This window comes from Paenibacillus sp. OSY-SE (assembly GCF_000283315.1).
GTDB classification, from domain to species: Bacteria; Bacillota; Bacilli; order Paenibacillales; family Paenibacillaceae; genus Paenibacillus_B; species Paenibacillus_B profundus.
The window spans coordinates 1-57,671 of record NZ_ALKF01000193.1; the positions used below are offsets into that span (position 1 = coordinate 1).

Annotated in this window: 57 protein-coding genes and 3 pseudogenes (1 of these 60 running past the window's edge); 23 read left to right on the top strand and 37 right to left on the bottom strand. The window is 47.0% G+C overall.

Going from position 1 to position 57,671, the window contains the following annotated elements; genetic code table 11:
- Nucleotides 1–226 precede the first annotated feature (226 nt).
- From A372_RS0120810 to A372_RS34440, 14 genes are all read left to right on the top strand, one after another.
- Nucleotides 227–946: a stalk domain-containing protein gene (locus tag A372_RS0120810; RefSeq protein WP_019422833.1), complete on the top strand. Its 720-nt coding sequence runs from the start codon at nucleotides 227–229 to the stop codon at nucleotides 944–946.
- Between the two features lie 116 nt (nucleotides 947–1,062).
- The gene (locus A372_RS37530) at nucleotides 1,063–1,515 is read left to right on the top strand and encodes a hypothetical protein (RefSeq protein ID WP_157259635.1); all 453 of its coding nucleotides are present in this window, start codon (nucleotides 1,063–1,065) and stop codon (nucleotides 1,513–1,515) included.
- A gap of 84 nt (nucleotides 1,516–1,599) precedes the next feature.
- Nucleotides 1,600–2,754 (top strand): hypothetical protein, encoded by a 1,155-nt coding sequence (locus A372_RS0120825; protein ID WP_019422836.1) that lies wholly within the window; start codon nucleotides 1,600–1,602, stop codon nucleotides 2,752–2,754.
- A gap of 35 nt (nucleotides 2,755–2,789) precedes the next feature.
- Nucleotides 2,790–3,170, top strand: coding sequence for a hypothetical protein (locus A372_RS0120830; protein ID WP_019422837.1), 381 nt, complete (start codon nucleotides 2,790–2,792; stop codon nucleotides 3,168–3,170).
- Nucleotides 3,171–3,240: 70 nt separating this feature from the next.
- Nucleotides 3,241–3,765, top strand: coding sequence for a hypothetical protein (locus A372_RS0120835; protein WP_019422838.1), 525 nt, complete (start codon nucleotides 3,241–3,243; stop codon nucleotides 3,763–3,765).
- Nucleotides 3,766–3,841: 76 nt separating this feature from the next.
- Nucleotides 3,842–4,456, top strand: a complete 615-nt coding sequence (locus tag A372_RS0120840; RefSeq protein ID WP_019422839.1) for a hypothetical protein — start codon at nucleotides 3,842–3,844, stop codon at nucleotides 4,454–4,456.
- A gap of 15 nt (nucleotides 4,457–4,471) precedes the next feature.
- The gene (locus A372_RS0120845; RefSeq protein ID WP_019422840.1) at nucleotides 4,472–5,047 is read left to right on the top strand and encodes a hypothetical protein; all 576 of its coding nucleotides are present in this window, start codon (nucleotides 4,472–4,474) and stop codon (nucleotides 5,045–5,047) included.
- Between the two features lie 2 nt (nucleotides 5,048–5,049).
- The gene (locus tag A372_RS0120850; protein WP_019422841.1) at nucleotides 5,050–5,766 is read left to right on the top strand and encodes a hypothetical protein; all 717 of its coding nucleotides are present in this window, start codon (nucleotides 5,050–5,052) and stop codon (nucleotides 5,764–5,766) included.
- A gap of 17 nt (nucleotides 5,767–5,783) precedes the next feature.
- Nucleotides 5,784–7,076, top strand: a complete 1,293-nt coding sequence (locus A372_RS0120855; protein WP_019422842.1) for a discoidin domain-containing protein — start codon at nucleotides 5,784–5,786, stop codon at nucleotides 7,074–7,076.
- Nucleotides 7,077–7,142: 66 nt separating this feature from the next.
- Entirely contained in the window at nucleotides 7,143–8,321 is a 1,179-nt protein-coding gene (locus A372_RS35570; protein ID WP_019422843.1) for a hypothetical protein, read from the top strand.
- Nucleotides 8,322–8,359: 38 nt separating this feature from the next.
- The gene (locus A372_RS0120870; RefSeq protein WP_019422844.1) at nucleotides 8,360–9,634 is read left to right on the top strand and encodes a discoidin domain-containing protein; all 1,275 of its coding nucleotides are present in this window, start codon (nucleotides 8,360–8,362) and stop codon (nucleotides 9,632–9,634) included.
- A gap of 43 nt (nucleotides 9,635–9,677) precedes the next feature.
- Nucleotides 9,678–11,942, top strand: a complete 2,265-nt coding sequence (locus A372_RS0120875; protein ID WP_019422845.1) for a hypothetical protein — start codon at nucleotides 9,678–9,680, stop codon at nucleotides 11,940–11,942.
- A 32-nt stretch (nucleotides 11,943–11,974) separates the two neighbouring features.
- Nucleotides 11,975–13,789, top strand: coding sequence for a DNRLRE domain-containing protein (locus tag A372_RS0120880; protein WP_019422846.1), 1,815 nt, complete (start codon nucleotides 11,975–11,977; stop codon nucleotides 13,787–13,789).
- A 70-nt stretch (nucleotides 13,790–13,859) separates the two neighbouring features.
- Nucleotides 13,860–14,597, top strand: a complete 738-nt coding sequence (locus A372_RS34440; protein ID WP_019422847.1) for a peptidoglycan DD-metalloendopeptidase family protein — start codon at nucleotides 13,860–13,862, stop codon at nucleotides 14,595–14,597.
- Nucleotides 14,598–14,647: 50 nt separating this feature from the next.
- On the opposite strand, the gene A372_RS0120890 is transcribed toward A372_RS34440, so the two are convergent.
- The 16 genes and pseudogenes from A372_RS0120890 to A372_RS36530 form a co-directional block, all read right to left on the bottom strand.
- Nucleotides 14,648–15,088: a peptidylprolyl isomerase gene (locus A372_RS0120890; RefSeq protein ID WP_019422848.1), complete on the bottom strand. Its 441-nt coding sequence runs from the start codon at nucleotides 15,086–15,088 to the stop codon at nucleotides 14,648–14,650.
- Between the two features lie 162 nt (nucleotides 15,089–15,250).
- The gene (lysA, locus tag A372_RS0120895; RefSeq protein WP_019422849.1) at nucleotides 15,251–16,582 is read right to left on the bottom strand and encodes a diaminopimelate decarboxylase; all 1,332 of its coding nucleotides are present in this window, start codon (nucleotides 16,580–16,582) and stop codon (nucleotides 15,251–15,253) included.
- Nucleotides 16,583–17,412: 830 nt separating this feature from the next.
- Nucleotides 17,413–18,720, bottom strand: a complete 1,308-nt coding sequence (locus A372_RS34445) for an XRE family transcriptional regulator (protein ID WP_019422850.1) — start codon at nucleotides 18,718–18,720, stop codon at nucleotides 17,413–17,415.
- A 234-nt stretch (nucleotides 18,721–18,954) separates the two neighbouring features.
- Nucleotides 18,955–20,565, bottom strand: coding sequence for a spore germination protein (locus A372_RS0120905; protein WP_019422851.1), 1,611 nt, complete (start codon nucleotides 20,563–20,565; stop codon nucleotides 18,955–18,957).
- A gap of 47 nt (nucleotides 20,566–20,612) precedes the next feature.
- On the bottom strand, nucleotides 20,613–21,059 hold the full coding sequence (locus A372_RS0120910; protein WP_036704898.1) for a stage V sporulation protein AB: 447 nt from the start codon (nucleotides 21,057–21,059) through the stop codon (nucleotides 20,613–20,615).
- Nucleotides 21,043–21,684: a stage V sporulation protein AA gene (locus A372_RS0120915; RefSeq protein ID WP_019422853.1), complete on the bottom strand. Its 642-nt coding sequence runs from the start codon at nucleotides 21,682–21,684 to the stop codon at nucleotides 21,043–21,045. Before A372_RS0120915 ends, A372_RS0120910 begins: the two co-directional genes overlap by 17 nt.
- Before the next feature lie 142 nt (nucleotides 21,685–21,826).
- The gene (gene sigF / locus A372_RS0120920; RefSeq protein ID WP_019422854.1) at nucleotides 21,827–22,582 is read right to left on the bottom strand and encodes an RNA polymerase sporulation sigma factor SigF; all 756 of its coding nucleotides are present in this window, start codon (nucleotides 22,580–22,582) and stop codon (nucleotides 21,827–21,829) included.
- A gap of 11 nt (nucleotides 22,583–22,593) precedes the next feature.
- Nucleotides 22,594–23,049 carry an anti-sigma F factor gene (gene spoIIAB, locus A372_RS0120925; RefSeq protein WP_019422855.1) on the bottom strand — a complete coding sequence of 152 codons (456 nt, stop codon included), beginning with the start codon at nucleotides 23,047–23,049 and terminating at the stop codon, nucleotides 22,594–22,596.
- Nucleotides 23,046–23,399, bottom strand: a complete 354-nt coding sequence (spoIIAA, locus tag A372_RS0120930) for an anti-sigma F factor antagonist (RefSeq protein ID WP_019422856.1) — start codon at nucleotides 23,397–23,399, stop codon at nucleotides 23,046–23,048. Before spoIIAA ends, spoIIAB begins: the two co-directional genes overlap by 4 nt.
- A gap of 88 nt (nucleotides 23,400–23,487) precedes the next feature.
- Nucleotides 23,488–24,717: a serine hydrolase gene (locus A372_RS0120935; RefSeq protein WP_019422857.1), complete on the bottom strand. Its 1,230-nt coding sequence runs from the start codon at nucleotides 24,715–24,717 to the stop codon at nucleotides 23,488–23,490.
- Nucleotides 24,718–24,936: 219 nt separating this feature from the next.
- Complete coding sequence (locus A372_RS0120940; protein WP_019422858.1) at nucleotides 24,937–26,265, bottom strand: pyrimidine-nucleoside phosphorylase; 1,329 nt, start codon at nucleotides 26,263–26,265, stop codon at nucleotides 24,937–24,939.
- 18 nt (nucleotides 26,266–26,283) lie between these two features.
- On the bottom strand, nucleotides 26,284–27,111 hold the full coding sequence (locus A372_RS0120945) for a purine-nucleoside phosphorylase (RefSeq protein WP_019422859.1): 828 nt from the start codon (nucleotides 27,109–27,111) through the stop codon (nucleotides 26,284–26,286).
- Nucleotides 27,112–27,153: 42 nt separating this feature from the next.
- Entirely contained in the window at nucleotides 27,154–28,344 is a 1,191-nt protein-coding gene (locus A372_RS0120950) for a phosphopentomutase (RefSeq protein WP_019422860.1), read from the bottom strand.
- Between the two features lie 129 nt (nucleotides 28,345–28,473).
- On the bottom strand, nucleotides 28,474–29,397 hold the full coding sequence (locus A372_RS0120955; protein WP_019422861.1) for a tyrosine recombinase: 924 nt from the start codon (nucleotides 29,395–29,397) through the stop codon (nucleotides 28,474–28,476).
- 103 nt (nucleotides 29,398–29,500) lie between these two features.
- Nucleotides 29,501–29,737 (bottom strand): DUF4227 family protein, encoded by a 237-nt coding sequence (locus A372_RS0120960; protein ID WP_019422862.1) that lies wholly within the window; start codon nucleotides 29,735–29,737, stop codon nucleotides 29,501–29,503.
- A gap of 77 nt (nucleotides 29,738–29,814) precedes the next feature.
- Nucleotides 29,815–29,988: pseudogene (locus A372_RS36530) on the bottom strand (alanine dehydrogenase); the annotation flags it as partial.
- 189 nt (nucleotides 29,989–30,177) lie between these two features.
- Between A372_RS36530 and A372_RS34450 the strand changes: the two are divergent.
- Nucleotides 30,178–31,584: a S8 family peptidase gene (locus A372_RS34450; RefSeq protein WP_019422864.1), complete on the top strand. Its 1,407-nt coding sequence runs from the start codon at nucleotides 30,178–30,180 to the stop codon at nucleotides 31,582–31,584.
- A 50-nt stretch (nucleotides 31,585–31,634) separates the two neighbouring features.
- On the opposite strand, the gene fur is transcribed toward A372_RS34450, so the two are convergent.
- The 4 genes from fur to A372_RS0120990 form a co-directional block, all read right to left on the bottom strand.
- On the bottom strand, nucleotides 31,635–32,123 hold the full coding sequence (gene fur, locus A372_RS0120975; protein ID WP_019422865.1) for a ferric iron uptake transcriptional regulator: 489 nt from the start codon (nucleotides 32,121–32,123) through the stop codon (nucleotides 31,635–31,637).
- A gap of 121 nt (nucleotides 32,124–32,244) precedes the next feature.
- Nucleotides 32,245–32,874: a stage II sporulation protein M gene (spoIIM, locus tag A372_RS0120980; protein WP_019422866.1), complete on the bottom strand. Its 630-nt coding sequence runs from the start codon at nucleotides 32,872–32,874 to the stop codon at nucleotides 32,245–32,247.
- Between the two features lie 90 nt (nucleotides 32,875–32,964).
- Nucleotides 32,965–34,212: an endonuclease Q family protein gene (locus tag A372_RS0120985; protein WP_019422867.1), complete on the bottom strand. Its 1,248-nt coding sequence runs from the start codon at nucleotides 34,210–34,212 to the stop codon at nucleotides 32,965–32,967.
- Nucleotides 34,200–34,787: an NUDIX hydrolase gene (locus tag A372_RS0120990; RefSeq protein ID WP_019422868.1), complete on the bottom strand. Its 588-nt coding sequence runs from the start codon at nucleotides 34,785–34,787 to the stop codon at nucleotides 34,200–34,202. Before A372_RS0120990 ends, A372_RS0120985 begins: the two co-directional genes overlap by 13 nt.
- Nucleotides 34,788–34,882: 95 nt before the next feature.
- Between A372_RS0120990 and A372_RS37535 the strand changes: the two genes are divergently transcribed.
- From A372_RS37535 to A372_RS0121005, 3 genes are all read left to right on the top strand, one after another.
- Nucleotides 34,883–35,038, top strand: a complete 156-nt coding sequence (locus A372_RS37535) for a hypothetical protein (RefSeq protein ID WP_019422869.1) — start codon at nucleotides 34,883–34,885, stop codon at nucleotides 35,036–35,038.
- A gap of 124 nt (nucleotides 35,039–35,162) precedes the next feature.
- Complete coding sequence (locus A372_RS0121000; protein WP_019422870.1) at nucleotides 35,163–35,759, top strand: TetR/AcrR family transcriptional regulator; 597 nt, start codon at nucleotides 35,163–35,165, stop codon at nucleotides 35,757–35,759.
- A gap of 164 nt (nucleotides 35,760–35,923) precedes the next feature.
- Nucleotides 35,924–37,168, top strand: coding sequence for an MFS transporter (locus A372_RS0121005; protein ID WP_019422871.1), 1,245 nt, complete (start codon nucleotides 35,924–35,926; stop codon nucleotides 37,166–37,168).
- Nucleotides 37,169–37,235: 67 nt separating this feature from the next.
- Here the strand turns inward: A372_RS0121005 and A372_RS0121010 are convergent, their stop codons facing one another.
- From A372_RS0121010 to A372_RS0121040, 7 genes are all read right to left on the bottom strand, one after another.
- Entirely contained in the window at nucleotides 37,236–38,306 is a 1,071-nt protein-coding gene (locus A372_RS0121010; RefSeq protein ID WP_019422872.1) for a mannonate dehydratase, read from the bottom strand.
- Nucleotides 38,307–38,336: 30 nt separating this feature from the next.
- On the bottom strand, nucleotides 38,337–39,410 hold the full coding sequence (locus A372_RS0121015; protein WP_019422873.1) for a Gfo/Idh/MocA family protein: 1,074 nt from the start codon (nucleotides 39,408–39,410) through the stop codon (nucleotides 38,337–38,339).
- Nucleotides 39,411–39,433: 23 nt separating this feature from the next.
- Entirely contained in the window at nucleotides 39,434–40,294 is an 861-nt protein-coding gene (locus A372_RS0121020; protein ID WP_019422874.1) for a sugar phosphate isomerase/epimerase family protein, read from the bottom strand.
- A gap of 41 nt (nucleotides 40,295–40,335) precedes the next feature.
- On the bottom strand, nucleotides 40,336–41,106 hold the full coding sequence (locus A372_RS0121025) for an SDR family oxidoreductase (RefSeq protein WP_019422875.1): 771 nt from the start codon (nucleotides 41,104–41,106) through the stop codon (nucleotides 40,336–40,338).
- A gap of 16 nt (nucleotides 41,107–41,122) precedes the next feature.
- The gene (locus tag A372_RS0121030; protein ID WP_019422876.1) at nucleotides 41,123–42,388 is read right to left on the bottom strand and encodes a hypothetical protein; all 1,266 of its coding nucleotides are present in this window, start codon (nucleotides 42,386–42,388) and stop codon (nucleotides 41,123–41,125) included.
- A gap of 53 nt (nucleotides 42,389–42,441) precedes the next feature.
- A complete protein-coding gene (locus A372_RS0121035) occupies nucleotides 42,442–43,620 on the bottom strand; it encodes a Gfo/Idh/MocA family protein (protein ID WP_019422877.1) in 1,179 nt (392 codons plus the stop codon).
- Between the two features lie 469 nt (nucleotides 43,621–44,089).
- Nucleotides 44,090–44,995: a transposase gene (locus A372_RS0121040; protein ID WP_019422878.1), complete on the bottom strand. Its 906-nt coding sequence runs from the start codon at nucleotides 44,993–44,995 to the stop codon at nucleotides 44,090–44,092.
- Between the two features lie 199 nt (nucleotides 44,996–45,194).
- On the opposite strand from A372_RS0121040, the gene A372_RS36535 reads away from it, so the two are divergent.
- Both A372_RS36535 and A372_RS37540 read left to right on the top strand, forming a co-directional pair.
- A complete protein-coding gene (locus A372_RS36535; protein WP_083858906.1) occupies nucleotides 45,195–45,404 on the top strand; it encodes an integrase core domain-containing protein in 210 nt (69 codons plus the stop codon).
- 104 nt (nucleotides 45,405–45,508) lie between these two features.
- Nucleotides 45,509–46,330 (top strand): helix-turn-helix transcriptional regulator, encoded by an 822-nt coding sequence (locus A372_RS37540; protein ID WP_157259638.1) that lies wholly within the window; start codon nucleotides 45,509–45,511, stop codon nucleotides 46,328–46,330.
- Here A372_RS37540 and A372_RS0121050 read toward each other — a convergent pair.
- Nucleotides 46,271–47,512: an MFS transporter gene (locus A372_RS0121050; RefSeq protein WP_019422879.1), complete on the bottom strand. Its 1,242-nt coding sequence runs from the start codon at nucleotides 47,510–47,512 to the stop codon at nucleotides 46,271–46,273. The genes A372_RS37540 and A372_RS0121050 overlap by 60 nt on opposite strands.
- Nucleotides 47,513–47,853: 341 nt before the next feature.
- Between A372_RS0121050 and A372_RS38735 the strand changes: the two are divergent.
- A pseudogene (locus tag A372_RS38735) lies at nucleotides 47,854–48,111 on the top strand (IS110 family transposase); the annotation flags it as partial.
- A 33-nt stretch (nucleotides 48,112–48,144) separates the two neighbouring features.
- Nucleotides 48,145–48,294: pseudogene (locus tag A372_RS39635) on the top strand (IS110 family transposase); the annotation flags it as partial.
- Nucleotides 48,295–48,661: 367 nt separating this feature from the next.
- Here A372_RS39635 and A372_RS0121055 read toward each other — a convergent pair.
- The 5 genes from A372_RS0121055 to A372_RS0121075 all read right to left on the bottom strand — a co-directional run bounded on the left by A372_RS0121055 (nucleotide 48,662) and on the right by A372_RS0121075 (nucleotide 53,881).
- On the bottom strand, nucleotides 48,662–49,654 hold the full coding sequence (locus tag A372_RS0121055; RefSeq protein ID WP_019422880.1) for a hypothetical protein: 993 nt from the start codon (nucleotides 49,652–49,654) through the stop codon (nucleotides 48,662–48,664).
- Between the two features lie 104 nt (nucleotides 49,655–49,758).
- Complete coding sequence (locus A372_RS35575; RefSeq protein WP_019422881.1) at nucleotides 49,759–51,171, bottom strand: DUF4179 domain-containing protein; 1,413 nt, start codon at nucleotides 51,169–51,171, stop codon at nucleotides 49,759–49,761.
- Nucleotides 51,158–51,706, bottom strand: a complete 549-nt coding sequence (locus A372_RS0121065) for a sigma-70 family RNA polymerase sigma factor (RefSeq protein ID WP_019422882.1) — start codon at nucleotides 51,704–51,706, stop codon at nucleotides 51,158–51,160. Before A372_RS0121065 ends, A372_RS35575 begins: the two co-directional genes overlap by 14 nt.
- Nucleotides 51,707–51,803: 97 nt before the next feature.
- Nucleotides 51,804–52,667: a helix-turn-helix transcriptional regulator gene (locus A372_RS0121070; protein ID WP_019422883.1), complete on the bottom strand. Its 864-nt coding sequence runs from the start codon at nucleotides 52,665–52,667 to the stop codon at nucleotides 51,804–51,806.
- Between the two features lie 83 nt (nucleotides 52,668–52,750).
- Nucleotides 52,751–53,881: a M20/M25/M40 family metallo-hydrolase gene (locus A372_RS0121075; protein ID WP_019422884.1), complete on the bottom strand. Its 1,131-nt coding sequence runs from the start codon at nucleotides 53,879–53,881 to the stop codon at nucleotides 52,751–52,753.
- An 80-nt stretch (nucleotides 53,882–53,961) separates the two neighbouring features.
- Here A372_RS0121075 and prli42 point away from each other — a divergent pair, with 80 nt between their 5' ends.
- Nucleotides 53,962–54,063 (top strand): stressosome-associated protein Prli42, encoded by a 102-nt coding sequence (gene prli42, locus A372_RS36545; RefSeq protein WP_019422885.1) that lies wholly within the window; start codon nucleotides 53,962–53,964, stop codon nucleotides 54,061–54,063.
- Between the two features lie 97 nt (nucleotides 54,064–54,160).
- On the opposite strand, the gene lipB is transcribed toward prli42, so the two are convergent.
- From lipB to A372_RS0121100, 4 genes are all read right to left on the bottom strand, one after another.
- Nucleotides 54,161–54,880: a lipoyl(octanoyl) transferase LipB gene (lipB, locus tag A372_RS0121085; RefSeq protein ID WP_019422886.1), complete on the bottom strand. Its 720-nt coding sequence runs from the start codon at nucleotides 54,878–54,880 to the stop codon at nucleotides 54,161–54,163.
- 36 nt (nucleotides 54,881–54,916) lie between these two features.
- Nucleotides 54,917–56,338: a dihydrolipoamide acetyltransferase family protein gene (locus A372_RS0121090; RefSeq protein ID WP_019422887.1), complete on the bottom strand. Its 1,422-nt coding sequence runs from the start codon at nucleotides 56,336–56,338 to the stop codon at nucleotides 54,917–54,919.
- Between the two features lie 83 nt (nucleotides 56,339–56,421).
- Nucleotides 56,422–57,405 carry an alpha-ketoacid dehydrogenase subunit beta gene (locus A372_RS0121095; protein ID WP_019422888.1) on the bottom strand — a complete coding sequence of 328 codons (984 nt, stop codon included), beginning with the start codon at nucleotides 57,403–57,405 and terminating at the stop codon, nucleotides 56,422–56,424.
- Nucleotides 57,396–57,671, bottom strand: partial view of a thiamine pyrophosphate-dependent dehydrogenase E1 component subunit alpha gene (locus A372_RS0121100; protein WP_019422889.1) — the 3' portion only. The gene runs 756 nt beyond the window's last position; only the last 276 of its 1,032 coding nucleotides appear in the window; the start codon falls outside the window, past its right edge — the gene reads right to left on this strand; the stop codon is at nucleotides 57,396–57,398. Before A372_RS0121100 ends, A372_RS0121095 begins: the two co-directional genes overlap by 10 nt.

Consider the following 57,671-nt stretch of genomic DNA (forward strand, 5'->3'; position numbering starts at 1 on the left):
TATGCCGATAAAAACTCTACTTACTACCGTTCTTTAAGAGCTGAGATGTTGTCTTTAGAAGCTAAGATGTTGCAACAAAAGAAACGGCCTTCTCAATAAAAGGGAGGTCGTATTTATTTATCAAGCGTAGTTATCCTAGGTTCACCTCTAACTTCAAAACCATGCTCATTTTCCGATATATAGTACAATAGAACTATTCACTATATAATTGGAGGTTAACGTTTCAATGAAAAAAATAATGATATTAATTACGGGCATTTTTATAGGTGTCGCCTTATCTGCTGGAACTGTTGTGGGAGCAACTACATACCTAAAAGCAACTCAATCGGATGTGAAGCTTGTTGTGAATGACACGGAAGCGAAATTATCCAATCCTCCAGTTCATGTGAATGGGAAACTGTATCTTCCCGTTAGAGATACCGCAAATGCTTTGGGTTATTCTGTACAGTCTGTAACCCGTTCAACGGTTACGCTTAAGGAAGGCATTAGCCAAAACACCTCTGCTCAGACTAATGAGTCGAAAACAAAAACGAATAGCGAGAAAAAGGAAAATCAAATGGTGAAGAACTTGAAAGAAACTTATTCTTCTGACGGCAAACTGGACGGAGCCAAGATTAAAGCAGCTTTAGAAAACGGCTCGCTTGATGTGAATGCTCAAGATACTGACACAGGAAATACTCTCTTAATGCTAGCTATTTTGGAGAGTAATTATGGCGCATATAAAGAGTTTAAGCGCAATGATCTTGATCCCAATATTCAAAACAGAGACAAACAAACGGCATTACATTTAACCACAATAAAAGAAAACTCTTTTTTCAGAGGAGAACTGTTGGAGGAATTAAAGGCCGATGCTTCAATAAAGGACGCATCGGGTAAACAAGCTATCGACTACACTGAAAAGGAGACAAGTGATTATTATCGTTTGTATTTGTATATGAATAAATAATATCTATCATTCCTTAATATCATTTATATTAAGATATGAAGTCATTTAAGTCACTCTTCACTGGAGTGGCTTTTTCATTTTGAAAAAATACCGACTGCAGGAGGTGAAAATATAATATGGCTGCAATTGCTCTTCATGGGCATCGTACCGATCAATCGACTAAATCTGGACATGTTACTTATGATATCTATCGATATGAAGACGACCCGCGAGACGGATGGTATTATAGCAGTTCTGGAAGTACGGGAGCATTGATTACGGGAACCATAAGTTCGTCTTCCGGTTCCGTGTTTGTGAATGGAACACCGATTTGTACCGTTGGGGATGCCGTCAATGAAACTTGGGTGGCCTCCCCTTCTGTCCCTTCTAATTCAAGCTATACGGAATATAGACATGTCACTCCCGGAACTTCTGGCAGCGGGCAAGGCGAAATTACGGAAGGCAATGCTGCCAATGTCTATATGAATGGAAAATTGATAGCTGTGCAAGGCTCCACAGTAACAACGCACCTTGGAACTACCACTAAAATAAATGGAGGGAACAGCACTGTCATGATAGGCAGTTCATAAGGAGGTTTTCTTTATTTCAATGCGTGAACGCTCGCAACTTTTATTTGCAGGAAACAAAGATCATCAGATGAAGGAGGTGATAATATGCCAGAGATAAAAACGTGCTTGGAACTGAATGATCCCGTCACGACGATATGGCGCAGCGGCACCCCGGACGATCCTTACAAAGACCGGATGGACTCCCTGCCCATCATTAACAACCAAATGACTTTGCTGGAGATCCCGTCACACGGGCACAAAGTCATGATTGAGGGCTTTACCGAAATCGACCAAGAGCGGTTCACGAATCGAAGCGCGCTCGCGCCTGACGAATTTCTCGTCAACTACGCCAACGGCATCGTGCAATTCCATCCTGCCCACGAAGGGACAACGTTGCTGTGCAAGTATAAAGGGAAAGGGCTCATCCTCTACCCCGCTTCACGCATCTATGCCATGGTCAGCCACAGCCCCGACGTCGTGCAGACCCTTCAGGATATCATCGACGAGATGCTCCGCCGCTTGCAGGAGACCAATACGGCGATTGTCGACTTGAAGCAAGTAATCAAGAACGCTGAGGAAGCCACTCATGCTGCCAACATGGCGTCCGATAATGCGAATCAGGCTGCTGATGACGCAAAGCTGGCCACCGAGAAGGCCTTGCATGCCTATAACACGACGACGCTTGTATTTAAGCCTCCGATAGCGGATATGAAGGAACTAACGAATACATACCCATATCCACAAGTTGGCTGGACGGTTCAAACCTATAAAGACGGCATGAGATACCGCTTTGACGGCAAGAGCTGGATTCCGATTGATATTTTCGGCCAAAACATTCAAGTCGTAGGCGAACATGCGGATGGGCTAATGTCGGTCGCCGAACATGTGAAGCTGAAAACCATCCCTCTGGATGTGAAAGACCGCGTTATCGTATTTTGCTTGCCTTCCTACCTCTTTCAAGGCGTGCAAAGTGTCATCGCCAAATTCCCTTTTCAGGGCGAGATTGTGTCTGTCGAGGCGATTTGCGGCGTTCCCGGCGATTCCGACACGGAAATACAAATTGAGAAAACAGCCGATTTAGTGAAATGGAGCAGCATTTTGTCGCACAACATCCACTTTAAACCGCATGAGTTTTTTGATGACCGGACGTCGACAGTAAGCAGCAGCAACGTCAATGCGGGCGATATGTTCCGGCTGAACGTAGTCAAGCAAGGCGGGAACATGCAAAATGTGACGGTCGAAATGGTCGTGCGCATCTAATCTGGGGACGCCAATCGGCAATAAGGAGGGAAAAAATGAACAAGCAAGGTACGCAAGTATGGGGATCGGCATCGCTTCAAGCACAGCCCATCGTCATTGATAAAAATAATAACCGTTTATCCTTTAAAGTGGATGCAACCGAATATGAAGTCGCCATTCCTGAAGGCACCTATGTGACCAAGAAGGAGTACTTCACTTCCAATCTGATCGTTCCATTGAATGGAGCATTGGAGAATGCAGGCGCACCTGTCGTCGCCAAGCTGGGCGGAGTCCATATGGACAAGCACATGAACGTGCTTGTGCTCGAACATCACGACTCCTCTGCCCCGCATACTATCGATTCGTTCGGCGGAAGCGCCAAGGAACTCGTGTGGGGGAACACAGAGCATACAACCGATCAATACGGCAGCGAATGAACAATGTAAGCAATGTACAAATTTATGCGCTATTTATTTATAAAAACAAAAAATGAAAAGAGGAATTTATATGACACAACCTATTATTTCTTGGCTTAACAGCACGCATTCGGCAGAGGTAACTGCCCCCTATGACTTCGGTGTTATCGATGCCGGAGATTCGAGCCCGCTTGTTACATTTAATATTTGGAACAATAAAAATGGTAAAACGGACGTTTCTAAAATGGAGGATTGCACCATCACAACGCGTGAAATGGAAGGCGGTCTAGAGACACAAGTTGTAAGTGGCAACTGGTTTCACGCGCAAGTAGATTCTTTGGGTGAAACAGATATTGCAGATCCCTCTTCTCTTATCGGCAAAACCCTCTCCAAGCCTATTGGCACGACCGGGAGCACAACCAAGGACCATTCCGGAAAAGAACTGACGACGCCGCTGACTCCGGCTGCACAGGAAATACTCGGCGTTAATAATAATGGCAATCCGCTGGATGCGGCAGGCAACTATGTCACCTTCTCGCTGCAGGCAGAAATACCAATGGATGCTTCGAGCGGAAGACAAGACTTCAAAATTCGCGTTTCGTACCGCTACGTGTAACGAACGCTTCCTTTCAAGGCGAGGCTGACCGCAGTCTCGCCTTTTTTCATGCTCACAATACAATGGGAGGTTTACTATGATTTTTCATAACCGATACAATCGTTCGCCGGTTCCCCATCAGAGCTTCATCTGGATTGCGGAATATTATGACGGCACCTATTTGTCCGAATATGACTTCGATACTAAAAAAGCGAACAGCTTTTATCACATAGATAAACACAAATTAACGAGATTCGGCTTAATCGGCCACGGCTCACAAGTATACTTCGATGTTGGCAACGGAGTTTTTACAATGAATGACCATCGGCTCATGGTATCTTACCAGACCAAACAGCATGAGTATCCCCTGACCGGAAGAGCCTTTCTATATAACGACATCATCACCTACAAAGACGCTGTATCCGATGTGAATTTACTGTTGGCTGGCGCTAAGCAAGGACGCTTTAGCGATAAAATTGTGCAATATAATGTGGGCTACAAAAAAAACATGGCCCTGCTGGATGTCAACATTAACTTCCAGTGCCTGTTGTCTATCCCCTACAACGAAGCTTCTTTTCTGGCCATTAAAATTACTTCCGATACAGATCTTGATGGAAAACTGATTATACGCCGCAACGGATTAATTGTGGATGAGATTCATGCTCCGCTCAAAGCGCAGCATGCAGGAATGATGAATTGGGAAATTAGATAGCGAGGTGACATGGCAATGGCTACACAAGAGATAGGCTTACCTATTAAGTTCGAAACCGGAACGTTCAACAATACAATCATCAAAGATGGAAAGCTGCAATTGGCTGAAATCAAAAAAGACGACAAAAGCAACATCGCCTATGCCCCTTTTGGCTCTTGGGAATCGCAGCTTATTCTCATCCAAGACAAAATCACTTCCTTCAAACGGATCGCTAAAAATATTGAAGTGAAAGGCGATGCAACCTATAAAATCTATACCAAATCCTCAGAGGATGGCACGACATGGACGGAATACATAGAAATCGATAATGCCGATGGCAGTATCCACTCCCCTGCCGCCAAATACGCAAAAGTAAAAGTCGAGATCATTCCCCCACTTGTGGGCGCAACCTTTACAGTGGATGAGTTTACGGTTACAGCGAAATATAGCAATGAATTCGTAAATTCGGACAACGGCGTGCTGGAGTTGAAAAAGAATTATCGATATAAGTATGTGAAGGATGAATCGTGGAAAGATGAAGGTGTGGTTCTGAGGAAGAAGATTCCGAATAGTAAAATGAAAAAGATTGATTCGTTACAAGTGGAGGTGTAGTTATGCCAGTTCCAGCGACAAGAGGAGTTTTAAGAACAACAATTAAGGATATGAAAATTGGTGATTATATTAGTTGCTATTGGTTTTGGGGTGATAATAATTTAACTGGTGGCATGAAAAATATGTCTTTAAACCAGTCTGGGCCGGAATTATCGATTGAAAATCCAACTGCAAGCGGAAATTTCTATTTTATCAAAGCAGACAAAGGGTTATTGATTGCTGATAGAGTAACTCAGGTTTCCATAGCATGGACTACAATAAATCAAAATAAATGTATAGAGGGTTTACAAAAAATATTTCGCAATGGTTGGGATGGCGTAAGTGATATCTCAGGAGTTATTCGTTCTCTTACTGGCGGAGTCGCTTATGCAGATGAATATGGGAATAAAATAATTCCAAATATAAATGAACCAAAACCTCCTTATGGCGCATTCCCAACGAATAATGAATATGACACATATATAAGATTATCTAATTTGAACGGAAAAATAACACCTAATGATATTCATGTGTGGAACCATGGTGGACTTTTCTTTTGGTGTCAAGATACACCTAATAATGGAATCAACTCACAGCATACTGGAGTCCTTTCTAACTATCGAATTACACGAGGAAGGATCAGTGTCAGTAGTAGTTTTTATTCAGAACTAAATTATAATGAGGCTGCTCGTTCATTTGAAGCTGTTGGTTTTCGTCCAGTATTTGAATATAAAGAATAGAAAGAAGGTGATTAAGAGTGATAGAAGAGGTTAAAAGTATTGGACGATTGAAAGTTGGGAAAAAGATACGTTGTCACTATAAAGCACTTAATAATACCTATGGCACGCTTTCAGGACTAGGAAAAGAAACATCAGATTTCATTTCACCTATAACATCATCTGCAACGCCAGATGGTGATTTTTATTTTATTTGTGTTGACAAGGATCAGCTTGGAAGATGGAAATTAATCGCTGACAGAAACATACAACATTCTATTTCATGGGATACATTAAATAGTGCTGGAGTAGCTAGTGGCAGTGGGTTGCCGATTGAATTGAATTATGAGAATATCGCCTTAAAAAAACATGTCGAAGCTGACACTAACCACTTTCAAAACTTTGTAGTATCTAAAGTGGTTGATGGCAATGATAGCCACACTGACGGTTTTTTGCAATCTGATGGGGATAAAGGAAAAATAACAAGAATAATTATTGATTTGGGGAAAGAAGAAAAGATAGATGGATTAGCGCTAACCAATTTATTGTACTCATCTGGTTATCGTTGTAAAAGATTTGAATTTAGCTGGTCAAACGATAACACGAACTGGAATATTATTATAAGTGATTCATTGCCAGATAATGGCCTAAAACATTTTTTCAAAACAAAGGCAGGTGCTAGATATTTCTCAATTTTAATCAAAGATAATTATCTTGGTTCTGGTTGGTCATCAGGGATTGGAGAAATTGAGCTTATTAGGACAAATCATCAGTTGACATCGACTCTTCGGCTCCTAACAGGTGGTATTAATGCCAATGATAAAGATAATGAATGGGATAAATACGTTGTGGATGATAACTTGAATGGTGTAATCACGTCCGGAGATGATAACGTCTGGCATTGGAAATCTTCCACAGCATCATGGACAAGTTCCACTCAAACTGTTGTTAGCAGAAGAGTAAGAAGAGGAGAAGAATCTGGCCAACCAGTAGGATATTATAGTGATAATGCAATTTTGTCAGAAACATTTGAGGCGCGTGTTGGCAACGGTTTTCGACCAGTATTACTTGTTGCTCCTTCATCAACAACATCTTTTATACACCACTATAACAAATATAAAACTTACGACAATGCATGGAAAACAATTTCAACAACTTTACCTTCAAAAGACACTTTTATGAATGATGGTATTAGTGATTTATCTACTCTGGATAGAAAAGAACAAATTGTTACTCTTCCTATGACATCCACTGTATTAGGTGAAGGTAAATTGTTTAAGGCAAAGGTTGATTACAAAAAATACTTTGATATTAACCGTATTAATGTGAAGTAGGACTGAATTGGTTCTACTTCTTTTTATATTGAATAACGATTTTATTTAGATGGGATGGTGAGGAAAGTGGCTAAGTTCGGAGATGTTTTACTTCAACCAGAATCAGGTTGGAAAAGGTATGATGATTCTGAACCAATAATCCTTTATGAAGGAGATGGGTGGGAACGATATTCGAATGGTGCGTACTACAATGGAGCCCGCCAAGCATGTTCTCGAACATCTATCAAACCAAAAATTAAGTTTAACTTTATTGGGAGTAAATTAATATTAATTAGTTCTCTGTATCTTTCTTATTCAAACAAAATTGAGATTAAAATTGACGAAAAAATATATGAGGCTAGTCAAGTCAGTAATAGCACTTATAATCAAGCAGTCTTTTTTATCATAGAAGGACTAAAATTCAAAGAACACTCAGTCGAAATAACAAAAATCAATCAAGGTGGATGGGAGAGTGACTTTAATCTTGATGCCATTGATATTGATGAAAGTGGGCAACTGAAACCGTATGCCCCTAGAGAACACAAGTATCTAATTCATTTAAATAGTGGGCAATACCTCTCACTTGAAAATCAAATGGCTACTGCAACTGCCATTCCTCAAATGACTTCAAATACAACACCATCTGGACGAGCATTTGCAAAAGACATCTACTCAGCTCCGTATGATGCTTGGAAAGCATTTAATCAAACCGATGATAATGATGGATATTGCTCCCAAAATGGTAGTGCTGGAGTTGGTTTTCTAGGATATGAATTTACTCATGACATTCCTATTTTTAAATATACATTACGAAGCATGAATTCATCTGCTGCCCTTCATACTATGCCAAAAGATTGGACTTTTGAAGGAAGTTTTAATGGAGATAAGTGGTTTGTTTTAGATACACAGAAAAATCAAACTTGGACTGCTACAAACACAGACAAAGATTACTACATCACCAATCCGAAATCTTATAAAATGTATCGTTTGAATTGGACTGCCAACAATGGATATACAGGATATACAGGCATCAATGAATTAAAGATGTATATTGGTAGTAATTCAGTAACACATGTTCCAACATTAAATGAAAAATACTTTATAGCATATGGGATGGACAAAATAACACAAGAATCGCTTAAAAGTAATTATGATCAGGTACAGTTAATCTCTAATAGAGAAAGAAAATTAATGAAAGGAAAAACATTCGAGCATGAGATTGATTTGAAGAAATATGAAGTGAATAGAGTCTTATTTCGAAATTAAGAAAGAATAAATCTCAAAAAAATGAGGTGAACTATTATATGGCAAATAAATTCTTACTAAAAAAAACAAACAACCAGAAATGCCACTCAATAATTAATGAGAAGTATATAGAGGTTGGCGACCAAACAGTTGAAGGCGATTTTAACAATTACGGCATGAATAGTAATATTTACATTGATTTGAATAAAGAACTCATTAACAGAAGTTTTGTAGTCAAAAATCCTGTTATTTATGAGAAAGGAAGAGTATTTAGACTTCGTGTTGATGGTTCTATGATAAAAAATATGGAAGACAGCAACTCAGAGGGGAAGGTTGATGTCACTCCTATATTAAATTCATTTTCTAATGGAGAGGTTACTGTAAGTGCTAGTAGTACTGCCTCAGGATATCCGGTTTATAATGCATTCAATGACTCATCAAAGTATTGGAAGGCAAACAGTGTTAACACATCAATAACGATGATTTTTAAAAAACCTATAGTGCTTACAAGATATAGTATTAGTAAATATTACAATGGGCCTGGCCCCAATTATTCATCCTTTGCTGGATCGAATGACGGGAGAACATGGACAACGTTTGTAAATAAAACATCATTATCTTCAAATTTTAATAACAACACAGCCTATACACATTATAGGTTTAGCTTAAGCGGTCACACAAATGCCAGTGAAAATTATCATACAGTTAATAGAATATATATTTATAGAAGATTTTATCAAAAACTATTGATTTTTCAAGATAGCCAATATAAGTTTTACGACAACATTAATAATGAATGGGGAATAATTGGTAACACATGTGAGGAGGCGGACTTTTTAAATCATGGCACTCTTCCATCTTCTATTCCAGAAGAAGCATGGTCTAAAATATCAGGTGAAGTTGAACTACTTTATTACAGAGAAGAAGATGTTTCTGAAATGGTTTTTTCAATTGAAACGGAACCTTTTACCCTTGCTGAAGAGCTTGGAGGTCAAACCATTAAAGTAATCGAATATACTGATAATCCTGCACAACATGAATCCACCATTACATTAGAAACTGAACCATTTACGTTTTATGATAAAATTGGCGATAGCTTCGATGTTCTATATTACACCGATAATCCAGATAAGACGGAAGCTGAGCTAGAGATAAATCATAACTATTCCCCATGGGATGAACTTGATGGTGATTTTGAATTAGTGACATGGACAATGGAAGAAGAAACGGAAGTGCAAGAAGAGTTGGATTCATCGTTTAAAGAAGCGATTGATGGTGGTAACTTGTATACTGCTTCAATCAAAGAAGATGCAATAAAGGCGACTGGTGGATGACGTGCCAGTTGCCTTTTATTTGTTAAATAAGGAGTGATATTAAATGAGCTATAGAGATAAGGCTAGCTACGATAATTTGGGAGGGAAAGGCAATAGAAGAAACATTATTGAAGTTACGACTGATTTAGAAATTGAATCAGGAAATATTAGTGATTTGATAGATGGACAAAATATAAATACTTTAAAGTTTAAGAATCAAATCATTGCAGACAAAGTAATTCTTTTTGATTTTAAACGTCCAGTGCTTATAACTCATATTAAAGGATTTTCCGTTGGAACAGTTGGTGTTGATAACGGAACGTTTCGGGTAGAAGTAAGTAATGATGGGGTGATGTGGAATGATGTAGGATTTTTTTATAACTCATCAAATATTGGACTTGAAGCAAGGTTATATGGTGGACATGACTTTTTTAGGTATTACAGATTAAAGGGAGCGAATAGTCAAAGTAAGCTAATAACTCCGCAATTTCAAGAACTTGAATTCAATATTGTTTCTAAGCCAAACAGAAGCCTATTCTTGTTCTCTGACGGAAATTATTATAGTGCTTATTTAGGAAATAAGAGTCTTGTGCCACGTATGACTTCAAATACAACACCTCGGGGAGTAGCCTTTAGTGAGGATGTCTTACAAGATTTCTATGTGTATGATTCATATAAGGCATTTGATGGCGGATCGAGAAATTTTTCTGATGCTAACACTATCCAATACAGCATTTATCAGTCAGGTAAAACGTATGGTTATGTAGGTTATGAATTTTCTGAACCTAAAAAAGTCATTAAGTACTCTGTAACAGGTAACCCAAGCTCTTTAGATAAAAGAAACCCATCTACTTGGTATCTTGAAGGGTCGAATGATGGTGCAAACTGGATTTCTCTTGATTATCAAAACTGGACAACATTCACAGGGAGTTTTAGAGTTATTGAATGCAAAATAGCTGAACAGAAAATATCTGAATATAAGTTTTATCGTTTAAGATGGACAAAAAATAATGGTGATGCTTGGACTGGTATATCGGAAATTCAATTGTTTGGAGATTCATATATTTTCCCAATAGGAGACACTTTAGCAGAGAACATGTTTGATGAATTCGGGTTGGATACATTAGATGATATCCCCGACGAACTTTGGGCTTCGCTAAAAGATATTTCACCTGAGTTTGAAATCGTAACGCTAGTTCCACCATTGGGTGAAAAGCCAAAACTGAAAAAACATATAAAAGACATACCTTTAAGCATTGACATGGATGCCTTGCCTATTGAACAGCTTACCGTGCAGCCATCCGATTTTGACTTGCACGGCAGTCTGCTCTCCATCGTTGCAAATAAACTACCTACCAATACCTATGATGGTATCTGTAAGTTTATCGTATCGTTTGACAATGGCGTTACGTGGGAAGTGTTCAGGAATGGTAAATGGAGAACGGTGAATGCGGCCGATATGGTGAAAGTCCGAGAACAAGGAATGAGCTTCAAAGCTCTTGCCCAAATAAAAGAAAAGCATCTCCTGAATAAAGGCAAACAGATTCGAATTGGCTATTACTTGGACGACAGCATACACCGCGAGGAAGAAGTTAAGCTTGATCATTCGCAGTTAATTGTGAAATCTGCTCTTGATGATGTGAAATTCGAAGACATGACCTTTCATTTACTCAATACGACAGCTACGATTCAGCTTCAACTAACCGGAAACAAGCTGACTGGCGAGCTGGATGACGCAGATAAAGGTAAAGTCCAGTATCGGGTGCTGCTGAACGACAAGCCGTATTATCCAGACAATGGCGAGTTCACGCGCTTGGCTTCATCTCCGTTGGATATCAATCTTTACATTTCCGAAAGAGAGATTCTGTTCAATCAGGAAAACAAGCTGACGGTCGAGTTCCAAGATTACTGGGGGCAGACCGATCAATGGGAAACGACGTTTATCGGCACCTATTCCGGCTTGATGTTCATGGACAAGACCGGAAACTATTACTCGGACACGTTCGGCGGGATATTGAAATACCTGGACTTCGGAATCATCATCGCGGGTCAAACGACCGTGGATCAGAAAGTGATTGTCAAAAATCAGTTGGGATATGAAATCACGAATCTTACACTGGAGGTGGTCAAAGACTCTTTGCCCCAAGGCGTTACTATTGAGTTGTCACGCTCCAATAAGCCATTTATCGCCCAAGATAAGCTGCTCTTCAGCCAGATCTTCCAGCAGGATGATACGGTTGAATTTTACGTCCGTATTGCTACTGTAATAGAAGCCGAGCCAACGGTGAATGGTCAATTTGAAATCCGCGCAAAAGCGGATCGGGTATAATCTCAATACAATGAGATCGGATGTGAATAACATTGAATGAATGTAATGATATAAGCTCCTCCTTCTACGTTAAAAAAGCGGAAAACAAACTAAAAGGCAAGTTTTTTCTCTACGGTTCAGGCAGCGATGATGTAAAATCAACCTTTGTGGTCGCGACCCGAGTTCGGGAAGACCTTGATGCGAGCCTATCTGTAAAAGTCGAGAGAGCGTATGAATTGTCCTCCCGCTTGGAAGTCATGTATCGCGGCAACGGAGATTTGCCTTCCAGCATCCAAGCGATAGCAGCCGAATACTTGCCGGCTTCGCTTGAGGTTAGACCGCATAATCAAATGTTCGGCAAATTCGAATTGTTAGAAGCTCCAAGGATTGAAACAGGGTTCCCTTCGATTGAAGACGCAACGACCCGCAGCCGCACTGACCTGCAGACGATTAACTTCGGCGATACGCAGCAAATGATGATAGGCGCGAATAATGGAGAGTATTTTGATTCTTACGTGAAGTTTGGACGTCTGAAAGAGTTAATGCCTGATTTGCATCTATTAGAAAAGGCAAAATTGAAAATATATTATACCGGATCATTACCGGACGGCACTAACATTGAGCTGCACCAGCCGCATCGATTCTGGGAGGAGCTTGGAGTTACACACGCCAATAAACCCCGCTCCGCTGAGCTCCTGTCAAGTGAATATACAATCAATCGGCAAAAACGTTACATTGAATTCGATGTGCTGGACATCATGAAGCGATGGCAGGCTGGCAGCTTGGTGGATTATGGGGTTCTGATCAAATCTTTTAACGATTACCCCGTTTATTTCTATACTCGGGAATCAAGCAAGCCGCCGCTTTTAGAAGTAAAATATATATCAAATCTGATTTACAGCGTCGGCAGAAGCGCGACTGAAGCAACCATGTTTATTTATGGCGTTGGCAATTCCGAGCGTTCGGCTTCGCTTACCGTGCATAGTGACCGAGGCGAGGATTCCAAAGAGGCTACTATATATATTCATCGGCCAGAAGTGCCTGTGCCTATCGATAAAACGGGAACCATTGCCGTCAGTCGTGCGAACATGATATCCAACATGACAGTTGGCATAAGAAAAGAAGACGTGTTATACGGCAGCATCAGCGTTCCTGATTACGGTGTAGAAGATCTTGATTCAATCGTTCAGATCAACACTCCGGAAAAGCATGCAGTCCTAACAGTCGATCCGAACATCAGTCTGCCAAGTATCATGACGGTAGCCAAGATAGAATGCACGAGTCGCCCCGGCCATATCTATGTATCGGTTCCTCATCTGCATTCGCGTCTCGAAGTTTCCAAATACAGAAGAGCGTCCAATGACTTAGACGCTTCGCTGACCGTACAAAAAGAGAAATACGAAGATCGTAAAGCGTTTTTGACTGTCAATCAACCCGACTTGGGCGGAATTTTTACAGTAAGAGCATATAAAGAAGACGATGTTGCAGGGCGAATTGAGATTCCGCATTACGATGACAAAGAGTCGTTCATCTATGTTTCTAAGCCTAATCTTGCATCTTCCTTGGATGTGAAATATGGGCACTCCTTGAATTCGACGATTTATGTGAAGCATCACGAGTATATGGAGTCGTTCATCGAGATAAAGCCGATTTCTCAGATTCATGCAACAATTGACATTCGACAAGTTGCCGATGCACCTGCACATCTGTCGATAAGCATTCCAGATTTACAGGCTTATTTGTACCCAAGGGTAATCGATAAGGATGATTTACGTGCAATTGCAAGAATCCGGAAGAAAAATGCAACCGACCTTCACGGACGAATAAATGTGAATGGAGTCGCTGGAGCGTATTACTACATCCTGTAATTGATGTATTGAAGTTTAAGTCGTCCCATTATGGGGCGGCTTCTTTTATTTTGAACGAGGAGGATCTTAAATGAATACATTTGATTGGAGTAAATATGGCTTTGTTCGCGTCACCAGTCCATATGGCTGGAGGAACGATCCATTCAACGGGAAGAAAGTATGTCATACCGGCGTGGATGTAGTCAAATTACATCAGGCTCCCATACATGCTTTTGCAGCTGGCGAAGTCGTTCATGCCAGCATGGGTGCTGCAGGAAGCGGCTTTGGCGGCTTCGGCAATGTCGTCGCTATCAAGGATAGCAATGGACATCTACAATGCTATGCTCATCTGGATAGCATTGGTGTCACGGTCGGGCAGATTGTTAAAGAAGGTCAAGAGCTTGGCAAGCAAGGAACGACGGGGCGCTCTACGGGCTCGCATCTGCACTTTGAAGTGCGCAGTAAGGCCTCTCCGAGCTTAGGATTCGGTCATCACATCGATCCGGGGCACTATTTATCAAATTTTTTTTCCGCACACACACAAAGTAAAAATAAAAAAGAATGCAAAACAGTACCCATCCGTCTTAACAATCAAGCGTTCTGTGAAGGATTTCTGGAGGGAAGCATTACGTATGCCCCATTGCGTGCCATCAGCGAGCAATTAGGAGCCCGGGTAACTTGGAACGGCAAGGAAGCAGCAGTCAATGGAACCCGAATATTAGGCGGAAAATTAATCAATGGACGTACGTACATACCTGTTCGAGCCTTTGAAGAAGCCATTCAGGTCAAGGTGGTATGGAACGGTCAAGAGGTTAACATTATGCAGTAAACTGGAAACAGCAAAAACCCCTGCCATCGCGAGAATGGCAGGGGTCAATATTACGCTTCTTCCGTCACTTTTACTTCTTTCATTTTGTCGCCTTGCTTGATTTCATCGACGACATCCATGCCTTCTACAATTTTACCGAACACCGTGTGTACTCCATCCAAGTGAGGGAATGCCGCATACGTAATGTAGAACTGCGAGCCGCCTGTATCTTTGCCGGCATGCGCCATCGCCAGAACGCCGCGTTCATGCTTGTGCGGGTTGCCTTGTGTTTCGCATTTGATCGTGTAGCCAGGACCGCCTGTGCCTGTTCCGCTCGGGCAGCCGCCTTGTGCTACGAAGCCCGAGATGACGCGATGGAATGTTAACCCGTTGTAGAAACCTTCGCTTGCCAGCTTCTCAAAGTTGGCAACTGTGCCCGGCGCCTCTTGATCGTGAAGTAAAACTTTGACGACTCCGCCTTTTTCCATTTCAATCTGTGCGTATTTGCTCATATGTATGAACTCCCTTCAATATGCGTTGTGTTAGAACTACCCTCACGATTATACGATAAATCAGCGTAAAAAGAAAACAGATACGCAAGCACAAACAGACCCCGAGCCCCGCTGCCCAACCATACGCAGCGAAACTCAGGGTACCGTCAATCTTTCCTCGCTTTATTTCAGAACCGCTTGCTTGTTCAGGCGTGCCGGAATGCAATCATTCATGACGATGTCACGATGAGACTCACGGCGTACGACAATGTCGGCTTCGCCGTCTTGAACGAAGACGACAGCGGGACGCGGGATGCGGTTATAGTTGCTCGCCATCGAGTAATTGTACGCTCCAGTGCAGGACACAGCCAACAGATCGCCTTGGTTTACTTTAGGCAAAGCGACGTCCCAAATGAGCATGTCACCGCTCTCGCAGCATTTTCCTGCAATCGAGACCACTTCTGAAGCTTCCTCATTTCCCCGGTTCGCCACCATCGCTTCATAGCGGGATTCATACAATGCCGGACGCGGATTGTCCGTCATACCGCCATCTACCGCCACGTACTTGCGAACGCCTGGAATGTCCTTGACGGACCCGATCGTGTATAATGTCGTTCCCGCTTCACCAATGATGCTTCGGCCCGGCTCTACCCAGATTTCCGGCAGACGATCGCCGATTCCCGCAAAGCAACTCTTCACAGCTTCCGTAATCGAACGCACATATTCGCTTACTGCAAGCGGTGTATCGCCTTCCACATACCGTATGCCGAAGCCTCCGCCCAGATTAACGACTTGGAACGCCACGCCCGCTTCGTCCTTCACTTGACGGGCGAATTGCGCTACGCGCTCCACCGCCAGCTGGAAGCCTTCCGTTTCAAAAATTTGCGAACCGATATGCGAATGAATGCCGAGCAGCTCCAAACCTTCGGCATCCGCAGCCGCTTGCACGGCTTCGAGCGCCGTTCCGTTCCCGATATCGAAGCCGAACTTGGAATCAATCTGACCTGTGGAAATATACTCATGCGTATGTGCCTCTACCCCTGGCGTGACGCGGAGCAGCACGGAGACGGTCTGTTTGCGTTCTTTTGCCATGGCATTGAGCATATGCAGCTCGGTGAAGTTGTCAACGACGTAGCAGCCGATACGGGCATCCAGCGCCATTGCGATCTCGTCTGGCGTCTTGTTGTTGCCGTGGAAATGAATGCGCTCAGCCGGAAATCCGGCTTGCAGCGCCGTGTATAGCTCCCCTTCAGATACGACGTCAAGCGACAAGCCTTCTTCATCCACGATCCGGCACATCGCCATCACACAGAACGCCTTGCTCGCAAAGGCAACCTGAAATTTCAATCCAGAGGCGCGAAACGCCTCCATATACTCCCGGCACCGTTCACGCACGAGATGTTCATCTACTATATATAACGGAGTGCCGAATTGAGCCTTCAATTCAGCAGCATCACAACCGCCGATTTCCAAATGTCCGTTGGCATTGATTTCACTGGTTCCATGTAAGTACATCGTCTTTTCTCCCCATTCCCTAATCTATCCACGCTGTCTGAATCCATTATATTGCATCATGAAAAATATTACATCGAGTATATCAGCTAAGCTTGTCATTGAAGAATGGATTTTTTGGCTCAAGGTTTGCATTATGTCCCTGACATTGTTCACTCCGTTCAGGCTGCGATTTGCATACATTTTATGAAGCATTCTTTCTGTCAGTGCAATTTATAGGCAATATTCATTTTACATAGTATGCATACAACCAAAACAGGACATACACGAGCAAAAACACTCGAATATAAGGAAAATACAACTGTAATGAAATAGCTTTGGAAAATACGAACAGAAAATCACGCTCAGACTGCCCAGACACCATTTGCAAGTGAATTTCTCTACTTTCTCTACTTTCGGTATGCTCCAACAATGTATGAAAACCGTTCTCTCCTCTACGAAAAGGGTTCCAAAAAGTCCTTTTGCCCACTAACCCCTTGATCAGAAGAACAAGAACTCCTTTGAATCATTAGTAGGTAAAGCTCAATCAATCTTCAGTACTTAAGTTGTTACTTTGCATAGTCTGAATATTGGGGATAGTGAACAAAAGAGCACTTCGACAACTCTTGCCTTACGCCATCTGACTCTATGGGAGAGTGGACATAAGGGTACAGCAGAACTGTTTAGTTACACATCCATTGGCCGACATATTTTTCTCGCCCACCCCCTACTTCAAACGATTTTTCCGCAGACCCCAATTTATGCTTTCTCATCAATATAAAAAAGCCTTGGATTTTCTCCAGGGCTTTAATGCTTCGGCTGTTTTTCTACATTTGTCGCTTTTTAATTATGTATTACTTTCGGCTTTCCGCTACAATTAATCGTTGAGCCTCAACAATATACGTATCCAAGAGCTGACTGAGCCTAACAACATACTCATCGGTAAGCTTCTTTCTATCATTCGCTGCTTCTAACAACTCTTGTTTTACTTTTCCTACACATTCATGTTCATTAATAATATCATTCACTTTAACATAATCTATAGCACTTTTTATGTAATATTTCACACTACTTTCGGAATCATTTTTCATAAAAAAATAGTCCCCCATAAGCTTGTAAAAGCGCGCCAACTCGGACTGTCTGTATGGTGTACTGTAGGGGATGGTTGTTATTTTTTCTTCATGCTGCAAAAGCTCTTCTGCTCCCGGTATATTCTCGGTCTTTAAATACAAGTCCATTAACTCATTGACGATATGCAGAATCGATTGATCCTGACACTCGTACAAAAGCATTCGAAGGATGGATATCGCATCATCCGTGTTCTCTTTTGCCGTATATATCGTCGCCGTGAGCAATTGAACATTTTCCTTTACATGTTGGTATGAGAATTTACTATATTGCTGCAAATAAAAATTGGCCAAATCGTAATTGCCCAGTTCACAATTCGCATCACAAATGATACCAATCGAATTTGCTAAGAGCCTATCATTCGCAGGTTTGAGTTCCACCGTTTTCGCGCACAATTCCATGCTTTCTTGAAATAGACGCAAATAGAAAGCATGAACACCCAGTTTATAATAAAGAAGAGCTTGCTCCTCTTTTGGTAAAAACCCGGCGAAATAAAGAATGCTTCTTCCTGATTGATAGGTACTTCTGAGCTTAGAGAAATCGTCACGCTCAATCAAATATTGCTGCATCAAACCTTTCGCGACATAATGCATCATTCCATGGTCTCTCGCGTAGTTGCCGATTAAGGTAAATAAGGATAACTTAATGGAAGCGTTCTGAATTCCTTCTGTCGTCCTGTACAACTCCTCAACTACCTCACTATCCTTATTTACGGAATGCAGGAATCTTATCGCCACCTTCACACTTAATGAAGGAGCGGATTCAACCGTCGTATGGAGAATGCTTAATAATACATCCGAGCGATTCTCCATCATAGCGTACTTTTCGATGATATCATCAAAAGGGATTTGCAAAACTTTAGCCAAAGCATGTACGGTTTTAAAGTCAGGCCGTTTCACTTCTCCGTTCTCAAGTTTAGAAATCGTGCCTTTACTTAACCCCGCCAGCTCACCAAGCTGAGTAAGCGATAAATTGGCTTCATATCTGTAATTTCTAATGAGGTCGCCAAACGATAGGGACTGCAGCGACTCCATATCCTCATCCTTCCAAACTTTCTAATTCATCGCAATCAATATACCATTTTATCCCTGTGGAGTAAATAACCCCTGGTTAATTACACCACAATCATACCGTGAAAATATTTTCATAACAAATCAGGCTCCTGCGGGAGCCCGAACGTTGCTGATGCCTAAAGATGCTCACGATTCTTGTCTGAAACTTGCACCAAATTGTGCATTTACGTCACATCCACCACTGGAAATCAGTTACTACGGCGTTGTATCCGGCGGCATTTTTGTATTATCCCGCGTTTTGTTAAAGCTCGGACGCTGCTTCATGTAGAGAACGGGCTGGCGCACGAGGATGTTGAATAGCGCATTGGCGTTAAACGGAATAAACGGCCATAGATAGGACGAGTTGTACGAGCGATTAACGGCCAAGTACACTACCCATATCGTTGTGCCAATGACCAACCCTGGTACTTTGAATAGCGCCACCGCCACCAATAGGAACAGGCGTACGATGCGGTTCGCAAGTGACAATTCATAGCTCGGCGTGGCGAACATGCCGACAGCCGCAATGGCCATATAGAGAATGACCTCATTGACGAATACCCCTGCTTTGACCGCGATATCCCCGACGAGAATGGCCGCCAGCAAGCCAAGCGCAATGGCAAGCGGTGAAGGCGTATGCACGGCGGCCATCCGCATGAGGTCCACCCCGAGCTCGGCTAGCAGGAACTGAACGATTAACGGGATTTTCCCCGTTTCCATCGGACCGATAATCTGCAGAGCCGCCGGCTTCAAGCCCGGCTCGATAACAAGCAGCAGCCATAAGGGCAGCAAGAACAGTGAAGCAAAAATGCCGATAAACCTCACGCTTCGCAAATAGGTGCCCATGAAGGCCGTCTGCCGATTCTCCTCCGCGTGCTGGCACAAGTCAAAAAACGTCGTCGGCAAAATAATGACAGAAGGTGATGTATCCACGAAAATAACGATGTTGCCGTCCAGCAGATGTGCGGCGACGACGTCCGGACGCTCCGAATAACGGACCAACGGATACGGATTCCAGCCTTTATTGATAATGACTTCCTCCAGCTGCTTATCAGCAAGCGGCAAGCCATCGATATTAACCGCTTTTATCTTTTTGCGCACCGCTTCCACTTGACGTTTATCAGCGATATCATCGATATACGCAATACACACATCCGTCCTTGTTCGGCGCCCTACCTGCACCATCTCATACTTCAGTCCAGGATCGCGCAGCCGTCTTCGGACCAAGGTGACGTTCGTGAGCAAGGTTTCGGTAAAGCCGTCCCGCGAACCGCGGACTACTTTTTCCAGTGATGGCTCTTCCAAGCCTCGAGTCGGGAACGACTTCACATCGACCATCAGCGCTGTCGTTTCATGTTCGATGAAGAAAACGCTGCTGCCCGCCAAAACTTTGTTGATTGCTTCACTCATTTTATCTATTTTTTCAACTTGAATGTGCGGGATGTAGCACTCAAAAAATGCTTTTAACGCATTCGAGGTGATGGATAATTTGTTCAGGAACGACAATCGCGCCAGAATCATCGTCATTACTTCATCCTTGGCAAATCCGTTGAGATAGAACAGCCCTACTCGTCGGCCGCCGAATGTCATCTCCCGGAGCAGAACATCAAAGGATTCCTCCAAACCGACTACATTTTGCAACGTATGTCTGATCATCTCCAGCTTCTTGGGGATTGCATCATCATCCTGCCAATATTTAATCGATTCTTCTACCGTATTGGATACTTCATGCTGCTTCTTCTCCACATCCTGCTGCTCGTCTTGAGGCTGGCCAGGGGGCGGCATGCTGCCTTCTGGATGGGACGGCTCCGTCACTTGCTCTGTCATCGTTCTTCCTCCTTCTGCCTTCGCGCGCATTGTAGACTCTAACCAAGCTAATGAGGGTAAATAAAGCAATCAAACCATGAGCCTATAATTTTGCCGAGGACCATAGCGGTTAATAAAAACGTTAGAATACCGGACATCCCAAGGCGCTTCGCCAATATCGGGAGCACATTGAGCACTTCGGTCAAAGCAGCGGCCAGCAAGCCTACGAATACACCGTCCAACAAACCTATCACTGGTGACAACCAACCGGCATAACGAAGCTTGATGCTCCACAGATCGATAACGGTGAAGAACAGCGCCCCGGTAATGATCGCAGCTTCGAACCAATGCACGCGATGAAAGGAATTTGTTATCTGCGCAAGCCTCGGCAGCATGTCCAGTACGACAAATAAAGCCACCATGCCGCCACCTACCGCGATGCCGCCCGCCAAGCCGAGAAATGCGGCGAATATTTGGATGAATACGTTCACTAGCGCATTACTCACGCTTCTCATCCGCCTCTCGCAGCCGCTGGTACTCTTCCGTCACAATATATTGATTCAAGTTTTCCTGATACAGATACATTTCCACTTCCAGTGGCGTCGGTTCCTCATTGAATTTTTTGCGGAAGATGTGGTTGAAAAAGATGACCATCCCCAGCCCGATTCCGATGGAATAGCAGGCCTGAAACCAGAAGGAACTCGCTTCTTTGCGTCCGGTAAGCAGTTCTATAATCCGATGGTGGACTTGCAGCATGCTGACATCGGCATGAAAATTCATAATGGCCAGCCCGGAACCGAAGAATAAGAGCAGCCACACGATTGCAATAAAAAACGGATTCGGCCGCTTCGCCTGCTTAACAATCTCCACAAGTGTATGCGGCTGTCCGAAGCATTCGATGCCAAGAGCGGGAGCTACCGCTTTGATGGCCCTGACGATGGCCATCATGTCGACGAGGAGAATATTGCCGTCCTTAGGTTTCGGATTCAACAGCACTAGCTGCTTCAGCTTCGCCTCCCAAGACGAATCTACGATCACTTCCGCTACGTCCCCCAACCGGACGGGTTGTCCTGGCGGAACCTTGGACTGCTTTCTTAGTCGGATGTAGCATGTCGATGGCTTATCATCCGATATCACCATGTCCATCACTCCTTCCTCATTGTTCTTAGTATGGTTGAGTTGCGCTGCATTATGAGGAGATGGGACAGCAGGAAACATTTGCATTCCTGCTGGAAGAGTAGACACAAAAACACCGCAAGGATGATTCCTTACGGTGTCTGCATCACTGCGCGATTTGCGCCTTTATGGACTGTAATATTTTCTTTTCCAACCGGGACACCTGCACCTGCGAGATGCCCAAGCGGCTGGCAACTTCCGACTGTGTCTGGTCGCGGAAATATCGTAAATAGACGATGAGCTGTTCGCGTTCACTCAATCCTTCGATAGCCTCGTTCAGAGCGAGCTTATCGAACCACCGCTCCTGTGATTCGTCCGCAATTTGATCCATGAGCGTAATCGGATCGCCATCATTTTCAAATACCGTCTCGTGAATAGAGGTCGGAGGCTTGTTCGCTTCTTGGGCGAAGACAACCTCCTCCGGTGTAACACCGAGTTCTGCAGCCACTTCTTTAATCGTTGGAAGACGACCGAATCGCTTCGACAGCTCATCCTTCGTCTTGCGCACTTTGTTCGCCATTTCCTTCAAAGAGCGGCTTACCTTTAACGTGCCATCATCCCGCAAGAAGCGCTGGATTTCACCGATTATCATCGGGACCGCGTACGTAGAGAACTTCACGTCGTATGACAAATCGAATTTATCGACAGATTTAAGCAAGCCGATGCATCCGATTTGAAACAGATCATCCGGTTCGTACCCTCGGTTCATAAACCGCTGTACGACCGACCATACGAGACGAATGTTGCAGTTGACAAGCGTATCTCTTGCCACCGTATCCCCAGCTTGGCTGAGCGCAATCAGACGCTTCACTTCCGCGTCGTCCAAATAACTTTGTGACGATTGCTTCAAATCGACTTTCATGGCTTCAACCCCTAATTATAGAGCGCTTTTTTCGATTCTATCCGCTTCTTCATGCGGATGGTGGTACCAACGCCAAGTTCGGTTGTCACTTCAAACTCATCCATAAAGTTCTCCATAATGGTAAAGCCCATGCCAGAACGTTCCATATCCGGCTTTGACGTGAACAGAGGCTGTCTCGCCAGCTCGATGTCTTCAATTCCTTGTCCTTGGTCGGATACCGTCAACGTAATGTCTTCGCCTTCAATCGCAGCAGTAATGCTGACCATTCCAGTCGGTTCATTATCATATCCGTGAATAATACAGTTCGTTACCGCTTCAGAAATGACCGTCTTCAGATCCGTCAGTTCATCCAGTGTTGGGTCCAACTGCGACACGAATGCCGCAACGGCTACGCGGGCGAATGCTTCATTCTCGGAACGACTGGAAAATTGCAACGTCATAACGTTAGCTTCGCTTTGTCCGTTCATGATACGACCTCCAGACCGTTGAGCGCTAAATGCTCGTTATCGTAGACATGCATAATTTTGAACAAGCCCGACAATTCAAATAATCGGCGCACGGCCGGATTCATCTCACAGACCGCCATTTTCCCGCCTCTGCCTTTGATTTGCTTGTACCTTCCCAAGATAACACCGAGGCCAGAGCTATCCATAAACGTCAATTCACTAAGGCTTAGCACCACATGGTTCACTTGTCCGCGTTGAATCACCTCATCGAGCTGAAAGCGTACAATCTCTGCTGTATGATGATCCAGTTCCCCCCTCAAACGGGTAATTAGCACGTTACGCCGATGTTCCAATTCCACCTGCAAATTCATGCGTATCACTCTCCTCCCACGATGCCGAAACATTCGTCACAGAGAAACCCAATTCCTGCTAGGCGACAAAACTAGAAGCAGCGCGTCTTTATTTGACAAAAAACAACTTGCCGCAGGTCCGTTTAAATAAAGTCCACCAGCCGGCTTTCGCTACGTTTTGCGTTGCTTCGACAGGAAATTCCCGAATCATTTTATCCCCTTGATACACCACGATGCGTCCAATCGGCTGTCCGGCTTCAATCGGTGCCTTCACCGATTTCGGAGCGTCCAGCTCGAAGCGAATATTTTGCTTGGCGTCGCCCTTCTTCAGCAATACGGTGTATGGCCGTTGCGCTTTGATTTCCAGGTTCTCAACCATCCCTTTTTCCACGCGCACGCCACCGATTCGTTCCCCTGCCTTCAATAAAGGAACATTTGTATATTGGGCGAAGGCATAGTCGAACATTTGAGTCACTTCCGCATTTCGAGTCTTCGTACTCGGTTCACCCAGCACGACCGCAATGACACGCATATTTTCACGCTTTGCCGTTGCCGACAGGCAGTATTTCGCTTCCGACGTGTAGCCTGTCTTCAATCCATCCGCCCCTTGATAGAATCGAACGAGCTTGTTCGTATTGACGAGCCAGAACTTCTTGCTTGTATTCTGACGTAAATAATCTTCATACGCGCCGGTATATTTCGTCACGTTCGGATATTGCATCAATGCCTGAGACATTAATGCGATATCATGGGCTGACGTATAATGATTTTCAGCAGGAAGACCGTTGCAGTTCTCAAAATGAGTATTCTTCATGCCAAGCTCTTTTGCTCTATCGTTCATCATTTGAACAAAAGCCTTCTCCGAGCCGGCAATCTTCTCCGCCATAGCGACTGATGCGTCATTGCCCGATGCCATGGCAATGCCCTTCATCATTTCTTCGACCGTCATTTCTTCACCGGGCTCCAGAAAAATCTGCGAACCGCCCATCGATGCCGCATATTCGCTGGTCGACACTTTATCTGACAGCTTCAGCTTTCCTTCATCGATTGCTTCCATGACGAGCAGCATCGTCATAATTTTAGTGATGCTGGCCGGAGGAAGCTTGTCATGACTATTTTTTTCAAAAATAATCGTTCCCGTGTCCGCATCCATCAGCACAGCAGAACGAGCATTCTCCGCCAATTGCACTTCTGTCGCATTCGAGGAGGATGTCGCTTGGCTGGACGGTTCAGCATCTGTCCACGGCGGCAAATCTGCTTGGAGCGCAGCGGTGCTGGACGGTAATATAACAGCGCTTGCCAACACGACGCACACACTAGCATGTAGCCATTTGTTCAAAGAATGTCCCCTCCTAAAGAGATGTGCACAACCTTAATGGCAAACTCAATATAGCTGGATGTGCCTTATATCCATTCTTGTCCGAACGCAAGCAAAATATTCCACATTTTCAATGGATAGGCATAAAAAAGTTTCTACCGAAAAGAGTCTTCGATAGAAACGGATGATTGGCTTTTTATTTTGTGGTGCGTGATCAAGAGAGGGATTATGAACAATCTCTTATACGAATCGTTGAACGCCGTCTTTGGTTACAACCGCATATACGAGCGGCTTCGCGGCAACTTCCTGTGGCGTAATCTCGTAGGCTTTCAGAACCCGCTCCTTGGCTTCTTCCATCCGCCCTTTATCATTTACATGCAAAATGGCGAGTACATCGCCAACCCGTACCGATTCGCCGACTTTCTTGCGCAAATCAATGCCTACGGCCAAGTCGATGACTGAATCTTTGGTCTCCCGGCCTGCGCCAAGCAGCATCGCGGCAATCCCGATATGCTCAGCCTGAATGGCAGCCACGGTGCCGTCCGTCTGCGCTGCGACCTCAATCCGGTCTCCCGCATGCGGCAGACGGCTCGGGTCGTCGATCATCGAGACGTCTCCCCCTTGGGCTGCGACTAGCTGCTTCAGCTTCTGCAGCGCGGTGCCGTCCTGCAAATGCTGCTCCAACTGCCGACGGGCATCCGCTTCGTCCTGTGCCTTGCCGCCCAGTACCAGCATATGCGCTCCCAGGATGAGACACAGCTCATGCAAGTCAGCCGGCCCCTGTCCGCGCAGCGTCATAATCGCTTCTTCCACTTCAAGGGAGTTGCCGATCAGATGGCCGAGCGGCTGATCCATATCCGAGATGACCGCAATCGCGTGACGGCCGACTTCCGTCCCGATATCGACCATCGCTTGCGCCAAGGCGATAGAATCATCCAGCGTCTTCATGAACGCGCCGCTGCCCGTCTTAACGTCGAGCACAATCGCATCCGCGCCGGCTGCAATCTTCTTGCTCATGACGGAGCTGGCGATAAGCGGAATCGATTCGACCGTCGCGGTGACGTCTCTCAGCCCATACAGCTTCTTATCCGCAGGCGTAATATTTCCGCTCTGACCGATGAGCGAGACTCCGATATCATTCACTTGCGTGAAGAACTGGCTTCGCTCCAGCTCCACTTGATAGCCGGCGATCGCTTCCAGCTTATCGATCGTTCCGCCCGTATGTCCCAGCCCGCGGCCTGACATTTTGGCTACTGGCACACCCGCCGCTGCGACGAGCGGAGCCAGCACGAGCGTCGTCTTGTCGCCGACACCCCCGGTGGAATGCTTATCCACTTTAATGCCTTGGATCGGGCTCAGATCGATTTGATCGCCGGATTTCGCCATTTCAAGCGTCAAGCTAGCCGTTTCACGTGCATTCATACCTTGAAAGTATACAGCCATCGCCCACGCGGCAATTTGATAATCCGGAACTTTACCGTTGCTGTAGCCTTGGATAAGGAATCGGATTTCCTCAGGGGACAGCTCCTGTCCGTCACGTTTCTTCTGAATGATGTCTACCGCTCGCAAAATATAACCTCCTAGACCTTACATTTTCGGGATGATGGCCAAAACAAGCTTCAAAAACGTCTCTTTCACCCGCTCCGCAGTCTCCATCACTTCAGCATGAGAGAGCGGCTGATCCAATATGCCAGCAGCCATATTGCTGATGCAGGAAATGCCGAGCACTTCCATTCCAGCATGCTTAGCCACGATCACTTCGGATACAGTGGACATGCCGACGGCGTCGCCGCCCAAGGTGCGGAACATGCGGATTTCTGCCGGCGTTTCATAATTTGGACCTAACAGCCCAACATATACGCCTTCCTGCAATGAACATTGCTGCTCGCCTGCAATCTCCTTCGCCAATTGGCGCAGACGAGGGCTATATGCTGTGGACATATCCGGGAAGCGTACGCCCAAGCGATTATCATTCGGTCCGATTAACGGATTGCATCCGGTCATGTTCAAATGGTCTTGAATCAACATCAAATCTCCCGGTTGAAACGCAGTGTTAATTCCGCCCGCCGCGTTGGTCACCAGCAGCTTCTCCACACCGATCGCCTTCATGACACGTACAGGAAATGCTGTCAGCTCCGGCCCGTAGCCCTCATACATATGGAATCGGCCCTTCATCATGACGACCGTCCGGCCTTCAATCTGGCCAATGAGCAGTTCACCCGCATGACCCTCAACCGTCGATTGTGGAAAGTGCGGAATGTCCTGATAAGGAATCGTAACCGGGTTTTCAACCAAATCGGCCAAAATGCCTAGCCCTGATCCGAGGATAAGGCCAATGTCAGGTGTTGCGTCAATGCGCGTCTTAATATACGCTGCCGCGTCTTGAATGTGGTCATACGTTACTGCGTGGCTCATGAAAGATTCCCCCAATATTGAAATGATGCCGAACGACGCTTTTTACAGCAGTTCGGATAAGAAGCTGGTACCGACCTGAGGCTGGCCGGCTTGGAAATTATCCGCTATCGTTGCGCCCAAATCCGCATATGTCGAACGGATGCCAAGCGCTCGTCCCGCCTGAATCGCTGGACTGTACATCAGAAGCGGGACATATTCGCGCGTATGATCGGTGCCGGTATGGGTCGGGTCATTACCGTGATCCGCCGTGATGACCAGCAGATCATTGGGACCGATTCGTTCCATCATGGCCGGCAATGCCTCATCGAATTGCTCTAACGCCTGCGCGTACCCTTCCGCATCGCGGCGATGGCCGTACATGGAATCAAAATCAACCAAATTCGTAAACAACAAGCCGTTGAACGATTGACCCAGAATATCTGTCGTTGTGGTAATACCGTGCGCGTTGCTCTTCGTCGGGTAAGAAGCCGAGATGCCTTCCCCTGAGAAAATATCATTGATTTTGCCGACCGAAATGACGTCTTTACCCGCTTGTTGAAGCAAGTTCAATACAGTATCTTCAGGAGGCACGACGGCATAGTCATGACGATTCGGCGTGCGTGCGAACTGGCCTGGCTGACCAGCATAAGGACGTGCAATGACGCGCCCTACCGTATGAGGCTCTTGCAGCGTCAACCGTCTCGCAATCTCACAGGCGCGATACAATTCCTCCAGTGGAATGATATCCTCATGCGCCGCTATCTGAAATACGCTATCGGCAGATGTATAAACGATCCATGCGCCGGTTTTCATTTGCTCTTCGCCGTATTCCTCGATAATCTCCGTTCCGGAAGCAGGCTTATTCGCCAGCACCTTGCGTCCCGTTTCCTGTTCAAACGCGGAAATCAGTTCTGCTGGAAACCCATCCGGGTACGTGTTGAAGGGAGTCGTAATTCGAAGGCCCATTAGCTCCCAATGGCCGGTCATCGTATCCTTGCCTACCGAAATCTCCGCCATTTTCCCGTAGATTCCTTGCGGCGCGTCAACTGGCTTCAGCGCACCCAGATCGGCGATGTTCCCCAGGCCGAGCTGCTGCAGATGAGGCAGCTTGATATGAGGCACCCGTTCAATAATATGACCGAGCGTGTGCGTGCCTGTATCGCCGAATTGCTCTGCGTCAGGCAGTTCGCCGATGCCTACGCTGTCCAATACGATCACCGCAATGCGATCGAACGGCTTATTGCTTGTGTTCATGCCAATCACTCCTTTTTATCCTTCTTCTTAGCTTGTGTTAAGGAGAAATGGACCATACTCCGATTCAGAGGTTGTTCTAAAAGCCCTCTTTTGATTCCGAAGCATCCCACGCACTTTCATTTCATGCTATCATTTCTTCGCCCGTGGATGGGCTAGCGTGTAAACATCCTTCATGCTGCTCTTCTTCATATGCTCGACATAACGCTGTGTCGTGGCAAGCTCCGAGTGCCCCAGCATTTCCTGCACGGAGCGCACATCCGCCCCATTCGACAACAGATGAACCGCGAACGAATGGCGCATTGTATGGGGCGTGATCGGAAACGGCAGATCCAGCTTGTCCGCATACTTCTTAATCATCTTCCAGAAGCCCTGTCTGGACATCCGCTGACCGCGAACATTCAGGAACAGAGCCGACTCGATGGCCGTCTCTGAAGTGGAGTTGGCTCCAATCATTTCCGGACGAGCCTTCTCTAAGTACAATTGAATCGCCTCACCCGCGACTTGTCCTAGCGGGATGACCCGCTCCTTCCCAGAGGAGACGCACCGCAAGAAGCCAAGCTTCGGCTGAACGTCTTCGAGGTCGAGCGCCATGAGCTCAGAGACGCGCACGCCGGTCGCATACAGCGTCTCCAGCATGGCCCTGTCGCGCAGCCCTTGCACGGATTCGCCATCCGGCATCGACAACAGCCGTTCCGTCTCTTGCAACGACAATATATGAGGGGTCTTCGCTTCCGCCTTCGGGCGCTCTATTTGAAGCGTCGGATCTTGGCTCATCGTTCCTTCGATAATGAAAAAATGAAAAAAAGAACGCAACGAGGCAGCGATGCGCGAAATGCTTGAAGCGGCACGGCCGTCACGCTTGAGTTGATACAAATATTGATTGACATGATAAGAACGCACGTCTGCTGCGGATTGAATCTCTTCCTGCGCAATGGCGTTCAAAAAGGTCGAGATATCTCTTATGTACGCTTCCAGCGTGTGCGGAGAGAGGCGTCGCTCCTGCTTCAAATACTGCTCGTAGCTTTCCAATTGCTGTATGATTGCACTTCTCATCGTTAAACTCCTTACTTCCAAAACACTCTCTCCTATATTCCACACGATATCATCAAATTCCTGCTGTTTTGCTATCATTCCATGGATTTCGCACGTTATTTTCCTATTCGCCGAGCCAGTAAAATAACCGCAACCGATCCGTAAACGATGCAGGCTCCAAATCCGCATTTTCATCGGCACGAAATACTTTGACCGCTTTCCCATGCGGCTCACGATACTTATCCACTGGCGATATCCATTCGGTTACTGTGCCGAATAAATGAGCCATCGCATAGGTCATAAGCAGAAACAACGCGATGAACCTCAAGCGTTCCAACAGCTTGCGCAAAGGCACAATCATCGGAAGCACCTCCTCACCTCATGTTTGTCCCGCTAAAATTAACGTATGAGGTGAATTGGCTGGATATGCCGTATGCATTATTTAAAAAGACAAGCCTCCATGCCTAACGCTTCCGCAACCGCTTGATGAACGATGCCGCCCTGATACGTATTCAGCCCGACTTTCAGCTCCGGCGATCTGCGGACGGCTTCTTCCAGACTATGAGCAGCGAGCTTGCGTACATATGGCAACGTTGCGTGCGTCAATGCAAGGGTCGATGTGCGCTTTTAACATGTTACTTCCATTATAACCTCTGCCTTTTCTGAAACAATGGCGAACGATTCAGGTTTGCATTCACCGTTCCACGAACGTCCACATACGATAAATTAGATTTACAGGCGGTGTCAGACGCGCTGTCACAGCAAGTTATCTATTCTTTTTGAAGTGGAGGGCATGAATGCATGCGCACATTAACCCGCATGTTACAGGCGGCCGTACACGGTCAGCCTACTCGTAAGACCGATCGCAAAATGATTATTTTGAAAGACCGCAAAAGCTATGCTGCCTGTATTCAGCAGCTAAAAAAGCAAGGAATCGTCCCCTTAAAGCAGGTAAAATCCGCCCGGATGCTCTGCTGTCATTTAGATCGGCACAAAGATCTGCAGCAGATTATGAATCATCCAAGCATTCGGCGAATCGAAACTGATGCCCGAGTCCGCGCTCATGCCATTAAACCCGCGAAGGGCACAAAGCGAAGCTCGTCAACTTCCTCTAGATTGCGTCTAAAGAAACGCAACCATTCAACTCTTTATGCCACAACTTCCCAAATTCCTTGGGGCATCAAGCGAATTCACGCTCCCCGCGTGTGGCCGAAGACGAAAGGAAAAGGCATCAAAGTTGCAATCGTCGATACAGGGATTTCAACTCATCCGGATTTGAATATTGCCGGGGGAATCAATACGATTCGAAGAGGGATGCCCCATCAGGATGATAACGGGCACGGAACCCACGTAGCAGGAACGGTAGCTGCAACCGGCACAGGAAATATGTTGTACGGAGCGGCTCCAGAAGTAGATCTGTACGCTGTGAAAGCGCTTGATGAGAACGGCGACGGATATGTATCGGACATCGTTGAAGGCATTGAATGGTGTATAAAAAATAAAATGGATGTCATTAATTTGAGTCTTGGATTAAACGGTCCGAGCGATCTGCTGCGTTCTACCGTAAGAAGGGCGTACCGAAAAGGCATCGTGCTTGTCGCGTCAGCCGGGAATGAAGGCGGTGATGCAGATATGATTGATGTTCCCGCCAGTTATCCGGAGACGATCGCGGTAACGGCAACCGACAAAAACAATCAAATTGCTGTTTTCAGCAGCCGCGGCAAAGGGATTGATGTGGCCGCGCCAGGAGAAGATATCGTATCGACGAACAATAAGAATAGTTTTTCGAAGGATTCAGGCACTTCCATGGCCGCACCGCATGTATCCGGGACCGTCGCCCTCATGCTGGCCAGCAATCCCGAGCTAACGCCGCAAGACGTGAAGTCCATACTGATCGATACGGCGAGTGAACTGAAAGGTTACTCCGACCGTTCGCAAGGCGCTGGCCTTGTTCGTGCAGATAAAGCGACGGCATGCGCCATGGATTCGTTGAAATCGTCTTTCCCGTTAACAGGCATTTCTGCAGTGAGTGGTCCAATTAAAAAAGCGTTGGCGCGCCGCACGGCAACTAGCCGCTCCCCTGCGTGCAGGCCGAACAAATCGGAAGCCCAAGCAGCAGCGGCATCACGCCAGCGAACAAAGAAGGCAGGAAGGGGCACAGCCCAGTCCTCGAAGCTGCACAACGTAGTTAAGCCTCGGCGCAGTTAGCGCTGAGGCTTCTCTTCATTTCATACGGTTAAATTGCATCGTTATAAGCATTATACGTCCGCGTTATCGTCCTTTTGGGCTTGCTGTTCTCGTTCACGTTCTTTTTCGCGACAATGCTTGCATATTCCTTGAAAATCCAAACGGTGATCGATCACCGTAAAATGAAATTCTTGCTCCAAGCGTTCTTCCAATGGCCCGAGCCAGTCTTCCTGAATTTCCTGCATGGACCCACATTGGACACAAATGAGATGGTGATGGTGATGCTTGTTGTTGTCTCCACGCAAATCATATCTAGCTACGCCATCGCCAAAATTCAATTTTTCCACAACGTGCAACTCATTCAACAATTCCAATGTACGGTAAACGGTGGCAAGACCGATTTCTGGCGCTTTTTCTTTCACGAGCATGAAGACATCTTCCGCACTAAGATGATCCTCTTCATTCTCAAGCAGGACGCGAACGGTTGCCTCGCGCTGCGGTGTCAGCTTGTACCCTTGGGATTGCAGTTGTTGTTTAATCTTCTCAATCCGCGCTTCCATGGTCTCCCCCCTTGCCCGCCAAGCCACATTTCGATTTCACTTCTATTATTATAGGGGGAGAATGCAAGCAGTGTCAAATCATTTGCACGAAGGCAAGTTTTCTTCTTCACTGTGCATTAGCTTACCCGGTTAGAAAAGGCGCGGCCCATTTCATTAATCCGGGTGATACCCAGGTCACGACGGCGGCAACAGCCCCCATACCAAGCGCTGCGGACGCTTGCAACGCAAAGAAACGGCCGATCGGTTCCCGCAGCGACTGCAGCTTGGGCATGAATAGCCTGTGCTTCAATACGTGCATGGCAAGTGCCATAGATGCGACACTTGCAATCATAATTAATGGAATGGCAATCATGTTGTGCGGGGCTACCGACACAAAGGCGAACAAGACGCCTTTCCAAGCATATTGTCCGACCAACGTTCCGACCGTGAACCCGACGAACACGCCTTTGGCGAACACGAGCACCAATACGAGCGGAAATCCTACAATGGAAATGCCGAGCAACGCTATTACGGCGATCCATTTCAAATAGAACAATACCGAATCAAGAAAAGCTTCCCCGCCATTCGCCGAAGTTCCGTTCTGATCGATTGTCGTGAAAAAATGCCCGAGATGGCTTCCGATATCCTGCTGCTGCTCCAAGGTTAACGCATTGACCAGCAGGGCACCGAATACGACGCCGACAAGAAACAGGACCGATACGAAAATATAAAGGTGGAGCTGTGCGCGCAATGAATGAGCTAATGGCTTCATAGGGGATGACTCCTTTCACAAGCAGCTTGCGAATCTTCCAGTCGATCCACTCTATGCAGAAGCCCGTCCATTTATGATAACGGCTGCCGCTTATGCATCGATCACTTTGCCGTACGTGCCGCCGCCTCCGCTCTGCAGCGCCAGCTGCCCGCTCCGAGCCTTTACGATCAGCTCAGCAGTCTTCCCGCCTACCGTCTCCCCCAATTCCGCTGCCGTCGCTTGATGGAGAATGGCCATCTCCGTGCCGAACCGCTCCAGCAGCTTCGCCATCGTCTTCGGCCCTACCCCTGGAATGAATTCCAATGGCACTTGCATAATGTAGGGCGGTCGATGTGCAGGTACGAGAGACTGTTCGCGATCTCCAATATGCTGAATCCTATCCCACACGCCCTGCACGAATCGGGTGCTTCCGCATGAGGCGCATACCAGCTTCGCTTCCATCGCTTTATCGGCAATCACCTGACCGCATTTGACGCATGAGGTGCGATGATACTTGCCAAGCCGGGGGTTCAGGCCATAGTTGGCTTGAATGCCGCGTCCATTCTGACGACGCAGCGCCAGCGCCCATTCCTTAAAGGTCGGCGCAGCCAAGGTCAGCGCATTATATTCCCGCGCAATTTTGCTTAAGGAATGCGCATCCGAGTTCGTCAGCAGCGTGTAGCGGTCCAGTTCCGAAATGCATCCCGCCATGTCCGTATCCGCACTTAGGCCCAATTCGACCGCATCGATCAATTCCATATCCAGCACATCCGACATCCGGTCGGTGCAATTGCCGTAAACACTCTTATACGGTGTGAATACATGTGCTGGAATAAAGATACCGCCATGAGCGGCTGTCTGTTCCTGCAAGGTACGCCCGGATACATATACCCGCTGCGAGGACAAGCTCATGTTGGTCACATAGGGCGAGAGCCATGCGGAAAAGTGCCGCATGGCGCTGAAACTCGGCAGAAAGCACAGGACATGGGCCATTCCGTATCCTTCCTCCCGAATCTCCAATTCCGTACCGAGAAGCAGCGTCGTTCCTTTGTATGCAATCCCTCCGTCCGTCAGTTCCTCCATCTCGCCTCGATCAAGCAGACTGGCAATATCTTCTTGAACTCCAGGCGCATGAGCGTCAATAATCCCGATCAGCTGAAGTCCTTTCCGCTCTGCTGCCTCCTTGGCGATCGCTTCGAAGGTCAAGCTGCGGCTGGCGCTCATTTTGACCGGCTGATTGCGCGAGGTGCTGCCAATGTGAATATGGAAATCCCCATACATGGTCACGAGTGAAGAAGATTCATGTCGTTCACTCCATTCATGCAGCGCTGTATCCTTCATCGGCTTCACTTCGGCCATTGTCCTGTAAGCTCGCGCAGATGCCAAGCATAGATAGCGTTGATCGTCTTCGCGTCGCTAATGCTTCCTTCACGCATCGCCGCATACGCTTCCTCTAACGTCATGGCACCCACTTCAAGAAATTCGTCTTCATCCGTATGTGCTTCGCCGGACACCAGCTCTTCAGCCGCATAGAGATGAATGATCTCATCTGCGAAGCCTGGGGACGTGTAGAACGCTCCGAGCGGAATGAGCGTCTGTGCCCGGAAGCCTGTCTCTTCCTCGAGTTCACGGCGTGCTGCCGCTTCAGGCTGTTCTCCTGGATCAAGCTTGCCTGCAGGGATCTCTACCTGGGTTCGGCCCAGAGGCTTGCGGTATTGTTCCACAACCAACATGCGGTTGTCCTTCAACGCCAGTACGGCAACGGCTCCCGGGTGACGCACGATTTCACGGGTAGCTGTCGTCCCATCAGGCAGACTAACGGTATCTACCTGCAGCGAAATCACTTTCCCGTCAAATATCGGTTTCGTTTCTAATGTAACTTCTTCGAACTTCGCGCCATTCGGCTGCTTGCTGTCATTCTTCGAGCCTATCATTAGTCAGCCACTCCTTTGTATACATAAATCCGTTCTTCAGAACATACCCATTATACCAAAACGGCTTGTCCGATATGAAATGAGGAACGATAATAATGAAACAATATGTTTCCAAGCATGATTTGTTGTTTGTAGGAAAAGGCTATGAAATTACTGCGGAGCTGCGGCGGTTGATAATACGTGACGGCCAGTCTTCCCTCCTTTCTCATACATTGCAGAAGCAAGCGACACGCGTACACAAGAAAAAATAGTAGCCCTCCCCTCTCCTCCTGTTGACATCTCTCTTCCTTCAACGATATAATCGCATCAAAAGATTAATCCGACCAGTTAGTCTAATAATCCACACACTACATATTGAGAAGGAGTCATTGTCCTATGGCGCGGCGTACGGCGGAAGAAGCTGAACAGACGAAGAAGTCGATTGGCGCGGCCGCAAAACAACTCTTTATCCAGCAAGGGTACCAAGCCACCTCGATGGATCAAATATGCCAACAATCTGGTGTGAGCAAAGGAAGCATCTACTACCACTTCAAAAATAAAGAGGCATTGTTCATCTACTTGCATGAAATGGATATGGAACAATGGAATGAGAAATGGTATGAAACCGTCGAGCCTGCCATGAGCGCAACCGACAAGCTAATTCTGCTCGCTGAGCATTATGCGAAGGATTTCAACAGTCCACTTATGAAAGCGAGCGAAGAATTCATGCTCTCGCGCGGATCCGACACGAACATCATCGATGTGATGCTTGAAATATCCCGCAGGCCATTTCCAATCATTTCCGAATTGTTAGAGGAAGGAATGGCGAAGAGAGAATTTGCGCGCGCGAATACGGAAGACCTTACGTTGATTCTTTATAGTATGCTTGGCGGTTTGGGAATTACCTTTATGGAGGGGCGACCTGAAGAGGAGATTTGCGAACTGTATGACAAAGCGATTCGTATCTTTCTGCAAGGGATAAGTGTGCAATAACCTTTCTGCGGTACACGCATAGACTAGTAATCATTCTGCATCGGATCGGTGGTAAATTTACGATTCTGGTGACGAAATGGAACGGTAACCCGTTCCTTCCTTTTTCAATATATTCATACCGACTGGTCGGATTAATTATTTAATATTATGGGAGGAGATATCATATGAGCGCTTCCCCCGCGCTTCCCCTATGGCGTAACCGCGTATTTCTCGTCGTTACGACTGCGGATGTACTGCAGGAACTGGGAATTTGGATTCGAAATATAGCCATTCTGTTCTATGTGATGGAGATGACGAACCACAATCCCGTCGCCGTCTCATTAATAACCGTGTTCGAGTATTTGCCTATCTTTCTGTTTTCGTTCATCGGCGGAACATTGGCCGATCGATGGAACCCGAAGCGAACGGTCATCACAGGAGATATATTAAGCGCCTTATCCATCGGCCTGATCCTTATTTGCATGCAGTCCGGTATATGGCAGTCCGTCTTCGTAGCGACGGTTGTCTCCGCCATGGTCAGCCAGTTCTCGCGCCCTTCGTCGACGGTGCTGTTCAAGCGCCACGTTCCGGAAGCGCAAGTTCCTGCCGCCATCGGCATCGGACAAAGCCTGAGCTCGTTGTTCCTTATCGTCGGGCCGATTATAGGCACCTTTGTGTATCAGACCTTTCATGTGGAAACGTCTCTTACTGTGCTCATGTTCATTTTTCTGCTCGCTGCTGCGATACAATTCTCACTGCCGCACAGTCCGAGAAAGCCTAAGGACGAACCATCTCGCATCATCGGAGAAATGAAAGATGGTCTGCGCTATGTCATACAACACGCCAATCTTCGCAACATTGCGCTCATGTACGGCTTGATTAGTCTGGGTGTGGGCTTGATACAGCCCATGGAAGTGTTTTTAATCACACAGAGGCTGGGATTGGAAAAAGAGCAGCTACAGTGGTTTACAACCGTTGCAGGCGTCGGCCTGTTCGCCGGCGTTGGGATCGCCGCTCTGATGGGCAATGCTGTTCGCCGCCATGGGCGTGCCATTATGTGCTTCGTCATTCTGATCTTATCCGCTGCCACGCTCTTTGAAGTATGGTCTACTTTCGCTTGGCTTACCGGTTCTCTGCGGTTCCTTGTCGGATTTATTATGGCGTTCTTCCAAGTCGTCATCAGCACCTTTTTCATTACCCTTGTGACTGACGAGTATATCGGACGCGTCAACGGCATCATCACACCCATATTTACAGCCGGCATCCTGATCGGTTCCTCGGTTAGCGGGTTTCTGATGCAATATACGTCACTCTTTGCAGTCTTTGCGTGCTCTGCCTTGCTCATTGCTCTCAGTGTCTTGTTCTGCTTCCAACTCGAGCTCCATCCCAGCGAGTCTCAAAATGCGCAATTAGAATCGGCCGGCGTATAACATAAAAAAGCTTGGGCAGAGAGCATCCATGACCTGGTTTCTCTCTACCCAAGCTCAAGCTCTCTATCTATCGTGAAGCAACAGCCGCTTCCTGCTTGCGGCATTTCGTGACCGCTTCCCACAATCCGTTCAAATAGACGGCGCCAAGGGCGCGATCATACAGTCCGTAGCCCGGACGCCCGGTCTCCCCCCAGATCATCCGGCCGTGGTCGGAGCGCAACGGTCCCTCATAACGGATATCGGAGAGTGCACACATAATCTCGGCCATATCTACCGAGCCTTCTTCTGACAGATGTGCCGTCTCCATGAAGGAATGATGTCCTGTAACTTTCACATTGCGCGCATGCACGAAGTGAATGCGTCCCTCACACCCTATTCTGCGAATCATGCCCGGCAGATCGTTATCCGGATCGGAACCCAGTGAACCCGTACAGAGGCAAATTCCGTGTGAAGGGCCATCGTGCAGTGCCAGATAACGTTCGAACTGCGCTTCTTTCCCGAGAATGCGCGGCAATCCGAATATCGGCCATGGCGGATCGTCCGGGTGCACGGCCATCCTTATGCCAAGCTCATCGGCGAGCGGCATAATCTCGCCAACGAAGTACGCGATGTTCACCCAGTAATCCTCCTCATTCAACTCATGGTACTGTGCAAACAGCTGTTCCAGCTCGCCATCCTTGTAGCTGGTATCCCACCCCGGCAGATGCAGCTTACCGGTTACCGGATCCATCTGCGTCACGACCTCATCTTCATAAATGAGCGTTGTTGATCTGTCAGCCAGCGGAAAATCGAGTCTGGAACGCGTCCAATCGAAGACCGGCATCACATTGTAGCATACGATATCGACTTCAGCCTGCGCGAGATTCCGTAACGTTTCCTTGTAATTGTCAATATAGCGTTCCCGCGTCGGCAGCCCCAGCTTAATATGTTCATGCACCGGCACGCTCTCGATTACGCTCAGCTTCAATCCGTGTCCTTCAATGGTATGCTTCAGTTCTGTGATGCGTTCAAGGCTCCACGCTTCTCCGACAGGAACATCGTAAATAGCAGATACGATGCCCTTCATGCCAGGAATTTGCCGGATATATTCCAGCTTGACAGGGTCCTCTTCCCCATACCAGCGAAACGTTAATTCCATAAGTGCCCCACCTCCCGGAAAATGAAGTCATTATTCGACACGCACCGCTTGGGCTTGAGCGAGCAACGCACATTCGGCAGCCTTGAATGCATGCTGCTGCGTCATCGCGCGTTCCGTTCGTTCCAGACAGTCCAGAATGAGCTGTCCGAAGAACGGAAAGCCGACTTTCCCTGCGGTCTGTATATAATATTCGCCTTCATGGTTCGCCATGTAGACATGGTCGGTCGTATTGGAGCGGGCAATATCGATATATTTACGCAGCTCGATATAGCCTTCCGTCCCTAGAATAATCGTTCGACCGTCCCCCCACGTACCTAGCCCGTCAGGCGTAAACCAATCCACGCGGAAATAGTTGGTCGCCCCGTTGTCCCCCACGAGCGTCGCATCTCCGAAGTCTTCCAGCTCCGGGTAGCTCTTATTGGCATAATTCGCAACTTTACTGTGAAGCACACGCGCATCCTGGCAGCCGGCAAAATATAAAAATTGTTCAACCTGGTGACTGCCGATGTCACATAGAATGCCGCCATATTTCTCTTTGTCAAAAAACCATCCCGGGCGCGACGGCGCATTCAAACGATGCGGTCCGGTTCCCATTACTTGAATGACTCGGCCGATCGCTCCTTGTGCAATCAGTTGTCCAGCATATACGGCACTTTCTACATGCAGTCGTTCGCTGTAGTACACCATATACTTTTTCTCCGTTAGTTCTGCCTTCTGCCGCGCCGAAGCCAATTGCTCCAACGTGGTGAACGGAGTCTTATCGGTAAAATAATCCTTGCCGTGATCCATCACCCGCAGCCCCAGAGCACAGCGCTCGGATGGAATCGCTGCCGCCGCGACGAGTTGCACCTCGCTATCCTCCAATATTTCGGCTTCGGAGCGGGCCCGCCGGACGGAAGGATAGGCGTTGACGAAAGCTTCCACCTTGGCCGGGTCCGGATCATACACCCACTTTAATGTTCCGCCCGCCTCGATTAATCCGTTGCACATCCCGTATATATGTCCGTGTTCCAGCGCCATGGCTGCAAACACGAACTGTCCAGCATCACACACCGGATTCGGTTTGCCTTGCGGGGCATAACGCATTCCGTCTTGTCGGTTCATTTTGGTTGGCCTCCATCTATTTGCTATGTCGCCGGTGAGGTCGTCTGCTTCGACAATTCATTCATCCAGCTCACGAAATGCTGAATTATCTGCACGGAGCTTCGCGTCCCGCTGAAGTCCTCCACACCGCAAAATCCGTCATATCCCACCGCTTGCAAATCAGCCATCACTTGCGGCCAACGAACGAAGCCTTCCTCAGGCGGCGACCAGACCAGCTTCGGTGCAGAATCGTCCCGTTCCGGAGCGACATCGGCATTTTTAACATGCACATGAGCCAAATAAGGCCCCAATATTTCAAGTCCCATACGATGGTTCTCATAGCCTTCAAAGACCATGTTGCCCGGGTCGAACAGCACGCCAACATCTTGCGGATCAAAATGCGATACTAACCGATGCGCTGCGCTGGCACTGGCCGCTATCGTTCCATGATGGGTCTCGACCAAGCCTTTCATTTCATATTTCCGCAGCAGCGGAATCAACTGCTCCATATATTTTACTTGCTCGTCATAGAGCTCGTTATAGGACTTCGAACGATTGTAGCCGTGAACGCCGATGCGCATCATCGGGGCGCCGAGCGCATGCGCAATGCGCAGCACCTGCTCCGCCGCATCCATATCCCCTACCTTCAAATAAGGCATGACGGCTGCATTGGCCAGCTCATGATCATCCATTTCTTTGCGCAGCGATTGCAGCAGCGAGATATCAGCATCCGGTTCGATGGTGCATTGGTGATTTCCCCAAAATGAAAACGGCTTGCCTTTGTTTTCAGGCGCGATCGTGCAGCAGCGCCATTCGATGCCGTTCAGACCCGCTTCTTTTGCAATTGGAAGTAGTTCAAATACAGAAATGTCAGGTACCGCAACCGTAAATAATGACCATTTCATTATGTTAGCCTCCTATATTCAGTGAACTATTTCGTCATGACCTAAATGGTCATGGCCCCGAAGCCGCCGTCTACCCGCACAAGCGAACCGGTAACGAAGCTCGAAGCGCGCTCCGATGCCAGCCAGACGACGGCCCCTTGCAGCTCATCTGGATCCCCGAAGCGTCCCATCGGCGTATGCTTCATAATGGACTGAACGCGCTCCGGCGCCAGGATGGCGCGGTTCTGCTCCGCCGGAAAAAAACCGGGTATAATCGCGTTAACGCGGACACCATGCGGTGCAAACTCGCGTGCGAGATATTGTGTCATATTGTTAATCGCCGCTTTGGACATCGAATACGAAAATACTTTGGATAATGGCGGATCAGACGATACCGAAGAAATAAGAATGATGGAACCGCCAAAGCCGCTGTCCGTCATTGATTTCCCGAACAGCTGGCAGCTGCGAACCGCTCCTTTCACATTCACATTCATGATGTGTTCCCATTCTTCCATCTCAATGTCAAAAAAAGGCGTTGCGCTATTCACGCCTGGGCAATAGAGTAAGATATCGACGCGCCCGTAGTGCTCCATAATCTCGCGATGAACTCGCATTAGATCCGCCTCGAGGGTAACGTCGCCCAGAAACGGCTGCGCATCCCCGCCCAGCTCCGTGAGCTGCTCCACAGCTTGCGCAACGGTATCGGCATTGCGGCCGACGATAGCTGTTCTGGCGCCGTGGGCAATAAGCCCCTCCGCCATGGCGCGCCCAAGCGTGCTGTTGCCGCCCAAGAGCACCGCCGTCTTGCCGCGCAAGTCAAAAAGTGATGACATGCCACCCCTCCTAAGGTCAATCTTTTCGTTCCCTGCCGACAAACTTCCAGAACTGGCCGTTGAATAATTCATCCACGTCACGTTCGATATGGTGCCGTTCCACCTGCCAGCCTTCCCGCTGCAGCCGGATATACTTATGCGCCAGCGCATCGGCGATAATCGTTCTGGAATAGCACCATTTCGTAATGAGCTGCTCCAGCACCCGGCAATCGGAATGCTGAGGAACGAATGACGTTCCGAGCAGCTCGAGCCGGAACCGGGTCATCTCATCAATCATGGACTCGATATGGAGGAACCACCAGCAGCCGAACGGCAGCACATTGCGGAATTTGCGCGCAAGCACCGCCAGCTCATGCTGATTCTCGCGCGCCAGCATCGTGACCATGAACCGGTTGGCCGGATGTCGGGCCAACAACCGTTCCAGCGCATTGATATCCGCGCGTTCGCTGCGGTCGCCCGCCAGCAGGAGCGCCGGATTAACCTGTCGCTTCACCCCGATCATAAGCGCAAGCGGAAGGTTCAACTCCTTGCATACAGGAAGAATCGCTTCTTCCAACACCGCTGTGCCGCAATCGTCCGCCGGATAATCGAATGTTCCCGGCAAAGAAGCGGCAATGTACAGCGCATCCATGCGCCGTGCCCAATCCCGGAGGAAGCGTCTGGTCTCTTCAAGCTGACTGTCCCTGTTCGCTTCCGTCCACTGCTCCGTCACCGTATAGCCTTGAGCTTTCATTCGGTTGCTGGCGAATGTCCAATTAAGCAGCAGCGAGTCTATCCGAAGCGCTGCGCCGAAGCGTTGATCGGATACGCCTTCATTCATCCATACCGGATGCTCCAGTGAATCGAACGGATCGTTGGTCATGACGATATAACGCACATTGGCAATACGAAGCACATCATCGATATGCTCTGTCAGCTTCCGGCTGCCCCATGCTTCACGCAGCTCGTCAATGTCCTTGGACAGGATCGGCATGCCCAGACGTTGACAGACGCCCACAACCGCCTGCGTAGCCTCACTAATTGGCGTCCGCTCTACAAATAGCGTCTGGAACACATGATTGGCTTGCTCCTGCTTCGACCATGACCAGAACGTATCCGTGTCCACATCGGAATGCCGGAACATTTCAGCAATCAAATAGTGATAGGTTAAGAGCTCGTCAATTCCCCATAACAATAAAGAATCAAAATCAGCCGAATATAGATGAGTATGCATATCCGTAACCGGACATTGCTGCACGACTTCGTGCGTTAGCCTTCTCAAGCCTTCTTCTTGGGCGAGCAAAGCGGCACCGTCCTTTCGAGGAGCAAATTCATCATAGCGTAAATGTCAATCCATTATGACCCAAATGTCTTGCTCATCTCGGCTACTGTTGCATCGCTGGAGTTAGATGAATCAGCCTGATATCTCGATTGCTCGATTCGCTGCTGCAGCTCGCTGTAGAATAACTCCTCGTCAATAGGCAGCGATACCCAATTATCCGTCCACGTGGACAGCAGCATCGCATTCGATAGCATCAAGCCATGGATGCCCTCCTCCCCGGGCGCCAATAGCGGCGTTCCTTTCTGGATCGCATGGATCCAATCCTGCGTTATGCCGCGATGGGCACCGCCTTGGCCGTGGATCGGGATGTCGCATTTCCAGCATTCCGGCTGGCCAAAGACACCTTTAAAATCCTTGTTGAATTCAGGCTCCGGCGTGCGGAGTCTCCAAAAGGTTATGCGATCATCCTCAATTACGATCTTGCCGCGGTCGCCTGTTATTTCAAATCGGTTAGTCCCCGGCGCTTCACCAGTCGTCGTGACGAACACGCCACTGGCGCCGTTCTCGTATTCCACATATGCCGTGACGTCATCCTCCACCTCGATGTCGCGATACCGGCCGAAACGGCAGAACGCACGCATGCGAACCGGCATCATGCCAATCGTCCATTGCCATAGATCCAGTTGATGCGGATCCTGATTAATGAGGACACCGCCGCCTTCTCCGGCCCACGTCGCGCGCCATCCGCCCGAGTCATAGTAGCTTTGCGAGCGATACCAATTCGTTATAATCCAGTTCGTGCGGCGTATTTCACCAAGCTCGCCGCTCTGAACCAATTCACGAAGCTTCTGATACAGCGGGTTGGTCCGCTGATTGTACATAATGCTGAATACTTTCCCGCTTGCTTTGGCTGCTTCATTCATTTCGCGCACTTGCTTCGTATAGACACCAGCCGGCTTCTCGATGAGCACATGCAGTCCGTGCTGAAGCGCATGGATCGCCGATGCCGGATGATGATAATGTGGCGTGCAGATAAGGACCGCGTCCACGAGACCCGATGAGAACAGCTCGCCCTCTTGCTCGTAGAACGCAACTTGATCCCCTAGGCTTTCCAAAGCCCACGCCTGCTTCGATGGTATCGCGTCGCATACCGCTGCAAGAGTTGCCCCTTCCACCTGTCCGGCTGCCAAATACGCTGCGTGCGCGGCGCCCATATTGCCTAAACCGATAATTCCAACTCGAACCTTTTGCATGCTTCTGCCTCCTTGAACGGCTGTCATTGTTCTCTTGGCTTGTAATATTGCTAGGACTCGATAGTAGCTTACCACCAATAATGTGCGAACGCTTACATCCAGTTGCGTCCTTTTAAACGTCTATTTAACTCTGATTGGCTTTTCCCCTGTCCCACGACTCTTCTGAAAATCATGGCGCCCCCTCTCCCGTGAAGGGCTTGCCAAAAGGTCCTTTTGTCCACTATCCCAACTATTCAGAAAATAAACTATCGAAATATCACCCGTTTTTTGAGTTTACCCACTCTTTATCTGAAATGAGCATATTCTCACGGTTACCTGCGATAAGATAATCTTGAATTTTATGTATCGCCATACAACACTACTTACAAAGCGTGCTTATTTATTGGAACCATAAATAAATGACTATATTCATATCGAATTACATTGTCTTTAAGCATAGCAGTTTCATGTCAACTACAGGGAAAAAGCATCATGCAGCAAAAGCCATTCTTCCACTTCTTCCGCGGCATCGCCATGATAATGCTGTAGAGATAGACAGACAGTGATCTGCTAACCGCTCCCAGATCGATACGTTTTGAGATTCAAGATTGTATCGGTAGCAGTATTCGTCCAAATATGCTTGCAAATAGGTCCCGCCTAAGCCGTGAAACGTGTTATTGATCCATGCCTTGGCCTGGTCGGCGATATAACGTAGCGCATTAGGTCTGCGAAAACGGAACGGGTGATTCATGATATCTATGTTGCTTGCATGACAAGATACGTGCTGTGAGACAAATGCTCCTCTCCCCGCACTCACCAAGCTCTTATAGGACAAATGTTCACGTATTACGAGTTTCATTTTTACATAGATGGGGATGTTGTCTGGATTGTTCATGGAGGCAGCTATCAAAAACGGATGCTCCTTGGGATGCAACTCAAATAACGGGGTGAAAGGCGGTCCATAACTGGTCAAGGCCGCACGAACGTCCTGATCAAGCGGGCGCTCGGCATCGGCTGCACTCATAACAGCCCTAAGCTTATGCAGCATTGCCCATGCGGTCTTATATGTAACTTGGATGAGCGAACTGAGCTGCACCGCATTAATGCCCTTATCTGTTCTCGAAATAAGCCAGATGGCGGCTAACCACTTTCTGAGAGCAGTCCGGCTTCCTTCCATGACAGTACCGGCAATGAGAGAACATTGATGACGGCAAGAGCGGCATTCATAAAGCGGCAGCCTGCGTGATCGTACCGTATATGCCTCACGATGGCCGCAACGAGGGCAGACGAAGCCCTGAGGCCACTTTCTCCGATACACCTCATTCACACATGACTCCTCAGAATGAAAATGCGCCAACAACTGTTCCAAAGTCGCAAACGACATCTGCCCCGTCATAGTCCAGCCCCCCCAAAAAAATAAGAACATTTGTTCTACATACAAATTATAACAAACAAATCAAAGAGTTTCAACTCAAAGCCGCTTCAAAAATATATATCGTATTCCATTTAGTAAGTCATTTTTTGCGTAATCTGAGTCATTGGGAGAATGGGGAAAAGAACCATTATGACATGGATGTGGGCGCTTGAGAGCATAGATAGAAGTAACGAATTACTGTGGATCTGATGAAGAAGCGTTAAAGTACGAGTGCATCTTTTTGAACGAGTTTGAAACGCCCCGTGATTTGCGTAGAGGCATTACGGATTATGTGAAATTCTACAACTCGGAACGTCAGCACCAAGCACTAAATGAAGTTTCACCAGACAGTATTTATACTCAGCTTTTGAATACGAAAGCTTCCCGTTAGAAAATTATATCGTACCGAGGGAGTTGAATTAATGATATTGCGTCATAATCGTATTTGACATGGTAAACTATAATGTAAACTTCAGTATAGTGATGGTGATTTAATTGTCTATCGTTTTACAAGCTACACAGGGTTTGTTATTGTCTACAAATCAAAAAAAATGCGAAAGCAAATGGCGAAACGACTATTCTTATAAGCTTATCTATTCTATAAAAGGATCTATGTATTACCAGACTGAGAGAAGCGACATTTTCTTATCTAAAAATGAATTTATTCTTTTTAACCCGAATGATATGCATAAACAAATTTCAGTAGATGATCATAAATTTTTAATAGAGCTTGATCCACGATTTTTTAATCAACTGACGACTGATATTACATTTATTAAAGATGATATTTCTTTCGCTCTTACTGCTCAAAAACATCCATTAATCCAGCAATGGGTCCATTTTATAAATGATTATGTACAAATAGAAGAAGTAAACGAAAGTCATTCATTAGAGTTATTTTTAGACCATAGCTTCACTCAGTTAGCATTAATTATACTTAAAGTTATGATTGGTACACATTCGTCTGACATTAACATACAACCATTTAAAGAAATTCACCCTGCACTATACAAAACGATGAACGTTATAAAAGAAGACTTCCAACATGCTTGGAGCCTAGATGAAATGGCAGGGGTTTCAGATATAAGCAAATTTCAATTTGCCCATCTTTTTAAGGAGTACATTGGAATTTCCCCCTTTTCGTGGCTTCAATTATATCGCATTATAAGAAGTCAAGAAATGCTTATCAATACCAAGAAAACTATTGCAGATATTTCATATAGTTGTGGGTTTTCTACTATCTCTGTTTATAATCAATTATTTAAACGTCTCTACGGAATCACGCCCAGTTTTTTTCGAGGGAAATACACGAAATAAATAGACAAATGAGCCGATAACCATCATACTTCCGCAAAAAACAAAAATATACCGAATTTCTACAAGAGAGGATAGTGCGCCAAACAAGCTCAACGAAAGCACATTAGAACCATATAAGAGAACTGCATTAAAACTAAACGCTCTGCCTAATTTATTTATTGGTATCAATGTTTGAATAAGATAAACCCGTGCTAAACCAGAAATAGGAAGTCCAATAGCTGCGATTAGTATACCAATAAAATAGGTTGACAGATGAGTTGCAAATCCTAATACAAGTATACCAACACCCCATACAATAGAACCGATTAGATAAATCGTGAGGGTCAGCTTTTTCCAAAGAAAAGGGATGACGATATTGACTGTAATCACACCAGCACCATACCACCCCATTAGAAGACTGTAAAGTTGCTCACCATTATTTTTGGTTTCTATTAGTTGTAACAATAATCCGACCTGCCATACCCAAGTATTAAAGAACACAATCAAAAAAGTTACAAACAACAATGTTCTGATAGTATATTCACCTTTTACCCAGTTAAGGAAGTCTTTTATAGAACTAAAAATACTGTCAGTTGTATTCAACAGGTTATCCGTAGTATCGTTATTTTCTTTCCAATGAAGTTTTAAGATGAAAAATACACTGACTAAATACGTTAAGGCATCAATTGTGAAGAAATGAATTATTTGTCCTGAATTTAACAGACCAATACTAAATATTGGTCCAAGCATTTGTACACCTCTTGTCACAATATCAAATAAGCTATTTGCAACTGTTCGATCTTCTATAGAAGTAATGAGAGGCAATATAGCTCTGTAAGCTGGATTATAAAAACATCCTAGACTTTGAATTATGAAACTCACAACTATTAAATGCCAAAAGCCTAAAAGATTCATTTGATAAATAAAGACCAATGAAAGAATAATAGGTACTCGTATGATGTCTATCAACAGTAATAAACGTTTTTTGTTTACTGAGTCAGCAATTACTCCACCAGCTAGTCCGAATAAAAGGTATGGAGTAGCTTGTGTAATAGCCATAACTGTGGTCAGAATGCTGGATTGTGTTAGTTCATAAGACAAAAAAAGGAAAGCAAGTCCTGTAATAACATTTCCTAATTGGGAAATCCCTGCTCCCGCCAAATAATACAATATCATTCGATTCTTCAGTACACTTCTATACACTGTCATCACCTCATTTAAAAGTTACAGTGTATCCTTCTTTTTTTCTATCTTCATCTTGCTGCATTTTCTTTCAATATTTACTTACCTCAGCTATAAAATATTGTATTTCTCACAGATATTTTTCGTTGACCATTTTTTATCTGGTTTTAGTATATCAGTAGCCAGGGTAGAACGTATCTGCTCGTGGGGCTTGACCCCGTCAACTAAACCGTTCGCCCCCTACTTGTAGAAACATGATTGAGGCTGGTTGGGACTTAGATCTCGTATAACAAGCGAAGCTGTGACACTACATGGAGGATTAGGGGTTACTGGCAAATTACTAGATTAGGAGGAGATTTAAAATGAATCCAGTCGTTGGTCTGGATATTTCAAAAGGAGAAAGCAGGTTCAAGCATTTTTAGATAAAGGTCGACCATATCGTAAGAGTTTTAAAGTAGACCATACTATCGGGGGACTTAACTATCTTGTAATGTTTCTGGAGGATGTAAGGAAAGAGGCTGGTAAAAAGCCTTCAATAGTTTTAGAAGCTACAGGGCATTATCAAGCTCCTGTTGTGACATTACTTAGAAGAACGAGGGTATTTATTGATTATCATCAATGACGGACAAGATATCTGAGTTATGTACGAGTAGACTCGAAACAAAAAAATGCGTGAGTTTTACGACAAAAAGCGTGAAGAAGGAAAACCTTTTAAAGTAGATATGATTGCTTGTGTAAATAAGCTCTTACATTGGATTTATGCCCTATTAAAAAACAGAACCATTTTCCAGGATATAGATTAAAATTTTATCTTACTAAACAGCTCAAAACCTTCCATTCAAGAGATAATGGAGGGTTATTTGGCACGCGCTTTTTTAGTATATCACGTATGGTTCTTATTTTTTATTGAAAAATCTCGACAAACTATTAGCTGGTTTAGTTGAATAAAAAAAAGTATAGACATTAATTTGTAGTGTACTGATACTTTGTAAATATTCCAATTTTCATTTTTGCTCATAAATAAAAGCTGAACTAAATTTTTTGAATTAGTTCAGCTTAAAAATACCTTATTATAATGTTACACATTTTATAAAGAATACCGACTCTTTGACCTTTCCCGTCTTCATTTTGGTGTATGCCTGTTCCATATCGGGAGCATCGGAATAAGTATTACTCAATTTTACTATCAGGGGATATGATTGCTATGCTGTAGCAATTCCCTTTCAAATCAATTCGCGCCTCCAACGTTGGACTTCCCTTTTTCGTAAAAACAAAATGGTTTTCGTACCTATTGGTTTGCTCCATGGCATAATCCTTCAGGTCAATGCCGAACATTTTCTTCGCCGCCGGTGCCGCCGCCGCCTTCACCTTGTCTGCTTTTAGGCTGCCATAAGCTTTGTCTTTTTCGGGTGTCTCTTCTTTCGTCACGCTAATTTGCGTCACTTTACCTGTTTTTGCGCCGACTTGAACATACAAGCTTTGTTTTTTATCTCCGCCCCATAGGCTCCATATGTCAGCCTGTTCTCTCGGATCGTTAATATTAATATCATAGCGAGTTGCGCTCGTCAGCTTGTGCGCTGTCCCGCCCGTAAATTGCTTAAGCGCTTGTTCTGCCGCTTGCAGTACGGAACGGTCCACCTCCTTGATAGGATACTCCACCGTCACCACCTGGCTCGAATCCGTGAAGGACACCGCGAAGCCTTTACCGCCCATTAAGGTTCTTGTTTCTTTATCATTGGCATGTCGGTTGATATCGACGCGTTCGACCTTAAATTCACGTTCGCCTGCCATATTTTTAAGGGCAGTCATTGCTTTGTTTTTCCAGATATCATCCAATTGGTCAAAGGTTAGGAAAATATTCACATATTCCATTTCTCCCGTTTTCTTGATAATGGAGAGTTGGCTTTTTCCATCCTTAGATTCAATAACCCATACACCATCCTGATTCAACACTCTGGCAAACTCCATGTTTTTTCCGGACAAATCTGTAACCCATTTCTTGGCAGTCTCTTGTATTTTGGGATCCAAATCCGAAAACTTCATATCTTGGGCTTGTTCCTGCTGCGTACTTCCCTTTGCTGCATGAGTAACAGGCCCCGGTATGGACGCTATCACAAGCGCTGCTGCGGATATAGATAACATGAAAATTTTAAATGGTTTCATTAGTAAGTACCTCCATCAATACAAGATTCACTCTGTTAGATCATTCATCTTCAATTCCGGTTCCATTTTATTAGAAAAATTTTTATGTCTCTTTAAACCTCGAATTATTCTGTTACCGGGATCGTCATTTCAAATTCCTCAATGTACTTCGTCGCGGGGGTTTCATCTGTGATGAACGTGAGCTTTTCATCAGGCTTCAACGCCGGGTACTCGGCAACAAAGCTGTACGTTTCCGGATCTTCAATCCGTTTTTTATTATAATGATATTTATTTCCTGCCTCATCCTCTATTAACAACTCTCCACTGTTGCGGAAAGGCTCATCTCCGAACGAGCGGTAATAGAGCAGTGTTTTATCGTCTTTATACTCGATGCGTGACACTTCCAGGTGTCCAGCCGGACCTTGATCCAGAACGAGCGGTGCATCTTCCGTAGGCATAGTTTCCACTTTCGTTTTAATCTCTTTCATCTTGAACTCATCGTAATACGGCCGCAGCGTAATGGATTGCGGCATTCGCTGGAAAGGCGCGTAATGCTTATTCAACGTATTGTACAACATAGTATCAATACGCGTGCCTGTGCTGGATGCGCCTATTGGCTCAAGCTCAATCCCCCGGTCATCGAACACTGCGACCTTCAGGTCCTTCAGGTAGCTGGTGCCATCTTCCTCATTGACCGGATGATCAAACGCCAGCACCACACGCGTGGAAGCTTCCGATATCTCGATTTGTTCCAGCGCAATTTTCTCCTCGCCCCGTTGCTTTTCTATCTTCGGCGTGAGGGTGCGGGAAGCGATCTTTTTAACCGGAAAACGGAACTCAAATCTTTCATTTTCCATGTCTTCTAGATAAACATGCAGCGACAATTCGAACTCATCAGGCAGATTCCAATTCGGGGTGAAATTATACACGCTGTTTACCGTTTTGCCGTCTTCAGAAGGGATCGGATCCGTATAACTGTGCCCAAAATGTTCGTTCATTCCATCGATGAATAGCTCTACCCCCTTAATGTCCCGCCCGGGCGCTGGCTGAACGATGCCGATGGATAGTCTTGCTCCATCATAAATGACCTTTGACACATCGATTGTTGCACCGCTATTCGTCACGCTCTGATTGACATCATCAACCAGACCCTTCTCATCTGCCGCCTGCAGACCCAAATCACCTGCGACTTTGAAGACAGAATTAAGGAATGGAATTTGCTTCAAGGTTTGCGCCATCGTCGGGGATACGAACCCGGAACCGATAATGCCGAAGCCGATGACAGTTGCTGCTGCGGCTGTCATCATCCCTTTGCGGGAGCGGCCTCTTGTGCGTCTCGATGGATACTCTTTCAGGGAATTGTAAGACTGTTCGATTCGTTCTTTCACAACCTCAGGCAAAGCAGCGGGATGCTTGACTGGCGTAGCCCGCAAAGCGGCATATGTCTGATCGAAACGTTGTCTGATTACATCCGGCAAATCGTCGGGTCTCTTGGCCACAGCTTGCTTCACAACTTGATCCAGTTCAACACGTTTCATAGTCGTTCTTCCTTTCGTAGGGATTGTCAATATATTTTCCTAGAACCGCCCGGGCCCGATAGAGACGGGACTTCACCGTTCCTTCCGTTGTCTCGAGAAGCTCGGCAATGTCCTTAATCGTCATATCCTCAAAATAGTGCAAGGTGATGACGATACGATGCATTTCTTCGAGCCGATCGATAGCAGCGACAAGATCAAGATATTCAATATTTTCATAGTCGGAAGCGGGTGAAGACAATGTCGGAAGCTCGGCCACGACTACGATTCTTTGTTGCCTGCTCATTATTTGCCGGCATTCGTTAATGACAATGCGGAACATCCACGTACGGAAATAAGCAGGCTCCCTAATCGTATGTATTGCTCGAAACGCTTTTAAGATGGCCTCCTGTATCGCGTCGGCGCAATCTTCATCCCGTCTGAGCATCGAGCGGGCCACTCCATACAAGCTGCGTTCTACACCGGATATGAGGCGAATGAAAGCTTCGCAATCTCCCTGTTGAGCAAGCCTCACATCTTCTACGATTTGCACATCCATGCTCCTCCTCTATTCATCTGATTCTAATTAGTTAGATAGGGCACGCCTCCGCTCGGTTCCATATTCTTTATTTTTTCATAAAAAAACTCCCAAGAAGCTACTGCTTCTCGGGAGAACTGAACAACTGCTTGCGATACTGTTCGGGAGTGCAACCGACCATTTGCTTGAATAGCCGTGAAAAATGAGGCAAGTGCTTGAATCCCGCGCGAAAGGATACATCCGTGACGCTCCATTGCGGTTCCGTCAAAAACCACACCTTCGCCTGATTAATACGGCGGTGATACAAATACGTGAACACCGTCGTACCGGTTACGTCTTTGAACACTTTGCTCAAATAATATTTGTTCAGATGCTGTCGCTCGGCGATATCGTCTAACGTCACATCTTCTTGATAGCAGCCTTCGATGACGCGAATCGTCTCCTGCACGTGCTTCTCGCGTTCGCCTGCCGGCGGCAACGCCGCCATAGGCTCTTTGCACCAGTCGTATATGCAATAAAGCAAATCCAAAAATGCCAGCTGCATCCGGCGCTCCCCGACGAAATCGCTTCGTCCTGCGAAGGATTTCATGCGCGTCAGCAGCCGCTCTGCTTCTTCCTGATGAGCACTCGGGAGCTTCAAACGCGCATACTTCAATTCCCGAAACGGGCGCAGCACATCATCTCTGGATTCGGCAGGCAAATTGGGATGAACCGCCTCGACATAGCGCGGATCGAAATGGATGATGGAGCGCACATACGGATAAGACGTATCGATATTCGGCCGGTGCAGCGTGAGACCATGCATTAGAATCAGATCGCCCGGCTCCAGCATATATATTTGATCGCCGATCAGATAGTGCACTTTCCCGGCATGGAACATGTAAATCTCATAGCTGGAATGGGAATGAAAGTGCGGCACCTCGTAAGGCGCCGCATTCCGGTACTGCAATTCGAACATGCTGGTATGATGAATGAAAGACAACGATCTCTCCCCCTTCACGGATGAGCCGGGCAGAATGGAGCTGTCGTGCTTGCGTTCAGCGTTGTTAAAGTTGTCTGTGCCGATTAGGACTGAGCAGCCTCTTGAATGAGCGCTAAGACAAGCTCGCTCGTCTTCACCAGATCAGATACGTGAATCCGCTCTTTCGTCGTATGGATATCCAAGTAACCGACCGCAAGGTTCACTGTCGGCACGCCCATGCCGTTAAAGATGTTCGCATCGCTGCCGCCGCCGGAATGAAATAAGCGAGCGGTAGAGCCGATGCGTTCGACGGCACGCTGCGCCAGCTGCACCACTTCGTCCTTCTCGGTAAAGTTGAATGCCGGATATACGATATCGCTCTTGAATTCCGCACGCGCGCCACAGTCGGCAGCCGCGCTTTCCAGCGCTTCCTTCATTGCCTTCACTTGCGCTTCTACCTTATGCTGCACGATGCTGCGTGCTTCCGCATCCAATTTTACATAGTCGCACACGATGTTCGTCGCGCCGCCGCCTGCGAATCGACCGATGTTCGCCGTCGTTTCGTGGTCAATCCGTCCCAGCGGCATGCGGGAAATCGCTTTGCTGGCCACTTGAATCGCGCTGATGCCATCTTCCGGATTCACGCCTGCATGCGCGGATTTGCCATACACTTCCATCGTAATCTTCGCTTGTGTCGGCGCCGCTACCGCAATCGCTCCGATCTCCCCGTTGGAGTCAAGCGCATAACCGAAGTCCGCTTCCAAATGCTTCGCATCCATCGCACGCGCGCCGACGAGGCCAGATTCTTCGCCAACCGTAATGATGAACTGAATTTGTCCGTGCGCCTGATTGTTCTCTTGAATGACCCGGATCGCTTCGAACATAGCGGCAAGACCGGCTTTATCATCTGAGCCGAGAATGGTCGTACCGTCGCTGCGAATATAGCCGTCCTCGCCAAGCTGCGGCTTGATTCCGTTGCCTGGTTGCACCGTATCCATGTGGGAAGTGAAGAACAAGCGCTTCGCTCCGTCCGTTCCTTCGGTTGCCGGCCAAGTGACAATCAAATTCCCTGCGCCATGACCGGTCGTCCCTGTCGTATCATCTTCCGTAACGCGCAAGCCCAATGCTTCGAATTGTTGCTTCAGCGTATCGCAGATGACACGCTCGTGCTTCGTTTCGCTGTCGATTTTCACCAATTCCATAAAATGTTGCACAAGTCTTTCCTGTTGGACCATTTCGCTTTCCTCCAGACGATTTCTTAGTTAAAATAGTGAGAAGTGCATCATGTATTGCGTAGAAAGGAGTTCTTTATACCGTGAAATCAACTAAATGGTTTAAAATTGTGGTTTACCTCATGCTGGCTGCCATGATCGGGTCGACCTTATTTGCCCTCATTGAACCTTTCATATTCGGTTAGACTGGGAGCCGCATCATACAGAGCAAGCAGCTTATGGGACAAGCCATGCATTCATGCATGGCTTCTCTTATATTTCGCGTAATGCGCTCAGACAGGCTTATTGCAGCTGCGTCCTGATGAGCGCGCGCTCAAAGCCCAGCACTTGTGTGACATGCGGCAGCAGCATCTGTCCTACCTGATTCACGGAGAAGGTCTGACCTGTGCAATCCTCCAATGAGGTGACGCCATATTCGCTTATCCCGCAAGGGATAATTCCGCTAAAGCCTTCATGCTGTATGCCGCTCTTTACGTTCAGGGCAAAGCCGTGACTCGTCACGAATCCACGACGGTGGCGGCAGCGGTTGAACTTGACGCCGATGGCAGCAATCTTCAGATTTCCCACCCATACGCCAGTATACTCCGGTTTACGGCTGCCTTCGATGCCGAACGTTCCCAGGAATTGAATGATGGCTTCTTCCAAAGAACGCAAATAGCCGTGCAAATCGAGCTGGGGACCTTCAAGGAACAGCAAAGGGTATCCTACCAATTGCCCTGGACCATGGTATGTAATATCCCCTCCGCGATCGATTTCATAGACCGCGATTCCTTGCTGCTGCAGCTGTTCCGGACTGAGCAGCAGATGCTCGGGATGGCGCTGCGAGCCGATGGTATAGGTCGGAGGATGCTCCAGAAGGAGCAATGAATCTTGCTCCGTACCGTCATCGATAGCGTGCACCATTTCTTTTTGCTTATCCCAAGCGGCCCCATAGTCGATTCGATCCAAATAGTGAACGTTTATAGCTTTTCCTGAGCTTATCATTACCTTGTTAGGGTTCATCGTCTCACGCTTTCTTCTGTCGATTCGTGCCCGTGCTTAATATACCTTTGTATCCAGCGAATAGCCTTCCAGGTTCTCCTTGACGCGCTGCAGGAAGCGCCCGCAGATTACGCCATCCAAGATGCGGTGATCCAAGGACAGACACATATTGGCCATAGAGCGGACGGCAATCATATCGTTGATGACGACAGGCTTCTTCACAATGGATTCGAAGGTCAAAATAGCTGCTTGCGGGTAATTAATAATCGGATAAGACAGAATCGATCCGAACGACCCCGTGTTATTAACAGTGAACGTGCCGCCTTGCATATCGTCGATCCGCAAGCGTCCCTCCCGTGTCTTGCGGGCCAATTCCTCAATTTCACGCGCCAACCCGGCAATGTTTTTCTGATCAGCCTGCTTGATGACCGGCGTCAATACCGAATCCTCTGTGCCCACTGCCAAAGACAAATTGATATCGCGCTTTACGATAATTTTGTCAACTGCCCAGTGGGAATTCATAATCGGATAATCTTTAATCGCATTAACTATAGCTTTTAGGACAAACGCCAAGTAAGTTAAGTTGATCCCTTCTTTGCGTTTGAATTCATCTTTTATTTTGCTCCGCAGCAGCACCAGGTTCGTCACATCAACTTCGATCATCGTCCACGCGTGCGGGATTTCCGATACGCTTTGACGCATATTTCTCGCAATAGTTTGACGAATCGGAGTCACGTCAATAAACGATTCCCCATGTCCCGCTCTGTCCCGTCCTTCGACTTCAATCGATGGGATGCGCGGCGTCTCGCCAAGATGAAGCCCTGAATGACGCACCGTCACATTTGCCTCCATGGAGCCCCTATTCGCATCACTTCCTTGCGAAGGCTGACTGCTGCTGACTGACGCGAAGGGAGACGCCGTGGCCGTCCCGCGGCCTGCTGCTGGTGTCGTCGCAGAAGCGGCATGCGCCGAAGTCTGCGGCTTCATCGTAGCCTCTGCATGGGACTCGATCGCAGCCATCACGTCTTTGCGCGTAATGCGTCCTCCCTGCCCTGTTCCATTCACGCTAAGCAAGTCAACACCATGCTCCTGCGCCAGACGTTGTACGGCTGGTGAATACCGCTGCCGCATTTCCTGGCCTTGATCCGTCCCGCTAATCGTCGTCCCCGCTGGAATCGATGGTGTTGCCTCTACTGCTGCTGGTGCAGCCGCTGCCAGTGGTGGAGCTCCTTCCGGCAGCACACGGCAAATTACGGCGCCGACAGCGACCGTATCACCTTCCTGCGCCAAGATTTCGTTCATGACCCCAGCTTCCGTTGCTGGAATCTCTGCTACGACCTTGTCAGTGAGCACTTCACAGATCGGTTCGTACGCATCGAACGATTCGCCGGGACGCTTTAACCATTTCCCGATTGTAGCTTGCACGAGTGATTCCGCGAGCTGCGGCATGGTTACTTCTTTTACATTGTCTGAAGACATTGTTTCTCACTCCCGTTCTTGAACCGACAGAGGAACAGCAGGATGCTGACGCTCCCGTGTCCTCGATCGATAGTTCCCGTTCATTAGAATAGCGCCAGCTGACGCATCGCTTCTTTTACTTTATCCTTGCTTAACATGAAGAACTTCTCCAATGGAGGACTGAACGGCATTGCCGGAATATCCGGTCCGCACAGCCGCTTGATTGGAGCATCCAAATCATACAGCAGTTCCTCTGAAATGATAGCAGACACTTCGGCGCCCACTCCGCCTGTCTTATTATCTTCATGAATGATGAGAACCTTGCCTGTCTTCGCTGCAGCCTCAAGAATGGCTTCACGATCGAGCGGCTGAATGGTGCGCAGATCGAGGATGTGCGCGCTAATGCCTTCTTTCGCCAATTCCTCAGCAGCCTGAAGGGCATAGTGAAGCGGCAGGCTGTAGCCAATAACGGTAATATCCGTCCCTTCGCGCAGTACATTCGCCTTACCGATAGGCACAATATAATCGTCGTCCGGAACGTCTCCTGTAATCATCCGATAGCACTTCTTATTCTCAAAAAAGATGACCGGATCGGGATCGCGCACCGCGGCTTTTAACAAGCCTTTCGCATCGTAAGCCGTGGCCGGAGCAACAATCTTGAGTCCCGGCGTCCCGAAAAAGACTGATTCCGGACATTGAGAATGATATAATCCGCCTGCCACTCCGCCGCCGATAGGGGCTCGGATAACTAAAGGACACGTCCAATCGTTGTTGGAACGGTAGCGAATCTTGGCCGCTTCGCTAATGATCTGGTTCGTTGCCGGGAACATGAAGTCCGAATATTGCATTTCCGCAATCGGCTTCATCCCAACCATGGCCGCACCGATAGCGACCCCGGCAATTGCCGATTCGGCCAGTGGCGTATCCAACGCACGCTCCTCACCGAATTGCTCATACAGCCCTTTCGTTGTGGTGAAGACGCCGCCCTTCACGCCGACATCCTCCCCAAGCACGAACACTTCGCTATCGCGCTCCATCTCTTCTTTCATCGCCAGTCGAATGGCGTCGATATATTCCATTACTGCCATGTTCCGCGTTCCTCCTCTGCGTAGACATGTGTCAATGCATCTTCCGGCTGTGGAAATGAAGCCTGTTCCCCATAAGCCGTCGCATCGTCGATAATGGCTTTCAATTCCGCAAGCAGCTTGGCCTCATCTTCTTCCGACCAAATGCCGCATTCCATCAAATACGCTTTATAGCGAGGTATTCCGTCCTTCTCCCAATTCGCGTCGACTTCTTCCTTCGTCCGATAAGCCAAGTCGTTGTCTGAAGTGGAGTGAGGCGATAATCGGTA

Excerpts from the sequence above, each read along its gene's own strand:
- A372_RS0120835 (WP_019422838.1), top strand. The coding sequence starts at position 3,241 with ATGACACAACCTATTATTTCTTGGCTTAACAGCACGCATTCGGCAGAG.
- A372_RS0120960 (WP_019422862.1), bottom strand. The coding sequence starts at position 29,737 with ATGATTGTGCCTTTGCGCAAGCTGTTGGAACGCTTGAGGTTCATCGCG.
- A372_RS0121010 (WP_019422872.1), bottom strand. The coding sequence starts at position 38,306 with ATGGAATTAACGTTTCGCTGGTATGGGGAAGAGGACCCTGTCAAGCTG.
- A372_RS37535 (WP_019422869.1), top strand. The coding sequence starts at position 34,883 with ATGAAACAATATGTTTCCAAGCATGATTTGTTGTTTGTAGGAAAAGGC.
- A372_RS0120825 (WP_019422836.1), top strand. The coding sequence starts at position 1,600 with ATGCCAGAGATAAAAACGTGCTTGGAACTGAATGATCCCGTCACGACG.
- A372_RS34440 (WP_019422847.1), top strand. The coding sequence starts at position 13,860 with ATGAATACATTTGATTGGAGTAAATATGGCTTTGTTCGCGTCACCAGT.
- A372_RS0121075 (WP_019422884.1), bottom strand. The coding sequence starts at position 53,881 with ATGGTCCAACAGGAAAGACTTGTGCAACATTTTATGGAATTGGTGAAA.
- A372_RS0121005 (WP_019422871.1), top strand. The coding sequence starts at position 35,924 with ATGAGCGCTTCCCCCGCGCTTCCCCTATGGCGTAACCGCGTATTTCTC.
- A372_RS0120955 (WP_019422861.1), bottom strand. The coding sequence starts at position 29,397 with ATGAGAAGTGCAATCATACAGCAATTGGAAAGCTACGAGCAGTATTTG.
- A372_RS0121090 (WP_019422887.1), bottom strand. The coding sequence starts at position 56,338 with ATGTCTTCAGACAATGTAAAAGAAGTAACCATGCCGCAGCTCGCGGAA.
- A372_RS0120830 (WP_019422837.1), top strand. The coding sequence starts at position 2,790 with ATGAACAAGCAAGGTACGCAAGTATGGGGATCGGCATCGCTTCAAGCA.
- A372_RS0121095 (WP_019422888.1), bottom strand. The coding sequence starts at position 57,405 with ATGGCAGTAATGGAATATATCGACGCCATTCGACTGGCGATGAAAGAA.
- A372_RS0121055 (WP_019422880.1), bottom strand. The coding sequence starts at position 49,654 with ATGAAACCATTTAAAATTTTCATGTTATCTATATCCGCAGCAGCGCTT.
- A372_RS0120850 (WP_019422841.1), top strand. The coding sequence starts at position 5,050 with ATGCCAGTTCCAGCGACAAGAGGAGTTTTAAGAACAACAATTAAGGAT.
- A372_RS0120915 (WP_019422853.1), bottom strand. The coding sequence starts at position 21,684 with ATGGTGATATCGGATGATAAGCCATCGACATGCTACATCCGACTAAGA.
- A372_RS37530 (WP_157259635.1), top strand. The coding sequence starts at position 1,063 with ATGGCTGCAATTGCTCTTCATGGGCATCGTACCGATCAATCGACTAAA.
- sigF (WP_019422854.1), bottom strand. The coding sequence starts at position 22,582 with ATGAAAGTCGATTTGAAGCAATCGTCACAAAGTTATTTGGACGACGCG.
- A372_RS0121065 (WP_019422882.1), bottom strand. The coding sequence starts at position 51,706 with ATGGATGTGCAAATCGTAGAAGATGTGAGGCTTGCTCAACAGGGAGAT.
- A372_RS0120870 (WP_019422844.1), top strand. The coding sequence starts at position 8,360 with ATGGCAAATAAATTCTTACTAAAAAAAACAAACAACCAGAAATGCCAC.
- A372_RS0121040 (WP_019422878.1), bottom strand. The coding sequence starts at position 44,995 with ATGACGGGGCAGATGTCGTTTGCGACTTTGGAACAGTTGTTGGCGCAT.
- lysA (WP_019422849.1), bottom strand. The coding sequence starts at position 16,582 with ATGTACTTACATGGAACCAGTGAAATCAATGCCAACGGACATTTGGAA.
- A372_RS0120890 (WP_019422848.1), bottom strand. The coding sequence starts at position 15,088 with ATGAGCAAATACGCACAGATTGAAATGGAAAAAGGCGGAGTCGTCAAA.
- A372_RS0121035 (WP_019422877.1), bottom strand. The coding sequence starts at position 43,620 with ATGCAAAAGGTTCGAGTTGGAATTATCGGTTTAGGCAATATGGGCGCC.
- A372_RS0121020 (WP_019422874.1), bottom strand. The coding sequence starts at position 40,294 with ATGAAATGGTCATTATTTACGGTTGCGGTACCTGACATTTCTGTATTT.
- spoIIAA (WP_019422856.1), bottom strand. The coding sequence starts at position 23,399 with ATGAATTTGCAGGTGGAATTGGAACATCGGCGTAACGTGCTAATTACC.
- A372_RS0120990 (WP_019422868.1), bottom strand. The coding sequence starts at position 34,787 with ATGATAGGCTCGAAGAATGACAGCAAGCAGCCGAATGGCGCGAAGTTC.
- fur (WP_019422865.1), bottom strand. The coding sequence starts at position 32,123 with ATGGAAGCGCGGATTGAGAAGATTAAACAACAACTGCAATCCCAAGGG.
- A372_RS0121000 (WP_019422870.1), top strand. The coding sequence starts at position 35,163 with ATGGCGCGGCGTACGGCGGAAGAAGCTGAACAGACGAAGAAGTCGATT.
- A372_RS0121015 (WP_019422873.1), bottom strand. The coding sequence starts at position 39,410 with ATGAACCGACAAGACGGAATGCGTTATGCCCCGCAAGGCAAACCGAAT.
- A372_RS0120840 (WP_019422839.1), top strand. The coding sequence starts at position 3,842 with ATGATTTTTCATAACCGATACAATCGTTCGCCGGTTCCCCATCAGAGC.
- A372_RS0120985 (WP_019422867.1), bottom strand. The coding sequence starts at position 34,212 with ATGGCCGAAGTGAAGCCGATGAAGGATACAGCGCTGCATGAATGGAGT.
- A372_RS0120945 (WP_019422859.1), bottom strand. The coding sequence starts at position 27,111 with ATGAGCCACGCAGTAACGTATGACCACATTCAAGACGCGGCAGCGTAT.
- lipB (WP_019422886.1), bottom strand. The coding sequence starts at position 54,880 with ATGAACCCTAACAAGGTAATGATAAGCTCAGGAAAAGCTATAAACGTT.
- A372_RS0120950 (WP_019422860.1), bottom strand. The coding sequence starts at position 28,344 with ATGAACACAAGCAATAAGCCGTTCGATCGCATTGCGGTGATCGTATTG.
- A372_RS0120910 (WP_036704898.1), bottom strand. The coding sequence starts at position 21,059 with ATGAGAAGCGTGAGTAATGCGCTAGTGAACGTATTCATCCAAATATTC.
- A372_RS0120875 (WP_019422845.1), top strand. The coding sequence starts at position 9,678 with ATGAGCTATAGAGATAAGGCTAGCTACGATAATTTGGGAGGGAAAGGC.
- A372_RS0120905 (WP_019422851.1), bottom strand. The coding sequence starts at position 20,565 with ATGACAGAGCAAGTGACGGAGCCGTCCCATCCAGAAGGCAGCATGCCG.
- A372_RS35575 (WP_019422881.1), bottom strand. The coding sequence starts at position 51,171 with ATGAAACGTGTTGAACTGGATCAAGTTGTGAAGCAAGCTGTGGCCAAG.
- spoIIAB (WP_019422855.1), bottom strand. The coding sequence starts at position 23,049 with ATGAACGGACAAAGCGAAGCTAACGTTATGACGTTGCAATTTTCCAGT.
- spoIIM (WP_019422866.1), bottom strand. The coding sequence starts at position 32,874 with ATGAAGCCATTAGCTCATTCATTGCGCGCACAGCTCCACCTTTATATT.
- A372_RS34450 (WP_019422864.1), top strand. The coding sequence starts at position 30,178 with ATGCGCACATTAACCCGCATGTTACAGGCGGCCGTACACGGTCAGCCT.
- A372_RS0120845 (WP_019422840.1), top strand. The coding sequence starts at position 4,472 with ATGGCTACACAAGAGATAGGCTTACCTATTAAGTTCGAAACCGGAACG.
- A372_RS0120810 (WP_019422833.1), top strand. The coding sequence starts at position 227 with ATGAAAAAAATAATGATATTAATTACGGGCATTTTTATAGGTGTCGCC.
- A372_RS0121025 (WP_019422875.1), bottom strand. The coding sequence starts at position 41,106 with ATGTCATCACTTTTTGACTTGCGCGGCAAGACGGCGGTGCTCTTGGGC.
- A372_RS34445 (WP_019422850.1), bottom strand. The coding sequence starts at position 18,720 with ATGGAGTCGCTGCAGTCCCTATCGTTTGGCGACCTCATTAGAAATTAC.